Source organism: Shinella lacus (assembly GCF_010994755.1).
Classification (GTDB): Bacteria; Pseudomonadota; Alphaproteobacteria; order Rhizobiales; family Rhizobiaceae; genus Shinella; species Shinella lacus.
This window is the reverse complement of record NZ_WHSB02000014.1, coordinates 55,598-110,025: the sequence shown is the minus strand read 5'-3', so window position 1 is coordinate 110,025 and position 54,428 is coordinate 55,598. Positions and strand designations below refer to the sequence as shown.

Below are 54,428 nucleotides of genomic sequence, written 5' to 3'. Positions count from 1 at the left end.
CCGAAGCGCACGAACTGCTGTTCATAGCCGAGGAAGATGTTTTCCATGACGGTGAGGTTGGGGATGAGCGACTGTTCCTGGAACACCATCCCGATGCCCTTTTCCATCGCCTGGCGCGGATTGGCAAACCGCACCGGCACGCCCTTGATGAGGACCTGGCCGCCATCCGGCTGGTAGGCGCCGTAGATGACCTTCATCAGGGTGGACTTGCCGGCGCCGTTCTCGCCGACCAGGCCGACGATCTCGCCGCGCTCGACATGGAAGTCGATGGCCTTCAGGGCGTGGACGCCGGGGAATTTCTTGTCGACGGCTTTGAGCTGATACATGGCGCGCGCCTCACTTCACGAAGGAAACCATCTTGCGGTCTGTCGACAGCACGACGGCAACGATGACGAGCAGGCCCAGCACCCCGTCCTGGACGAAATCCGGCAGGCCGATGACGACCATGCCATTGTCGATGACGCCGACGATGAGCACGCCGACCAGCGCATTCCACACGCCGCCGATGCCGCCCCACAGCGCCACGCCGCCGACGACGACGGAGGTGATGGAGACGAACATGAAGTTCGAGCCCGTCACCGATTCCGCCTGGCCGATGCGGGCGACGACGAGGATGGCGGCGATGGCATAGAAGACGCCCGCCAGCGCAAAACCCGTGACGCGCACCCGGGTGACGTTGAGGCCCGAGGCATGCGCCAGGTCCTCGCCGCCGCCGACGGCGTAGAAATTGCGGCCGAGCGTCGTGTGGGTCTGGATGAACCAGGCGACGAAGAGGAAGAAGGCGGCGATGTAGACCATCAGCGGGAAACCGAGCCAGCGCACGGTGAGCAGCCCGCGGAACGCCGCGTCGCTGACCTTCACGATATCGCCGCCGGTAAGCAGGATGGCAGCCCCCGTGCCGACGAAGCCCATGGCGAGGCTCGCCATGAAGGAGGGTATCCTGAGCTTCACATGCACAATGCCGTTGAGCAGCCCGATCGCGCCGCCGAGCACCAGCACCAGCGGAATGGCGATCCAGCCCATGCCGCCGAGCGACCCGCCGAACTGGGCGAAGATGAAGGCGAAGGCGACCGCGGTCAGCGAGATCGTGCCTTCCATGGAAAGGTCGATCGATCCCATGACGATGATGAAGGTGACGCCGACGGCGACCATCAGCGCGGGCGCCGAGGCGATCGCGATGCGCGCAAAATTCCGCAGCGAGAAGAAGGTTGGATTGAGCGCCGTGAAAAAGATCACGAGTGCGAGCAGCACCAAGAGCGGCGCCCACTTGATCAAGGTTTCGCGCGATAGGCGACGTGTCACGTCAGACACCCCTCTTCCCGATGAGATTTAATGTAAGAAAAGTGGCGGCAGCGCTCGGGCTGCCGCCGGGCCTACTTTAGGCCTTGTACTGGATCTGGCCGTTCGACGGCCCCCAGAAGTCTTTCCAGTCGTAGACCGGCACGGAATCGAGATATTTCGCCTTGAATTCCGCCGCGTCCTTGGCCGTGACGAGGATTGACGGGCCGTAGAATTCGCGGTGTTCCTTCGGCTCTTCGGAGGGTTTGAAGCTGCCGATCGCGGCATGGTAGGCGAGCGCCGCGCTGATGCCCCCGCCCCAATGGGGATTGGTGAAGACGGTGGCGAGAAGCTGGCCGTCCATGACCATCTGCACGGCTTCCGGATTGCCGTCATAGGCGACGATCGGCATGTCCTCGATGCCTTCTGCCCGCAAGGCTTCGATGACGCCATAGGCGATGTTGTCATTGGCGCAGTGCACGCCCTTAATCTTGTCGCCGTAGCGCGTGAGGAAGGAGGCCATCAGGGCAGCACCCTTCTGGGTGTCCCAGTCGGCGGGCTGCGCATCGAGGAGCTCGATGTTCGGGAAATCCTTCAGCGCATTCTTCAGGCCGTTGAGGCGCTCGACCGCCGGGTTGTTGGCCGCGATGCCGCCGAGATGCACGACGCCACCCTCGCCGCCCATCGCCTCGAAGAGAATGCGGGCGGTCTGCTCGGCCGGCTGCTCGTCCGACCAGGTCATGTGCGAGACGTAGTTGTCGCCGAAATCCCACGGATGCAGGTCGTCGGTCTTGTTCCAGATGGTCGAGATATAGGCGCCGGCCGCCTGCACGGCTTCCACGACGGGGCGCGCATTCGGGCTGTCATTGGCGTCGCAGGCGATGGCGCAATTGCCGTTGTTCTTGGCGAGGAACGCCTTGATGTCGGCGAGCGACTTTTCCGTCGAGCCCTCGTTGATGAGGCTCACCAGCGCGCTCTTCGGCTTGCCGAGCGATTCCACGAAGGCCTCGCCGCCGGCGATGACCGAGTTCCAGTAGGCCGACGCCCGGTCGCGGTAGCTCCAGGCAATCGCCGGGTCCGTCAGGGCGGCATGGGCTGCGCCGCGGCCAAGCAGGCCGGGTGCCGCGACGGCGCCGAGGCCGGCGGCGGTCGCCAGCAAGAAGTTGCGACGGCTGACCGTCTCCCGCTCGATGAAATCCTTGATAAAGGTCGACATAGGTTCCTCCCGATTCCCCAATTGAAACGCTTCCCGCGCCGCGGCCGGCTCGACGGACCCGAAGGTCGCTCCCGGCTTTCGCCCGAAGTGCCTCAGAGCGTCTCTCACGCCACTTAACGCACTAACTAGTTACTTCTTTAGTTTCCCCCAAGTCAAGTGGTTTTCAACAGCCGCGCGCCACGCAATCGTCGCGACCCGCTTTGACGGACGGCGATCTGTACGTGTATGAGTTGCAGGCAAGACATCCCGACTGCGCAAAGGACAGGCCCCGAGCATGACGAGCGAACAGACAGAAAAACCGGTCCGCAAGCCGCGCATCCGGGACGCGGAAGCCACCAAGGCGCGCATTCTCGATGCGGCGAAAAAAGAGTTCGCAAAGAATGGCTTGGGTGGGGCGCGGGTGGACGACATCGCCGAAAAGGCGAAGGCCAACAAGCGCATGATCTACCACTATTTCGAGAGCAAGGAGGGCCTGTTCCAGACGGTGCTGGAGGAGGTCTATCTCGACATCCGCAGCGCCGAGCAGAAGCTCCACCTGGAGGATCTCGACCCCAAGGCGGCGCTTGAAAAACTCGTGCGCTTCACCTGGGAATATTACCTGAAGAACCCGGAATTTCTGACGCTCGTCAACAGCGAGAACCTGCACCGGGGCAAGCATTTGAAAAAATCGGAGATCGTCAAGGCATCGAGCCGCAAGCTCGTCAGCATGGTCGACACGCTGCTGGAGCGCGGCATAAGGGAGGGCGTTTTCCGCGAGGGCGTCGACCCCGTGCAGCTCAACATCACCATCGCCGCTGTCAACTACTACTACCTGACCAACCGCTTCACCGGCTCGATCATCTACGACCGCGACCTGATGGCCAAGGATGCGCTGGAAGGCCGCATCCACTTCAACATCGAGACGATCATGCGACTGGTGTGTCGCTAGTTTTTTGAGGGGACGGGCCGCCTCGGCCCGCCCCTCTCATCGGCGGATCAGTCGGCGCTGCCCGACTGGCGGGCAAGCTCGGCGAGCTTGACCTGCACCAGCAGCGACAGCTCGTCATAGACGTTCCACTCGTCGACGATCTTGCCGTCCTTGTAGTGGAAATGCGTCATGCCCATCACCTGCAGGCGGGCGCCGGTCGGCTCGCCGAGTTCCTGCAATATGCCGTAGCCGAGGTGGTGGCCTTCCATCAGCCAGCGCACCGCAACCTTGGTGCCACCCTCCTCGCAGGGGTTGGAGCAGATGTGCTGCGCGGTGAACGCGGCATCCGGGATCGAGCCGATCAGGCCGAGATGCTGGTGCGTCACGGCGGCGATGCCGTAAAGCTCCTTCATCAGCGGCCCGTGATACTGGCAGGTCGGCGCATAGACATCCTTGATGCGGCCGAACATGCGCCCGTTGAACATGTCGTGCAGCCAGCGCAGCGTATGCGCCTCCAGATCGTTATGCGCGATCGAGACGTCCGCTTCTGCTTCCGGCGGATATTGCCCGAGCAGCCGGCGGTTCTCGCCGATATCGAGCGACAGCAGGCCCTTGTCGAACGAGGACTTTGCGAGCTTTTCGGCAAAGCCGTGCGGATCGAGGCCGAGCTGCTTGATGATCGCCATCGTATCGGCCACCACCCACTCACGGTAGATCTTGTTGCGGTGGATCATGCAGTCGGCGATGGTGCGCGACACGAAGGTGCGCCCCGTCGGCTGGCCGTAATGGCCGAACTGCGTGTGCCGGCCGGAGCCGGTGACGAGGTGCGAGGTGTAAAACCCCTCCACATCATTGCCGCGCCACAGGACCTGGGTCGCCATGCCGCGCCGCTCCGGCAGCGAGACGAGCCGCTGGATCGTGTCGCGCACCACGTCCTCGCGATTGTAGATCGTGCCGAGCGTGCCGTAGAGCACGCAATTGTGCGTGTAGTGCGAATAGATCAGGCCGATGTCGCGCTCGTCCCAGATCCGGTGCGTACAGCGCACGATATAATCAACGATGTCGGTATAGATCTCGTCGAAACCCTCCAGCGACTGGCCGCGCGCACGCCCGATGGGCGCAAGCTCGGTATAGTCGCGGCGCTCGACCTGCAACACCTGTTCCACCGGTTCCTTGCGCTGGCTCTGCGCCACGGTTTTTGCGCCCTTGGCGTCGTCCTCGCTCATGACATGTCCTTCCATTCGATCCTGTCGGGGTTACGATAGAGTGTTCAGCCAGCGCCGCAGATGGAGCGCCATGGCTTCAGGGTTTTCCAGCGGCGCGAAATGTCCCGCATCCGCGATGAGATGAAGTTGCGCGCCCGCAATGCCGGCCGCAATCTCGTGTTGCGCTTCCAGCGGACAAACCTGCTCCTCGGCGCCGGCCAGCACCAGCGTGGGCTGCGCGATGGCGCCCAGTCGCGGCCGGCTGTCAACGCGATGGATGGCAACCTCCGCCTGCTCCGCCAGCCGGTCCGGTCCGCAGTCACGCGCCATGGCGACGATCGTGTCGCGCAGGCCGGCATTGTCGACGTTGCCCGCGGCGACCAGCCGCGGCCAGGCATCGAGGATGAAGCCGTCCATGCCCTTTTCACGGGCATCCGCGACGGACTTGCGCCGTACCGCCGCGTTCGCCGGCGGATCGGGCCGCGCCGTCGCATCGATCAGAGCAAGCCCGCCGATGCGCTGCGGCGCGCGGGCGACCATTTCGAGCGCGCAGATGCCGCCCAGTGAAAAGCCGGCAAGCAGGAAAAACGGCGGCGCGGCGGCGAGGACCGCCTCGGCGAGATCGGGCATGGTTGTCGCCGCGCCCATATCGCCGATCAGCACCGGATAATCGCCGAGCCTGTCGATCAGCGGCGCAAATACCCTGGCATCACAGGCGGTGCCCGGCAGCAGCAGGAGCGGTGGGCGTGGGTCGTTGGTCGTCGGAACGGCGGTCATCGTCAGGGCATCCGAAGCATCGCCATCACGCTCCTTTTCCGCCCCGAATGGGTGCGAAACGAGTTTGTGACGGCCTGTTGGAAAAAAGACTGGCAGATTTTGAATACGTATGCAATAGGATTTGTGCTCGATCATTTCGAACGCACGGGACACAGTTTCCAGGCCGAACCTCAAAGGTTTCGCCGACGGGAAAGCCGTGCCCGCGCACCATCAGGCTCAGTGGAGAGACAGGCCATGACCAGCAAGGATACGCCGATGAAGGGCGTGCAATACGTGAAGGCACCCGAACGCGACTCGATCGGCGACAACGCCTCGGTCGAAACTTTGGTGGCGCAGATCATCGCCGACGTGCGCGAGCGGGGCGACGCCGCCGTGCGCGACTATTCTGTGAAATTCGACAAGGCCGAGCTTGCCGCCTTCGAGGTAACGCCGGAGGAGCGGGAAGCCGCACTCGCGGAACTCGACCCGCAGACCCGCGCCGACACGGAATTCGCCATCGGCAATGTGCGCAAATTCGCCGAGGCGCAGCTCGCCACCATCCTGCCGCTGGAAATCGAGCTTCGCCCCGGCCTGCATCTCGGCCACCGCGTCATCCCCATCGAGCGCGTCGGCTGCTACGTGCCGGGGGGGCGTTACCCCCTGCTCTCCGCGCCGATCATGACCATCGTGCCGGCAAAGGTCGCCGGCTGCAACGAGGTGATCGCCTGCCTGCCGCCGAATGCCCACCGCGCGATGATCGCCGGCTGCCACCTGTCGGGTGCCGACCGCATCTTCCGCATCGGCGGCGCCCAGGCGATCGCCGCCATGGCCTATGGCACCGAGACCGTGCCGTCTGTGCACAAGATCGTCGGCCCCGGCAATGCCTTCGTCAACGAGGCAAAACGACAGGTTTTCGGCCCCGTCGGCATCGACCAGCTCGCCGGCCCCTCGGAAATCTTCATTGTCGCCGATGAGACCGGCGACGCCGTGATGATCGCCACCGACCTGCTCGCCCAGGCCGAACACGACATACGCACCCGCGTCGGCCTCATCACCACCGACCGCGCGCTCGCCGAGGCGACATTGAAGGAGGTCGAGCGCCAGCTGTTGGATCTCTCGACCGCCCCCGTCGCCGGCCAGGCCTGGCGCGATTATGGCGAGATCGTCGTCTGCGGCGACGAGGCCGCCATGATCGCCTACTCCGACCACATCGCCGCCGAACACCTGCAAGTCCACACGCTCGACCCGCAGGCGACGGCCAGGAAGCTGCGCAACTACGGCTCCCTCTTCATCGGCGAGCTCGCCAGCGTCGTCTATTCCGACAAGTGCTGCGGCACCAACCATACGCTCCCGACCATGGGCGCCGGCCGCTACACCGGCGGCCTCTGGGTCGGCGCTTACGTCAAGATCGCCACCCACCAATGGCTCGACGAACGCGGCGTCACCGCCGTCGCCCCACCCGCCGCCCGCCAGAGCGCCAGCGAAAGCCTCGAAGGCCACCGCCGCGCGGCACAGCTCAGGCTTGATCGGTTGCAGAAGGCCTGAATGTTCTCTGCCCCACCGTCCCAGACGGCACGGTGGTCGCACCCCCTCATCCGACCCTTCGGGCCACCTTCTCCCCGTGGGGAGAAGGGAGGGAGGATGCGGCCGCCGAAGTGCCAGCGAAAGCGTGGAGACCACTGATAGGCGATGCAGTTAAGGGATCTAGTCTTTTGGGTCCCCTGCGGCACTGTTCCGGGCAGCAGTGGTCACAACCCCCTTATCGGACCCTTCGGGCCACCTTCTCCCCGTTGGGGGTGAAGGGAAAACGAGAGGCCGGCGATCCTCCCCTTCTCCCCCACGGGGGGAAGGTGCCGGCAGGCGGATGAGGGGGTTTTTTCGACGGTTCGAGCTGTCTCAACAGGCGGCCGTGACGGCCACAGGGTTGCCACAACGCCACCCCACCCTCCGTCATCCTCGGGCTCGACCCGAGGATCCAGGCGGCCGCAACCAGCCGTCAGGGCCGTGGTGGCTTCGATGCCGAAAAATCGCTGGCCATCTCATAAGCATGGCCGATCTGGCACACTGTCGCCTCGTCCCCCGTCTTGCCGACGAGTTGGAGGCCGAGGGGCAGGCCGTCGGCAAAACCGCAGGGCACGGATAGCGCCGGATGGCCGGTGACGTTGAAGGCGATGGTGCGCATCGGCGTCCACCGCGCCGCCTCCCCGGCGAAGTCGGCAAAGGGGATCGCCGGCGTCAATGTCGTCGCCGTCAGGATGGCGTCGACGCGGGAGAAGACGGTGCGGTCGAGCCGGGTGCGCAGGCGCGCGGCGGCCTGGCGTGCGTGGGCGAGATCGTCCGGCGTCAGGCAGAGGCCGGAGGCGATGTTCTGGAAGACCTTGCGGCTGTAGTGCGCGCCGGATGCGGCGAGTTGCCGGCGGTGGATTTCGAAGGCTTCGGCATGGATGATGACCGCGCCGACCGCCTCGAAATCCGCTGCATCCGGCAGCGTCACCTCTTCGATCCGGGCACCGAGCAGCGACAACAGGGAGGCGGCACCATCAATGGCGTCGAGCAGCGCCGGCAGGGTTTCCGGATCGCCGGCAAACCAGTCGCGGGCGTAACCGATCGTGAGGCCGTCGAGCGACGTGCCGAGGCGCGTGGTAGCGTATGCGCCGTCGGCGATGGCATCGAACGTGATGGCCGCTTCCGCGACGGAGGCGCTGACGAGGCCGACGTGATCGAGGCTTGGCGACAGCGGAAAGGCGCCGCGGGTAGGGATGCGGCCATAGGTCGGCTTGAGGCCGACGGCGCCGCAATAGGCGGCGGGGCTGCGCACCGAGCCGCCGGTATCCGAACCGATCGTGGTGCGCACCAGCCCGCCGGCAACCGCCGCGGCCGAGCCGGACGAGGAGCCGCCGGTGGCGCGGCTGGTATCCCAGGGATTGGCGGCCGGCGGAAAGGCGCGGTCGAAGACCGGACCGACCATGGCGAATTCGTAGGTTTCGAGCTTGCCGAGCAGCACCGCCCCGGCAGTCCTTAGCCGGCGAACCACCTCGGCGTCGCCGGTCGGCACGCGTCCGGCATGCAGGTCCGAGCCATAGGTCGTCGGCATGTCCGCCGTGTCGAAGAGATCCTTGATCGCGACGGGGATGCCCTGCAACGGCCCGAGATCCTCGCCGCGGGAAAACGCGGCGTCTGCCTCGGCGGCCGCAGCCTGCGCACTTTCGGCGGCGACATGCAGGAAGGCATGGTAGGCGCCGTCACGTTCCGCGATGCGGGTAAGATGCGCCTCGGTCAGCGCCACGGAGGTCAGGCGTCCGTCGCGAAGCCGCGCGGCGGCCTCGGGGATGCTGAGATCAGCGGCCGTCATCACGGCTTTTCGTCCGCGGCGATGTCGTCCAGCCGCTGAGCCGCCTCGTGCAGGTGCTGCGCGCCGGCCAGCACGAATTGTTCACGCTCGGGGGCGATGGTGATGCCGCTGGCGCGGGCCTGTTTGCGGAGGATGGCCAGCGTCGGGCGGGCGGTTTCGGGTTGGGCCATGGCGTGCTCCGTCAGGTCCTGGCGGCCTCGAATGTGGCCCATGCGGCTTCGAACTTTGCGAGATCGAAGCCGGGCTGTCGAGCGGGTTCGAGGATCAGCTTTTCGGTGGCCTGCAATTTCTCGATCGAGGCGGCAAGCACCGGGATGATCTCCGGCGGCACAACGACGGCGCCGTGGCGGTCGGCATGCACGAGGTCGCCGGGATGGACGGTGAGGCCGAAGACGGTGACGGGCACGCCGATCGCCTCGACATGCACGAAGGCGTGGCTCGGGCCGAGCGAGCCGGCGAGCATGGGAAAGTCGTCCGGCACGTCGCCGAGGTCGCGCATGACGCCATTGGTCAGCACGCCGTAAAGGCCGAGCCCGCGATGCACCGTGGCGTTGATCTCGCCCCAGAAGGCGCCGACGCAATCGGGGAAATCCGTGTCCTCGATGACGACGAGCGAGGGTGCCGGGCCGCTCGCCATGTGGCGGTAATAATCCATGCGCCGTGTGCGGATGGTGGCGGGGTCCTCCGTCGAGGGGGAGGCGGCGGCGATCTTTGCCGTGCGGGCGTAGCCGACGATCGCCGGGGCCGATGGCGCCGAGCTGATCAGCGTGCCGCGGGTGAAGGCATCGAAGCCGCGCTTGCCCTGCGCCACCTCGATCGCGTTGCAGACGGTGGGCGTGTCGACCGTGCGCAGCAGGGCGAGAAGTGCGTCGTCCAAGGGATGTCCTCCAAAACGTGTTGCGGGGAAGAGGCGGCACGTTTGCCGCCCCGTTGAGAAAGCCCCCTCGTCCGCCTGCCGGCACCTTCTCCCCGTGGGGGAGAAGGGGAGGATCGTCGGCGCTTCGTTTCCCTTCTCCCCACGGGGAGAAGGTGGCCTGAAGGGTCGGATGAGGGGGATGGGCGATGCGCTCGCCCCGCCCTTTTCCAGACCGTTTCCACCGAAGGGGCATCGCTTCGGCGTCGGCGGCAAAACCAAGAAACGAAAGCAATTCCGGTGAGCCGGAGTTCACCGGAATTGCTCTATATCACCCGCGCCAGGTGAGCCCGGCCTTGTCCCCCGTCGAGACGACGCGGTAGAGGCTGGCTTCGCCGGTCATCGACGGCACCAGGCTGTGCTTCAGGCCGGGGGGGACCGCGCAGGTATCGCCCGGTGCCAGCACCGCTTCGCCGCCCTCCCAGCCGAGTTTCCAATGGCCGCGCATCACCATCAGCACCTCGTGGCGCTCGTTGGTATAGGCGTCTTCCGGAATGGAGCCGCGGGTGAGCAGTTCTACGTCGAAGCCGGGCTTGTCGCGCAGCAGGGCATTTTCGCCGATCACCCGGGCCGGTGCCTTCTGCGCCAGCGCCATCAGGTCCCAGTAGCGGGCGACATAGTCGCGCACCACGTCCGTCACCGGCGTTTCCGGGAAGGCCTTCAGCTCTTCGTCGGTGAGGAGCGGCATGGGCTTGATGCCGTCGGGCAGCGCCTGGCCCTTCTTGCTGTCATAGAGCTTGCCGTTCTCGCCGAGCACCAGGCCGTGCGCCTTCGCGTCCTCGATGACCTGCGGCGCCCAGATGACGCCGCCGCCGGCATCGTCGCCGCCGAGGATCGCCATGATCATCCCGTAATCCGTGCCGATATTCTCGAAGCCGCGGAAGATGCCGGTCGGGATGTTGAAGATGTCGCCCTCTTCCAGCACCACTTCGCCGGCCGTGCCGTAGCGGCCCCAGAAGAAGCGCCACCGGCCCTTCAGCACGAAGAACACTTCGGCCGTGCGGTGCGAATGCAGCGAGTTGCGGCATTTCGGCGGCTGGCCGGCGGCGCCGATGTTGAAGCCGGGCGTGTCCTTGATGTGGACATGCTGGTCCGGGCTTTCCGAGACGCCGCCGCCGATGATCGTAAAATTTTCCTTGCTGTTCGAGCCCGGCGTGTGGGCGTCGATGAAGGCGGTGCGGCAGGGCTTCAATTCGCCGTAGCGGACGATGCGTTTTTCCATTTCCGTCTGGGAGATCTGCATGTTTCAGCCTTTCATACGTATGCAAAATGGGTTGCGGACAAGGTTTGCCCGTCCCCCTGTCGGGGGGCGGCTGGCTAGCGTGTCTCGTCTGTCGGAGTCTTCTGGGCGGTCGAGCCGCGTTGCACGAGGGTGCCGTCGAGGATGACGCGGCGCGCGGCGCCCTCGCCTTCCTTGATGCTCTGCATCAGCGTCGCCACCGTCTCGGCGACCATGTCGTCGACATTCTGGCGGATGGTCGTGAGGTTATAGGCCGGCCAGCGCGCCGGCGGCACGTCGTCGAAGCCGACGACCGAGACGTCGCCGGGAATGGCGAGCCCGAGCTCGAAGCGCAGCACATCCATCACGGCGAAGGCCATGTGGTCGTTGCAGACGAAGACGGCGTCCGGCCGGTCCGGTCCGGCGAACATGCGCCGTGCGGCCGCCTGCGCCTCGTCATAGCGGAAATTGCCGACCCCGCGGGCAAAGAGCGTCAGCCCCGCCGCCTCCAGCCCCTCGCAAAAACCCTGCTCGCGGTCGCGCTGCGTCGAGGCGCCCTCGAAGCCGGCGATGTAGCCGCAGCGGGTGTGGCCGAGCGAGACGAGCAGGTCGGCCAGCGCCCGGCCGCCGGCGCGGTTGTCGGAGGTGACGGCGGAAAGCCGCACATCGTCCTGCAGGCGGTTGAACAGCACGATCGGCACGCCCGACGCGTGGCAGCGCGCCGCAAGCTCGGAGGACATGTTGGCGGAAGCGAGCACGATGCCGTCCACCTGGTAATCGAGGATCTCCTGGGTGATCTGGTCGACATTTTCCGACGCGATCGAGGAGATGAAGACCAGCACATGGTAGCCCTGGTCCTGAAGCGCCTTCGACAGGCGCTCCACCACCTCCGGGTAGAAGTAGTTCTCAAGGTAGGCGACGACGAGGCCGATGATGCGGCTGCGGCCGGTGATCAGCGAGCGGGCGAGCACGTTCGGCCGGTAGCCGAGTTCTTCCGCCGCCGCCCGGATCTTCTCCGCCGTCTTCTTCGACACCGAGGTCCCCGGCGTGAAATACCGCGAGACCGCCGACTGGCTCACACCCGCAAGCCGCGCAACATCGTTCGACGTGACCTTGTCGTTTGCCATCAGTCCGCTGTCCAACCCCCATCAACCATCAGCGCCGTCCCCGTCACCATCGCCGCGGCATCGCCGGCAAGATAGGTGACGGCGGCCATAATGTCTTCCACGCGACCGATGCGCCCGAGCTTGATTTTCTGCGTTATCCACTGCACCCGCTCGGGATTGGCGAAGGTCTGCTCGGTGAGCGGGGTGCGGATGAAGGTCGGGCAGATCGTGTTTACCCGGATGCCGTGCGGCCCCCATTCGATCGCCATGGACTTGGTGAAGCCCTCGACGGCATGTTTGGTGGCGGCGTAGACCGCCCGGTCGATGCCGCCGACATGGGCCATCTGCGAGGAGACGTTGATCAGCGAGCCGGGCTGGCCGGCTTCAATCAGCCCCTTCGCCACCGCGCGGGTGAGGAAATAGGCGCCGCGCCCGTTGAGATCGAAGACGGCGTCGAAATCCGCCGGGCTCGTCGCCACCGCCGGGCCATGACGGGCGATGCCGGCGCTGTTGACCAGCACATGGAACGGCCCGTGCGCGGCAATTGCCGCCTCGGTGGCCTCGACATCGGCGACATCCAGCACCAGCGATTCGGCCGAAAAGCCTTCCGCGCGGATCGCCTCCACCGCCTCGCCGAGCTTTTCCGCCGAGCGCGCCGACAGCACCACATGCGCGCCCGCCTCCGCCAGGGCCACCGCGCAGCCGAAGCCGATGCCGGAGGAAGCACCGGCCACCAGCGCGCGTTTGCCGTCGAGGCGGAAGGAGGGCGTGCGGGGAATCTCCATCAGGCGGCAGCCTCCCCATAAGGAATGTTGCGCCCGCCATAGCGGCGCACGCGCACATTCGCCTGTTCGGCATGGCCGACGAAACCTTCGAGCAGGCACAGCCGCGAGCAATAGGCGCCGACTTCGGCCGCCGCCGCGTCGGTCGTCACACGCTGGTAGGAATGGGTTTTCAGGAATTTGCCGACCCAGAGACCGCCGGTATAGCGCCCGGCCTTCTTGGTCGGCAGCGTGTGGTTGGTGCCGATCACCTTGTCGCCATTGGCGACATTGGTGCGCGGGCCGAGGAACAGCGCGCCGTAGGAATGCATGTTCTCCAGGAACCAGTCGTCGCGGTCGGTCATCACCTGAACGTGCTCGGAGGCGATGTCGTTGGCGACCTCCAGCATCTCCTCATAGGTGTCGCAGACGATGACCTCGCCATAGTCGCGCCAGGAGGCGGTGGCGGTTTCCGTGGTCGGAATGATCGAAAGGATGCGGTCGATCTCCTCCAGCGTCTGCCGCGCCAGCTTGTCCGAATTGGTCAGCAGGACGGAGGGCGAATTGTAGCCGTGTTCGGCCTGGCCGATGAGGTCCGTGGCGCACATTTCCGCGTCCACCGTCTCGTCGGCGATCACCATGGTCTCGGTCGGGCCGGCGAAGAGGTCGATGCCGACGCGGCCGTAGAGCTGGCGCTTGGCCTCGGCGACGAAGGCATTGCCGGGGCCGACCAGCATGTCGACCGGCTTGATCGTCTCGGTGCCGAGCGCCATGGCGCCGACGGCCTGCATGCCGCCGAGCACGTAGATCTCATGCGCGCCCGCCTTGTGCATGGCGGCGACGATCGCCGGATGGGGCTCGCCCTTCTGCGGTGGGGCGGAGGCCACGATGCGCGGCACGCCAGCAACGGACGCCGTCAGCACCGACATATGGGCCGACGCCACCATCGGGAACTTGCCGCCCGGCACATAGCAGCCGACCGACTGCACCGGAATGTTGCGGTGGCCAAGGATCACGCCGGGCATGGTCTCCACCTCGATGTCGATCATCGAGGCGCGCTGCGCTTCTGCGAAGCGGCGGATCTGCGTCTGGGCGAAATCGATATCGGCCATGTCGCGCGCCGAGACCTTGGAGATGGCGGCCTCGATCTCGGAGGCGCTCAGCCGGAAGGACGGCGGCGAGAACTTGTCGAACTTCTCCGAAAGATCGCGCACGGCCGCATCGCCCCGCGTCTCGATATCCTTCAGCGTCGCCTCGACCACGGCGCGGACCTTGGTGTCGTCCTCGGAGCGCTGCGCCTCGGGCTTGCCGCGTTTGAGATAGGTAACGGTCATGAAAGTCTTCCCTTAGTTGCTCTGGGGCCGCGCGATCCGCACACCGGTCTTGCTGTCGAACAGGTGACAGATCGCGGCCGGGATGGCGGCATGCAGGAGATCGCCGATGGCGGCGCGGTATTCCTTGCCGGACTTGATGGAGACGAGCTGGTCGCCGATGCGGAAGCTCGCCATGGTGGCCTCGCCGAGCAGCTCCATCGAATAGACGTCCGCGCCAAGCTCGCCGCCTTCGGAGACGAGCGTCGCATCCTCGGCGCGAAAGCCGAGCGTCACCGGACCCTTCACATTGGCCTGGAGGCCGCCGATGGTGATGCCGGGGCCACGAAACGTGCCGTTCTCGATATCGCCGGACACGAGGTTCATGGCCGGCGAACCGATGAAGGAGGCGACGAAGGTGTTGGCGGGGTTGTCGTAGATTTCCGTCGGCGTGCCGACCTGCTGGACGAGGCCCTTGTTCATCACCACCACCCGGTCGGCGAGCGTCATCGCCTCGATCTGGTCATGGGTGACGTAGATGGTCGTGACCTTCAGCGTGTGCTGGAGGTTCTTGATCTGGGCGCGGGTGGAGACGCGCAGCTTCGCATCGAGGTTGGACAGCGGCTCGTCCATCAGGAAGGCCGCCGGCTGGCGCACGATGGCGCGGCCGAGCGCCACGCGCTGGCGCTGGCCCCCCGACAGGGCCGCCGGCCGGCGTTCCAGGAAGTCGACGAGCTCCACCATGCGCGCGGCCTGCATGACCTTCTCGTGATGCAGCTCCTTCGGCACTTTTCGCACGCGCAGCGGAAAGCGGATGTTTTCGTAGACGGTCATGTTGGGATAGAGGCCGTAGCTCTGGAACACCATGGAGATGTCGCGGTCCTTCGGCTCCAGCTTGTTGACCATGCGGTCGCCGAGCCAGATCTCGCCCTCGCTGATGTCTTCCAGCCCGGCGATCATGCGCATGGTCGTCGTCTTGCCGCAGCCGGAGGGGCCGAGCAGGACCAGGAATTCCTGGTCGCCGATATCGAGGTTGAAATTGTCGACGCCCACGAAATTGTGCCAACGCTTCGATACGTTCTTGAGGCGGATTTCGGCCATTTGCGATTATCCCTTCACGGCGCCGGCGGTGAGGCCGCTGACGATCTGACGTTGGAAGAACAGGACCAGCACGAAGAGCGGCGCGGTCGCGGAGACCACGGCGGCGACGGCGAACATGACGTTGCCCTCCTGCTGGATCGTGCCGAGGAAGCTCGCGATCTTCGGCACCATGGTCTGGTTGGGCTGGGAGAGCAGCATCGCGGTCACGGCGAAGTCGTTATAGGCGAGCAGGAACGAAAACAGGCCGGTGGTGATGACGCCCGGCCACATGACCGGGATGACCACCAGGCGGAAGGCCTGGAAGCGCGAGCAGCCGTCGACCATCGCGCTCTCGTCGAGGTCTTTCGGGATCGACAGGAAGAATGAGTGCAGCATCCACAGCGTGAACGGCTGGTTGATGGCGACCAGCACGATGATGGCGGTCGGCATGTAGCCCCAGATGTTCATCTCGAAGAACGGCAGCAGGTAGCCCGAGACCAGGGTGATATGCGGCATGGCGCGAAACACCAGCGCCAGCATCAGCAGCCAGAACGTATAGCGGTAGCCGGAGCGCGCCAGCGCATAACCGCCGAGCGTGCCGAAGGTCAGCGACACGACCACCACCGAGACGGTGACGATCACCGTGTTGACCACCGAGGAGAAGAAGTCGCGCAGCACCCAGGCGCCGTAATAGCCGTCGCCGGTGAAGGCGGAGCCGGTCTGGGCGATCGTGCGCGTACCTTCGATGGCGAACCACCAGCTGTCGCGCGAGAAAAAGTCCTGCTCGACCTTGAACGATCCCCAGACCGTCCAGATGAAGGGGAAGGCCGCCACGAACACCCAGAGGAGCACGAAGCCCGTGGAAAGCGCTGCCAGTGGCAGGGGCAGTCTGCGTTTTGTCGCAATCATCGCGGCGCCCTCATCGACGGTTGAAGTCTCGCCAGGTGCGCACCAGCACCGGCGAAAGAAGAATGATCACGCCGACGATGGTCAGCATCGAAGTGGCCGCCGCCGAGCCGAAGAGCTGGTCGACCTGGCCGCGCAGGTCGTTGAAGATCGACCAGGAGAGCGAGGTGGCATTGGCCTCCGCGCTGAAGCCGACGATCGGTTCGAAGACGCGGAAATTGTCCATGAGCTGCACCAGCCCGACGAAGGTGGCGAGCGGCATGAGATGCGGGATCACCACGAAGCGGATGCGCTCCCAGCGGTTGGCCCCGTCGATCATCGCGGATTCCAGCGTGTCGTGCGGCACCGTCTGCAGGCCGGCATAGAAGACGACGAAGGAGAAGGGCGCATTGTGCCAGATGCCGTAGACGAGCAGCGTGATCCAGGTCATCGCCGCCGACGACTTCAGCGACAGCGTCGGATCGTTCAGCAGCGTTTGCAGCGTGGCGCCGAGAATGCCCTGCGAGGAGGCCATCCAGTAGACGATGAGCGCGCCCACCAGCGGCGTGACGATCATCGGCAAAAGCGAGAAGAAGATCACCGGCCCCTTGTAGAAGGGCGGAATGGCGTCGACGCCGAGCGCAATGCAGAAGCCGAGCAGCATGGCGAACGGCGTCACCACGAACGTGTAGGTGAGCGTGAAGGCGAGTGCGCGGTAGAAGGGCAGGTTGTAGATGCGCGCGGCGGCATCCTTGAAGCCGGCATTGTCGGACAGGATCGCGCCGATCTCGCTGACGGCCAGGTGGTTGCGGTCGAGATAGGTGCCGAAGCCGTTGAAGCGGCCGAGGGGCTCCTCGTTGCGCAGCTTCTCGGTTGCCTCCGCGTCGACGCGCGTCTCCTTGGTGCAGCCGGCAAAGGGCGTGCAGGTCTCGACCTCGGTCACGACCCGCTCGTGCTGGACATAAAACGACTGCACCGCGACCGAGATGATCGGCAAGGCGATGAAGAGCAGCATCGCCACGAGCGACGGCATGATGAAGGCAAAAAAAGCCCTGTGCGGCATGCGCCTTCTCCTTGCTCAAAGTTCCGTGTTGCATGGATCCCGTGGGGCGCGGGACGTATCGGCGGCAAGACCTGCGGGAGCGCCGGAGGGGCCAGCGCTCCCGCCGGGCCTCACTTCAGGAAGCCACCCTCGCGGGCGGCCGCACTATAGGATGCCTCGACATCCTTCAGCGCCTCTTCGGCACTTTCGCGCCCCTGCATGAACTCCGCCAGTTCCGAGCCGAGCGCGGAATGCAGGAGGCCCATATAGGGCATCATCGGATAGGGCTTCGCACCGCCGGTGGCGGTTTCCAGCACGCCGACCGCGACGGGGCCGGGCTTGTAGTCCTTGGTGAGCCACGTCGCGAGGTTCGGGTTCTGCTGCCCGACCTCCGGCCGGATGGCATAGACCATGGCGCGGAAGGAGGCTTCCGCGTCCTCGTCGGAAATGTTCCTGGCAATCGAGAAGCCGTCCCACCAGAGCGCGCCCGCCGGCGTCGAGCCGCCGCCGACCGTGGGGGCCGCCGCCAGCACCGTGTTGTTGGCGATCTCGGCCGGCGTCTTGGCCGGGTCGATCACGCCGCTGGCCAGCGACCCCCAGCCGTTGACGATCGCCGCCTTGCCGGCGACATAGACCTTGATGATCTCGTCGGCATTGTAGGTCATGTAGTCGGGGTTCATATATTCGGTCATCGCCTTCATGGTGGCGAGCGTGGCGAGGCCCTTCTCGTTGTTGATGGCGGCAGCCGCCGAACCCGGCGCGAAAAGCTCGCCGCCGTAACCCAGATACATGTTGACGAATTCCGCCGCGAGGTCCCAGCCGGCCTTGTCGGAGGCGGCGAGCGGATACTCCATCAGGCCCTTTTCCTTGATGACCTTGGCGGCCGCCAGCACGTCCTCATAGGATTTAGGCGGTTGGAGTCCGGCCTTTTCCAGAATGTCCTTGCGGAAGAACAGGTGTTGCGAATTGCCCATGAAGGCGATCGCCATCACCTTGCCGTCGAGCTTGATGAGCTGCGTCGGCTGGAGATCCTGGCCATACTTCGCGACGAGATCGTCGAGCGGCCGCAAGAGCCCTTCGTTGAGGAGCGGCACGATCGAATTGTTGGCGATGACGGCGACGGTATATTCGGCCGGGTTGATCTTCAGCGCCGGCACCTGGAGGTTCTTGTGCTCGGTCGTCTGGTTCATGCTGACCTTGACCGTCGCGGAAGCGCATTTTTCCGCTTCCGCGCCGACGAGGCGCAGCGCCTCGAAATCGTTGGAAAGGATGCGCACGGAGCCCTTCTCGATGCCACAGTCGGCCCTGGCGGGCTGAGCCGCCACCAGGCCTGCGACGAGGAGGGCAGCGGTCGATGCGAAGAGTGTCGATTTTCTCATGTTCCCACTTTCTTTGTTGGCGGCGCGCCTCGCCTGGAGGCGGACGCCGCATTGCTCCCGCGCCTTTTTCCGGCGCTTCATGTCGTCATGATAGGCAATTTGCATACGTATGCAAGTAATTTCGCAAGCGTATGCAAAATTCTTGGCCGAGGCCCTGCGAGGCCCTGCGACTAGCGCAGGACTTGGATGAGCACGCCGAATTCGTTGAAGGTCGTCCACTCCTTGGTGACGCGGTTGCCCTCGATCAGCCAGTGCGTGATGCCCCAGATATTGACCTCGCGGCCCGTCGGCTCGCCGTAGCGGCCAAGCCCGCGATGGGTGCCGGTCATCGACCAGCGGGTGGCGACGACGAAACCTTCCTGCGCATTGCCCATCCAGTAGAGGTCGTCCACCGAATAGAGCACGTCCGGGAACATGGCGAGCTGCGACAGCATGAACGAGCGAAGCTGCCCCGTCCCGCGGAAGATGCGGCTGCCGGTCTGCTGCGAGACGATGCCGGGATGATAGACCTGGTCGAGCGCGCCGAGATTGCGCCGGTTCCACATCGTGTGCAGCGCGGCGCGCACGAACTCTTCCGGATTGTCGCGGATCTCCGTTGGCACCGTCACCTTTTCCGGCTTGCCCTGCCCCACCGTGCGCTTCGGCTCGCCGCCGAGGAAGTCGCGCGGCAGGCCGGCCGTCACGCCGGAAGAGGCCGCGCGCTTGGCCGTCTCGACCACGTCGAAGCCGAGCTGCTTGACCACCTCCGCCGTGTCATAGACGACGTGCTCGTAGAAGATCTCGTTGTCGCGGGCGACACAGTTCGCCATGCAGAGGAACTGCACGCGGCGCCCGGTCGGCGCGCCGTAGCGGCTGAAGCCGGTATTGGTGCCGATGATCTGCGAGCGGTGCGAGGTGTGAAAACCGATCGCGTCGTCGCCGGCCCAGACCACGTCTTCCGCAACGATGCGGATATCGGGAAAGGCATTGTTCAGCGAAGTCGTGTCTGCGACGATCTTGTCGCGGCCCACCTGAAGGGCGAGATCGTCCCACACCAGACAGTCATGGCTATAGGTATCGTAGATATAGCCGATGTCCTTTTCTTCCCAGATCTGGTGCGTGATGCGGATGATGTAGTCGATGATATTGGCATATTGCGGCTCGAAGCCGGTCAGCCGCTGCTTGACCAGATGGTCCGGCGAACGCCCGATGAAGGCATCCGTGCCGCCGCGCCGGTAGGCGTCGAGCGAGATCGCATAATCGCGCGGCATGTGCTCGGGCGACAGCGGCCGGAACCGCGACCGGCCCTGCTTGGCCTCCGTGCGCCCCTTGGCGGCAGGCGCCTCCTCGTTGGTCAGGGCCTGCTTGCCGACGACCTTTCCCGACTGCTCGTTCATCATCTTCCCTCGTTTTGCATTCGTATGCATAAATAAACACGAGATGCGCGATCGGTCAACAGAAAATGACTGTTCGGTCATAAAGTTTCTGCTTCCACAGTGATCGACAGGGTAAAAACCGTGACCGCAGCTCATTTTACCACAAGCCCCTCCGGAGCGTCAGGATGGAAAATTGCCCGGAAAGCCGGACTTCCGCGGCCGAAGATCCGGGCAAAACGCCATGCGAAACGGAAAAAATCCGGCCAGAAGATTGACCGAACAGTCAGAACAACGCGCCGGTTGACATGCAATAAAATCATTGCATATTAATCCGCATGGAACCCGAGCAGATTGACCGGATCTTCAAGGCGCTCGCCGACCCGACCCGCCGGCGGATCATCGACCAGTTGCGCGCCCGGCCGGACCAGTCGCTGTTCCAGATCTGCGCCGGCGCCTTTGCGAGCGACGGCAAGACGCTGTCGCGCCAGGCGACGAGCCAGCATCTCGACATGCTGGAGGCGGCCGGGCTCATCCGCGTCTCCTGGTCGGGCCGAACGAAAATCCACGCGCTCGACCTCGCCCCCCTGCGCGCGGCGACGCAGGACTGGCTGCAACAACACCTTCAGGAGGAATGAACCATGCGGATCTACGTCATGAGCGTGCTGGTCGACGACCAGGCGAAGGCGCTCGATTTCTACACAAACAAGCTCGGCTTCCAGATCAAGAACGACGTGCCCGTCGGCGAATACCGCTGGCTCACCGTCGTCTCGCCGGAAGACCCCGCCGGCACCGAGCTGCTGCTGGAGCCGAGCGAGCACCCCGCCGCAAGACCCTTCAAGACCGCGCTCGTCGAGGACGGCATCCCCGCCGTCTCCTTCCAGGTCGACGATCTGCATGCCGAATATGAAAAGCTGCGCGAGCGCGGCGTGCGCTTCACCCAGGAGCCGATGGATGCCGGCCCGGTGCTGATGGCGATCTTCGACGACACCTGCGGCAATCTGATCCAGCTCGTCGAGATGACCGGCAAATAGGTAACTGAGGGATTGTCCTATTCGTCGTCGGGATTGTCGTCGGTGGTCCCGAGCGGCACGTCCGCCGCCATTTCCTGCCGGCTGAGCAGCCCGGCATCCTCCAGCGCCTCGATGTCCGGAAGGTCGCGCAGCGTCTTGAGGCCGAAGGCGGCGAGGAACTGCCGCGTCGTCACATAGGTATAGGGCGCGCCCGGCGAGGGGCTGCGCGGCCCGGAGGCGATGAAGCCCGCCCCCCGCAGCGACGCGATCGTATCGCGCGACACGTCCTTGCCGAATATCTTCGACAGTTCGCTGCGGGTGATGGGCTGGTAATAGCCGACCGCCATCAGCACCATTGCCTCGAATTGCGACAGGCTCGGCATCATCGAGCGGGTGGTTGCGGCAGAGGCCCGGATGGTTCCCGCGTAGCGCGTGCGCGTTCGATGCTGCCAGCCGCCCGCGACCGCGACGATCTCGTAGGGCCGGTCGCCGAGGTCTTCCTTGAGGTCGTCGATCAGCAGGTCGATGCTGCAATCCTTGCCCACCACGCGGGCCAGCGTCTCGCGGCCGACGGGCTCTTCCGAGGCGAAGATCACCGCCTCGATGCGCAGCATCCATTCCCGCCAGCGCATCGGCGCCGGCAGATCCTCCAGCTCCCGGTCAAACAGCCGTTCGCTCGCCGCACTCGCTTTCAGTCGTCCGGCCATCGTCACAACCCGAAAATGCGGAACGACGACCGTCCCGACAATTCACGCACCGCGCCAAAGCTCTCCAGCCGTTCGAACAGCCGGGTGCTCGCCCAGCGCGACAGGTTCATGCCCGGCGCCGAGGCCGCCACGGCATCCTCCTCCAAAAGCTTGCGGATCACCGCCCCGCCGCCCTTGGTGCGCACCTTCGGGGCGACTTCGACCAGCCGGTCGGCGCGGCGCGCAATGTCGTTTGCCGCGCGCAATGCCCCGCCGGCCCCCTCCACCAGCGCCAGGCAGACGGCGCGCGGGAAGGCGGGCTCGCCCGGCCGCACGCGCCCCCTGCCCCCGAGCGTCTTGAAGGCCGGCCCGTAGCGCTCCGCCATCAGCAGCGGCAGGGCGCGCGGCCATTTCAGCGTTTCGGCGATGACGGCATCGGCCAGCATCCAGGCGAGCGGCTCGGCATCCGGACGCCCGGCATGGATGGCCGAGACGAGGTCCGCCGCCGCGAAGGGCGCCGGGCGGGCGGACTGGAGCGCCGTATCCACATGGTCGACGGCCGCGGCAAGCTGCTCGTCCCAGGCAAGGCCGAGAAGGTCGGCCAGTTCGGCGATCGCCTTCGACGAAAAGGCCGCCTTGCGCGACGAAATCCTTTTGAAGGCGAGCAGCACTTTGCCGGCCGGCCCCGCATCGTCCCCCGCCGCGGTCAGCAACACCGCGTCGCGCAACGCCGCCTCTTCCTCGTTGCGGCCCATCAGCCGCACCGCCGCCGCCGCGCAGGCCAGCGCTTGGCGCGAACGCCAGCAGCCGAGCCAGACCGGCTCCGCCCGCACGAGGTCGTCCAGCGCTTTCAGGGCGATGCCGGCCGAGAAGGCCGCGTCGATCTCGCCCGGCTCGCGCCCGCGCGGCAGAGCCCAGGCGGGCAGGGGGGCGAGCGGCGGCAGGGCCGGAGCGGGTTTGGCAGCGGGCGAATCCATGCGGGCGATGTTACAGGCGCCGTGCGAGGCGCGCCACTCTTTTCCGGCAAAACCGCACGCTAGGGCACAGGGGCATAATGACGGATAACGTTGATTTATCGCTCGCCATGGGCTTTATAGAAAGAATGCCCCGAATCATCGCGCAAAACACCGAAAATCTCGCTGCCGAAGCTGATGTCCCCGAGGATGTTTCGCCGCAGGCGCCTGTGGTGGCGGAGCCCCCTGCCCTGCCCGGCCATCTGCAGGATCTCACCGATCGCGCCCGCTCCTATGTCGAGGCGGCGAGCTCCGCCAACACGCGCAAGGCCTATGCCTCGGACTGGAAGCATTTTTCCGCCTGGTGCCGGCGCCAGAACCTGTCGGTGCTGCCGCCGGATCCGCACATCGTCGGCCTCTACATCACCGCCTGCGCCTCCGGCACGGCGGAGCGTGGCATGAAGGCCAACACGGTCTCGACCATCGAACGCCGCCTCTCCTCGCTCTCCTGGAACTATGCCCAGCGCGGCGGCGAAAGGCTCGACCGCAAGGACCGCGCCATCGCCACCGTGCTCGCCGGCATCCGCAACAAACATGCGGCACCGCCCCGCCAGAAGGAGGCGATCCTGCCGGAAGACCTGATCGCCATGCTGGAGACGCTGGAGCGCGGCACGCTGCGCGGCATGCGCGACCGGGCCATGCTGCTGGTCGGCTTTGCCGGCGGCCTGCGCCGCTCCGAGATCACCGGGCTCGACCTTGCCCGCGACCAGACGGAGGACGGCCGCGGCTGGATCGAGTTTTTCGACAAGGGCCTGCTGGTGTGCCTGCGCGGCAAGACCGGCTGGCGCGAGGTGGAGATCGGCCGCGGCTCGTCGGACGCCACCTGCCCGATCGCGGCCCTCGAAACCTGGATCCGCTTCGCCCGCATCGCCAAAGGTCCCCTCTTCCGCCGGGTGACCGGCCAGGGCAAGGAGGTCGGCCCGGACCGGCTGAACGATCAGGAGATCGCCCGCCTCGTCAAGAAGACCGCCGTCGCCGCCGGCGTCGGCGGCGATCTCTCCGAGGCCGAGCGCGCCCGAAAATTCGCCGGCCATTCGCTGCGCGCCGGCCTCGCCTCCTCGGCGGAAGTCGACGAGCGCCACGTCCAGAAACAGCTCGGCCACACCACCGCCGAAATGACCCGCCGCTACCAACGCCGCCGCGACCGCTTTCGCATCAACCTCACCAAGGCCGCGGGGCTCTGATCTTCAGGGCAGGACTCCGCCTACGGACTGCAGGTATCGCCACACTTCCCTTCTCCCCGCGGGGAGAAGGGAGAACTGCCCCATAAGCGGACCCTGCTCACGGCAGCGGCGGCAGTGCCTTGAAGGGATCGAGCACCGGCACGCCGAGCGGCTCGAAATGGCGGATATTGCGCGTCAACACGGTCAGGCCGTGCACCTCCGCAGTGGCGGCGATGGCGATGTCCTCGAAACCCGGATCATGGGCGCGGGCCTGGTCGAGCATACGCCCTGCAGCGCGCGCGCAGGCGAGGTCGAAGGCCAGCAGCTTGTCCGCATAGAGATATTCGATCGCCTGCCACCAGTCCCTGAGCGCCCGCGCCTTGCTCGTCGCGCCCTCCCGCTCGGCCTTGGTGATGCCGGAGGCGACCTCCGCGGCGGTGACGACGGAGAGGAAGAGCAGAGGGCTCGCCCTGTCCAGCCAGTCGACCAGCGCCCCCTCCCCTCCCCGCTTCGATGGTGCCAGCGCCGAGATGACATTGGTATCGACGAGATACATCAGAGATCGACGGCGCGCGGCGGCTTGCCGGCCCGAGCAGGAATATCGCCCTCCTCGCCGGGAAAGGCGGCCAGCAACTGCCCGAAACTCGGCACATGCGACAGCTTCTCATATTCCTCATAGGACAAAACCACCGCCTGCCGCCGCCCATGCCGGGTGATGACGGCAGGGTTGCCGCGCACCGCCTGATCAACGACCGCCGACAACGTCGCCTTGGCGTCCTTCAACTGGATTTCCCGCATGGCTTTGCCTCATATGACTATAGTAGTCATATAGCGCGCCCGAGACCGAAAGACAAGGAAGTGGCATGACACCCCCCTCTGTCCCGCCGGACATCTCCCCCTCAAGGGGGGAGATATCGGCAAGGGGCAAAAACCCTACTTAAACTGCACCCTCTGTAGAGGGCAAAACGGTGCTCCATCCAATCTCCCCCCTTGAGGGGGAGATGCCCGGCAGGGCAGAGGGGGGTGTTGCTGGCACGCGCGGATTCAACAACCCGCACCTTGAAAAGCCAGCGACTTCACCGAAGAGGCTGGATTCAAGATATCCTCTCACCCAGCCCCCGCCAAAAACATCACCCGTTGAGCAACCCGCCCACCGCTTCCGCCGCTGGCTTGCCGTCAATGGTGGTCACGCCCTCCAGCCACGGCGTCACCGCGTCGGGATGCGCCTTCAGCCATTCGGTTGCCGCCGCCTCGGCGTCCTTGCCGTCGTTCAGGATGGCGCCCATGATTTCGTTTTCCATGGGCAGCGTGAAGCGCAGGTTGGTGACGAATTTTGCGACGTTCGGGCATTCGGCCGCGTAGCCGGCGCGGATGTTGGTGTAGATGTCGGCGCCGCCGTAGTTGGGGCCGAAATAGTCGTCGCCGCCGGAGAGATAGTCGATCTGGTAGACCGAGTTCATCGGGTGCGGCGCCCAGCCGAGGAAGACGATCCACTGCTTTTCGCCGATCGCCCGGCCGACTTCCGCCAGCATGCCCTGCTCCGAGCTTTCGATGAGCTCCCAGTCGGCGAGGCCGAAGGCCTTCTTGTCGATCATCTCGGTGATCATGCGGTTGCCGTTGTTGCCGGGCTCGATGCCGTAGATCTTGTTGCCGAATTTGTCGGCGAATTTCTGCAGGTCGGCGAAATCCTTGACGCCGGCATCGGAGACATATTTCGGCACGGCGAAGGTGTATTTGGCGCCCGTCAGGTTCGGGCCGAAGACCTCGATCGACTTGTCTTCGAGGAAGGGCTTGCGGTCGGCCTCCATGCTGGGCTGCCAGTCGCCGAGATAGACGTCGATGTCCTTGTTCTTCATGCTGGTATAGGTGACGGGGATGGAGAGCAGCTTGCTCTCCGGCGCGTAGCCCAGCGCCTGGAGGATCGCCGAGGCGACGGCGGTGGTGGAGGTGATGTCGGTCCAGCCGACATCGGAGAAGCGCACGGCCTTGCAGCTTTCCGGATCGGCCGCATGCGCGGTGGCGAAGGTCGAAAGCAGTCCGGCAGTCATGGCAAGCGTTGCGATTACATATCTTGGCATTTGCTGTTCCCTTTCTTTGTTGTTGGCTTCATGCGAACCGGGCGGCTCACCAGAGTGCGCCGCCCGAGATCTGTATGTTCTCCATGGTGATGCCCCTGGCCCCCTCCCCCGAGAGGAAGACGGCAAGGGCGGCTATTTCGCTCGGCTGGATGATGCGGTTCTGCGGGTTCTGCCGGGCGATATCGGCCATGGCGTCCTCCAGCGTGCGGCCCCCGCCCTCCCGGTCGAGAACCTGCTGGACATTGCGGCGCATCAGTTCCGTCTCCACCCAGGTGGGGCTGATCATCACCGCCGTCACGCCATGCGGCGCCCCCTCCAGCGCCACGCAGCGGGTGAGCCCGAGCAGGCCGGATTTCGAGGCGCAATAGGCGGGGTTGTCCTTCCAGCCGACGGTCGCCGCCGTCGAGCCGATATTGATCACCCGCCCCCATTTGCGGGTCATCATGCCCGGCAGGTAGGTCCGGATCATGCGGAAGGCGCCGTTGAGGTTTGTGTCGATGATCTTCAGCCACAGCTCGTCCGAATGGCCGCTGACCGGCTGTTCGGCCGTGGTGCCCGCCGCATTGACGAGGATATCGGCCGGCCCGCAGGCGGCCTCCGCGGCGGCGGCGAAATCGGCGATGGCCGCGCTGTCGCGCACGTCGAGATGCCCGGCATGCACCTTGGTGCCATGCCGGGCCAGTCGTTCCCGCACGCTGACGATCTCTTCGGGGTCCGGATAGGCGGCGGCGTCGCCCTGCCGCCCCGCCGCTTCGCGCACGAAGGAGCCGACGGCGACATGGGCGCCGGCCCCGGCAAGGGCCTCGGCGATCGCCAGCCCCTGCCCCGTCAACCCGCCGGTGATGACCGCGCTGCGGCCCTTCAGGTTTTCCGTCATGCCGTCTCCTTCAAGGGTGTGCCCAGCCAATCCCTGTAGAACCCTTCGAGGTCCGGCTGGAAATCATGCACGATGGGATAGCCGGGCGCTGCCGCCTCCACCTCGTGCAGGTGGGCGCATTGCGGGCAGAAGAATTCGCGGATCTCCATCCATTCCGGGTCCGGCAGGTCGGAATTGGGGTAGATCTCGCGCAGGCTCTCTTGCGTGTTGCGCACGCTGATCACGGCGTTGAGCTTCCAGTTCTTGCGGTAATCGCCGAAGGAATGGCCGCATTCGCAGCGCGTCACCCGCCCCTCGGCGCTGTCGCAGATGAAAAGCCGGTCGCCGACGGGCAGCAGGATCGGGTCTTCCCAGGCCACGCGATCCTGCAACACGCTGATATATTTTGCGAAACGGTCGTCATCCTTGTAGGCGCTCATGATGCGGCGGGTCTGCGGCCAGGGCAGCGTGCCGTCGACCAGTTCGCGGATGGTTTCCTTGGAATAGGCACTCATGGCTTACTTCTCCCCGGCAAAGGCATAATCGGCGTCGAGACCCCAGAAGTCCTTGAATTCCCGGGTGAATCTCGGCGAAAGCTGCATCGCGCTGCGATACATCCGTGTCACTTCCAGCGCAAAGTCCTGTTTCTTCACGCGCGTCGCCTCCCTGGCGATCCATTCGGAGACCGGAATGGCCCTGGCGAGGCGCGCCTTGCGCATCTCGGCGCGCCGCGCCACGGTGGCGTCGATATCGGCCAGCGGATAGCCCTCCGCGTCGTCCTTGAGGATGATGCCGAAGACCTGCTCGGCCGCCTCGCGGGTGAGGAAGCCGTTTTCCACATCCCAGGCCGTCTTCACCGGATCACGCTCCAGCACGTCGCCGAAGCCGCCGCCGCCATTATAGGCATGGCTGAAGATGTCGCCGGACTTGTGCGGCTTGGTGATGTAAGGCCCCTCCTCGAACACCTGCTCGCCCTTGTAGCGGCGTTCGAAATCCGAGACGAGCGGATCGGTTCCCGGCGTGTGCGCCAGCGCCTCGCCCTTTGCGGCCTTCTCGAAGATGTCGGAGCCGCGCACGGCATGGTGTTTTTCGCAGGTGGGCGCCGGGTAGCCGCCGCAGAGGCCCCCATTGTCGAAGACGCGGGAGGAATGTTCCGAGGTGACGAGGCGCAGGTGCTCCGTCTTGTTGATCAGCCAGGTGGAGGCGAAGGCGCAGCCGCCGCGATATTTGCCGGCACCCCCGGAATTGGGCACGATCGAGCGGCCGATATAGACCATCGGCATGTTCTGTTCCCAGATCTCGATATTGCCCATGTCGGATTCCGGGTTCCAGCCGACATAGGCCGTGTCCAGCCCGTCCTTGATGGCGAGCGCCCCGGAGCCGGCGGCCGCGCATTCGAAATGCGCCATGCCGAATTGCGTGCCGTACTGGCTGGTGCCGCCCATCTCGATCATCGGCGAGTTGACCTGCCCGACGAAGGCCTCCTCGACGAAGCCGCGGGCGATGAAGCCGCGCGACAAGAGCCGCTGGAAGACGCCGTAGGCGGGCAAGAGCAGCGCCCAGGAGGTGGCGGTGGCGGCCATCTCGTTGTCCGGGTTGGTCCAGGTGCCGTGCGGAATGTTGATCTCGGTCGCCATCCAGGCGCCGTCATTGACCAGGCCCTCGAAGTTCATGTGCTGGGTCAGCGTCACGAACATGCCGCCATCCATGCCGGCCGGCGTGCAGTTCATCGAGTGGTAGCCCCAGGGCTGGGTGCCGTCGAAATCCATGCGGATCTTGCCGTCGGACTTGATCTCCATCTCGATCGGGATGTTGTAGAGCCAGTTCGGCGGCCCGAGCGGCTGGAAGCCCGGCTTGCCCTCCGTGACGTGGCCGTAGAAGGTGTGGCCGCGGTAGATGCCGGGCACGGTGAGCTGGCGGGTGCGGGCGAGCTGGGCGCGCCTGCCCTCCTCGATGAACTCCTTGGCGAGCCGCTGCCAGTATTCCAGCCCGACCTCGGAGATGAGCTGCTTGACGCTCTCGCGCATGTCGATGCAGGCGGCGACCTTGGCCTTTTCGTCCAGCACCCAGTAGATCGGCATGCGCAGGTTTCGCTCGCAGCGGATGACGTAGTCGCGGCGGATCTCGTCGTTCTCGCCGACCTTTTCCGCGCAGACGAACAGGCCCTCGGTGAAGCGCTCCTGCGCCAGGCACACGTCGCCGCCGGGCGTGATGCCGCCCGCCTCCAGCTCGTGGCAGACCGCGCCCGCCCAGCCGACCAGCGTGCCCTCGTAGAAGATCGGCACGACGTCCATCACGTCCGGCACCTGCACGGTGCCGATGAAGGCATCGTTGTTGGCGAAGATATCGCCGTCGCGGATGCAGGGGTTTTCCTCGTAGCCGTTCTTGATCATCCATTTGATGAAACGGCTCATCGTGTGCACATGCACCATGATGCCGTTGGAGAGCGCGATCGCGTCGCCCTCCGGCGTGTAGATCGCGACGACCATCTCGCCCACTTCGCGCACACCGGGGGAAGCCGAGATGCGCCGGGCCATTTCCCGCGCCGAGACGCAATAGGCACGAAGCTTGGTGTGCAGCGTCTCGAATTTCAGCGGATCCTGCCGGCGCAGCGTCAGTTCGGTGATGCCGTCGTAGCAGCCGGTTTCCTCCATCAGCCGTTCGGATTCGAGGAGGCGTTCGCGAAGGGGATTTGCGGTTCTGTCCAGCATGGTTTCGGTCTCCCGCTCAGGCGTGAATATAGTGGAGCAGCGTCCACTCATCGATGAAGACGCGGTCGTTCGGATGCACGACGAGCGTGGTGGCCGGATGCTCGATGATGGCCGGGCCGGTCACCTCGTGGCCCGGTTCGAGCAGGTCCATTTCGTAGAGATTGGTCTTGTGCCAGCGCCCGCCGATATAGGCCTCGCGCGTGCCCTTGTGGGCGCTCGCCGGATTGGCGGTGCCGAGCGGCCGGCGGATGAGCGTCGGCTTGATCTTGTCGGCCGTCGCGATGACGCCGAGCTCCATCAGCGAGAAGCCGGCCTCGCCATATTTCGAGACGCGGTGGTTGGCCTTGGCATAGACCTCCTCGAACTGGGCGAGCACGGCGCGCATGTCGTCTGCCGAGTTGACAGCTGGCAACGGCGCGATGACCTCGACGTCTTCGAGCTGGCCGGTATAGCGCGCCATGAAGAAGGGCACGGTCTTGATCTTCTCGCGCGCATGGCCGTCGGCGAGCATTTCATCGACCGCCGCCCTTTCGAGATCGTTCCAGACCTTGGTGATCTGGCTGCCGGCGGCAACGAGCCGATCCTCCGTGGCGCGCGCCGAAATGTCGATCTGGGTGGAGACCGAGTGGCGGCGCATGTAATCCGCCGTCGTGCAGCCGAAGGCGGAGAAGCCGGCGGCGAACTGGAAGGTGATGATGTCCTTGAAGCCGATGCCCTTGGAGCAGCCGGCAAGGTGCAGCGGGCCGGAGCCGCCATAGGAGAGCAGCGTGAATTCCGACGGGTGGATGCCCTGGCCGGAAATGACGCGGCGCAGCGCATTGTTGGCGTCCGCCTCCAGCATTTCGATCATGCCTTCCGCCGCTTCCTCCACGCCGACGCCGAGCGGATCGGCGCATTTCTCCTTGAAGGCGGCGCGCGCCTTCTCGACCTGGAGCTTGACCTTACCGCCGAGGAAATAATCCGGATTGAGCCGACCGAGGATCGCGTCGCAATCGGCAATGGTCGGCTCGGTGCCGCCGCGGTCGAAGCAGATCGGTCCCGGATCGGAGCCCGCACTTTCCGGCCCGAGCGAAATCTTGCGGGTCAACGGATCGACCTTCAGGATCATGCCCGCACCCGCGCCGATCGTATCGAGATGCAGCGTCGGCACGTTCAGCTTGAAGCGGTCCATCAGCGGCTCGTTCTCGATGCGGGTCTGGCCGCGCGAGATGACGCCCATGTCGAAGGAGGTGCCGCCCATGTCGGAGCAGATGAGCGAGTCATTGCCGATCAGCTTGCCGATATAGGCCGCGCCCAGAATGCCGCCGATCGGGCCTGAAATCATCGTCTCGTGCAGGCGGGGGTGGTTGATCGAGGTCAGGCCCCCGAAGGAGAGCAGCGTCTGCACGCCGTATTTGAAGCCGTATTTCTTCGAGGCATCCTCGATGCCGCGCAATTGCTTGCGGCCACGCGATGTCGCATAGGCCTCGATCAGCACCGAGTTCAGCCGCGACTGTTCGCGGATGACCGGGCGCACCTCATGGCTGGTATAGACGGTGATTTCCGCGCCGGCCTTCGCGACCTCCTCGCGGCAGATTTCCGCGATGCGCTTCTCGTGCACCGGGTTCACATGGGAGAAGATCGTCATGATGCAGATCGCATCGACCTTATCCTTGATCAGCGCGCGGGCGGCCTTCACCACATCGGCATCGTAGAGCGGCAGCACGACATCGCCGAAATGGTCGATGCGTTCCGTCACGCCATGCGTGCGCCGACGCGGCACGAGGGGATCAGGGTGATGGTGGGTGACGGCGTGCAGCCGGTCGGCATAGGAATAGTCCGCCCAGGCCTGCAAGCCGCGGCCCATCAGGATCATGTCCTCCATGCCCTTGGTGGTAATGAGGCCGAGCCTTCGGCCGGTGCGCGACAGCAGCGTGTTGAGCATGCCGGTGCCGGAATAGAGCACGACGTCGACGCCCGAAAACAGGCTTTCGAGCGAAATGCCCCAGGCCTCTGCCGCGTCCAGCGAGGAGGCGACAAAACCCTCCGCTTCGTCTTTCGGCGTCGTTGCCGCCTTGCCGATCTTGAAGTGTCCATGACGATCGACGAGGATCGTGTCGGTCATGGTGCCGCCCGCGTCGATGCCAATCACAATCGGGTTTTCCAAGTCCTTGCCCTCCGAGACTTTCGATGGGGGAAGACTAGGCTCGGGCAAGGGCGGGGCGCCATATGCCGAAAGGCACAATGACGGCGGGGCAGGGGGATGCTAGATCAGAGCATGCGCGCAGAGTTTTGGCAGAACCTTGCCGTCGCGATCGCCGCGACGGGAACGGACGAGCACGTCGACCGGCTGATCGACATGATCGGCGCCGTCGTCTCGCCCGACCTCATCACCGTCACGCGCTATTCGGCGACCCGCCGGCCGGAATTCGTCAAGCACCGCGGCTATTCGGAAGAGATGGTCGCGCGGTATCTCGAAACCTATTACGTCTTCGACCCATTCTACGCCCATTGGCGCGGCGAGCGGCGCACCGGCATCGTGCCCTTGAAGAGCCTCGCCAGCGACCGCATGAAGCGCGGCCGCTACATCGCCGAGTTCCTCGCCCAGTCGGAAATCTGCGACGAGATCGGCGTGCTGCTGGAGGACGGCGACGACTGGTGCCTCGGCATCTTCCTCGACCGCTCGCGCCAGCCCTTCCGCGATGCCGATGTGGACCTGCTCAACGAGCGCTTCTCCGTCTTCGCCGCCCTGCATGCGCTCGACACGAAAACCCGCCAGCCCTCCTATAGCCGCAGCGCCACCCCCACGGCGCCCGGCGCCGTGCCGGCCAACGGCCCGGTCATCGCCGCCGCCCTCTGGCCGGAACTGTCCGCCCGCGAACTCGAACTCGTCGAGCTGGTGCTGAACGGCCACCCCACCGCCACCATCGCCGCCCGCCTCGGCATCGCCTCCGGCACGGTGAAAAACCACCGCGCCCGCATCTACGAAAAACTCGACATCACCACCGAGCGGGAGTTGTTCCTGCACTTCTTCCACCGCAGCCAGCCGCATTGACGGAGTGTTGACAGGTGTCAACGGTCTCCCACCGGCACATACCCCCGCCGGCATTTCCGCGCGGCCAGCCGCTCCGCATCCCGCCTAGCCCCCGCCAAACTCCGCTTCGCCTCCACCCGCTCGCGCGAAAAGACGCCGATACGACCCCATTCGCGCACCAGCAGCGCGGTGCCGAACAGGTCGCGCGTCCCCGTCAGCCGGTAGAAGCGCTGCATGTGGCATCGTCAACTTAACGGCAACGAGGACAGGCCATGACGCCGGCCGAGTTTGTCGGTACACTCGGGCGATTTTCGCCCACAGTGTCATCGCCGATGAATTCGCGATGATGGCCGGAGGAAATGTCGTGGCGGAGGATGTAAAACAAGTTGGCAATCGGGCCATGGATGGAGACGAAGCGTTGTAGATGCCGCCTCGTCTTGAAGCGTTTCATAGTGCAAGATTATCGGTTATGTTAGGAAGGTGTCAATGCGTGCAGTTTTGCGTTTGTATGCTGGCCTAAACCGCGCGTACCGTTTAAGCTTCTCGGTATGGATCCGCCCGGTCGATACGTTACGACGACGCCGAACTAGTCGCCCCGCCTGCCAAGCTGGGCACGGCCGCGAGCACACGATCTGACCGAATCCCATGCCGCCTTCGCCGCCGGTCTTGCCCGCAGGCGGCTGGCACCATCGAACGCGTTCGCGTGACCGGCCGCGATACGGGTCTCAACTGCTCCAAGGCGGGGCGCGGCAACGGGGGCGTCGGAGTTCAAGGTGATGGTGCTGATGGCGGTGAGACCTTTTCAGCCGGTCGACCGCCGACAACTGTCGAGGATTTTTGGCAAGGAAGTCAGCGGCGACACCATCGCCGATCTACGCGGCGCGGGTTTCATCGGTTCCGGACCGCCTCGTCCGACGCCCGGGGCGCCGTACACCTACGTGACACCCCCCCATTTCCTCTCTGCTTTTGGCTGCTTAACCTGCCTAACATCGAGGCGCTCGAGGATACCGGCCCGCTCAGCCGACACGCAGTTAAAAAACGAAATCGCCGCCTCCGAAGGCGGGGAGAACGGGACGAACGACGAGTCGTCGTTTACTGAGTGATGCCGGCCGTTTCAATCCGCTTGGCCATCAGCGCTGGACTGACTAGCATCGCTGTGGAGGCTAGCGCCATCGACAGGCCGAGCTTCATCGGGAACAATAGCAACTGATCTAATAAAGGGCCATTGGAGTGGGAGACCGCGGTGCTGCTTACGGTCTCCTGGAAAGGCTGTACGACCGTCTCGGCGGCGTCTTGCACCTCTGCGATGTTGACAGGTTCAATACCGGCAATGCCTGTAGGAATCGGTTCACCAAGCTTCAGATCTGACATGGTTGCGTCCTTTCGCGGTTGACGATCGATAAGTGCTGCAGCGCACAAAAGTTCCGTGTAGCACCCCACGCCATACACCATCTGCTACCGGCGGCTGCGCGTCACTCCAGGTCGAGTGACTTCTTGAGTTCGTCGATCCGTTTTGACGCTTCGGCCTTAGTCAGGTCCTCGGCGTAGGCATCGGGCTGATGCGCCTGTTCCGACAGTGTCGTCAGATAAGAGCGCTGAGCGCCGGTCATCGGCTCGTCGCCGCTGACCCAGTCGTCTGGATCTTTCTGTGTGTTGGACGAGGTATCGGTTTTCGGGTTTTCACTCATAAGGTTCTCCTGGTTTCGTTCTGCAAACGTTCTTTTGTGGCCGATGGTTCCGGTGGCTGCTCAGTCGCTGCATGGAACTCCGCTGTCGGCCCCTCGTTTCGCTTGCGCATTAGCAAGTCGAGGAGAAGACGATTGCCGATCATCGCCACCGCCGCCTGGTCCATCCCGAAAAAGGTGGCCGACCGGTTTGCGCAGGAAGGAAGTGGCCTCACCCGATATGCATCGGTGTTCGATGGCGTCGAAATCAATTCGACCTTCTACCGTCGGCACAAGGCATCGACCTTCGCGCTGTGGGCGCAATCCGTGCCGGACAGCTTTCGGTTTGCGGTCAAGATCCCCAAGGACATCACCCACACCCACGCGATGAAAGACATCGCCGAGCCGTTCGGCACCTTCCTTGAAGATATTACGCCGCTAGGCGAGAAACGAGGACCGCTGCTCTGCCAGCTGCCGCCGTCACTGGCCTTCGACGCGGACGCGCTCGACAGCGCGTTCAATACAGTACGGAATGCCGATGACGGACCGATCGTGATTGAGGTACGCCACACGAGCTGGGCGTCGGCCGAGGCACGGGATCTGCTGAAGAGCTACGCGATCGATCGAGTTCTTGCCGATCCGGCGCGGGTCTGGCCGACGGAGGATTTCGACACACCGCCAAAATACGTTCGTCTCCACGGCAAGCCGAAGATCTATTACTCGAGCTATACCGATGAGGAGATCAGGCGTTTCTCAGACCTGTTGGCGGCGGATGGCTGGTGCGTGTTCGACAATACCGCCTCCGGGGCAGCGATCGAAAACGCGCTGACGATGGTAGATTTCCATCTGAAGCGATAGCAGATCGCCGCAGCGAGAATGGCAGTGATCGAAGAGATTAAGCTGACGTGAAGGAACAGCATAATTCTCCGGGAGTTATGGCGAAATGAACCAGACCCTCACTGAAATCGACACGATTGCCGCGGAAGCCAAACTGGCATCAGGCTTGGTGTACGTTCCTGGATTAGAGACCGGCATCACCCGTAAGTGGGGCGCCAGAGGTTTCATGTACTACCGACCGGACGGGCGACGGATCACGGAAGCTGCCGAGATCTCTCGATTGAACGCCTTAGCGATACCGCCGGCCTACACCGATGTCATCATTTCAACTAACCCGTTTTCTCATCTCCAGGCGATCGGCAAGGATGCACGGGGCCGTCGCCAGTATCGTTACCATTCTGACTGGCACGCGCATCGTGGAAAAGCCAAGTTCGAACGGCTCACCGACTTCGCCGATCGCCTGCCAGACCTCCGTGAGCGGGTTGAGATAGATTTACGCTCTCGCGGCCTGACAATGAATAAGGCCTTGGCTACCGTAGTGTGGATGCTCGACAACCTGTACATCCGCGTCGGTAACGCCGCGTATGCAGAGGCGAACAAGTCATATGGAGCGACGACCCTGCGCAACCGCCATGTCAAGGTCGAAGGTGGGAGCCTTAAGTTCCGCTTTAAGGGGAAGTCGGGCAAGGAATGGAACCTTTCTCACAGCGATCGTCGCATTGCCAACGTCGTCCGAAAGCTCCAGGAACTGCCCGGCCAACACCTATTTCAATATGTTTGCGATGAGGGCGAATGCAGACCTATCTCTTCGCACGACGTGAATTCATATATCCGCGAAATCACCGGCGAGGAATTCAGTTCAAAGCAATTCCGGACATGGGGTGCCACCTGCATGGCGGTTGAAGCCCTTGCTTCGCTTGAGGTCGCAGCGACCAAGCGCGACCTTGCTCGCCAACTTAACGAGGCGATTGATGGAGTCGCTTCGAAACTCGTGAACACCCGCTCGGTCTGTCGCTCCTCGTACATCCATCCGGCGGTGTTCGAGGATTTTCAATCTGGAATGCTGCACGATGTGCTCAAGCTGAAGACCAGGAGCGAGCGGCTTCAACAGTGGCTAGACGAGGAGGAAATCCGCGTTTTACGTTGGCTTAAAAAGCGTTCTGTTGCTTCGAGCTCGACGTAACAGGCAACGTACGGCGAGATTATTTTCTGTGAGGCCAGCCATGACATGCGCGCGCCGAAGCATGAGCTGACCATCGCCCGCTACGTTTCGAAAACCCGTCGCTGCATCGTGGCGCAGCCGCCCGGCTGGGCGCTAACCCAGGGCGGTATCCGCAGCCTGAGCCGCTACAACGTCGTCGCCGGGCAGGCGTGGCCTGCAAAAGATCCGGGGCGCCGATGAGAACCAAGAAGCCGTGGCAGGTTGATGCGGCCTTGGAAAGGAAGGGAGAGGTCGGCGATGAGGGCGCCAGCGCGTTCGACGCCGAGCTAGCCGAAATTGATGCGGTGCCGCACGCGGGGAAGCCGTGTTGAAGAAGCGGCCGCGCCCGCAAGCCTGTCGCGGGATCGGGACGCGTTTGTATTTGATCTCGACTGGACGAGGATGCGCGGCTGAAGGAATGGCGTGCCCAGCTGAACCAGTCCGATCATTTGCCGCCGATGCTGTAGGCTGTTGTCGCACTGACGCCTGGAACACCCTCGAGGTGCTGCAGCCGACATGAAAAACGCTATACGCAGGCAATTGAAGTCGCCGGCGGCGAGCCAACCGGCATGAGGCGAAAGATGAGACGACTGCGATGGAGGGGCTGCTCAAGAAGTTGCCGCTCGGCATGCCGATGATCGATCCGCGCGACGTCGCGCCGATGGTACTCTTCCTCGCCTCGGACGAAGCGCGCATGGCGTCTGCCGGCGACTATTCGATAACAGCCGGCGACAGCGCCAACATCCAGAGCTGTCGAGCGCGTAGGTGCAGTTTTTGGAACTCTAGAACGGCGAGGCCGTCAGCAGCACCGCGATCGGCACGCTGATCACCGATGCGGTCAGTGCTATCATCGATACCGCCTTAATCAATTGCGCCCGCCGTGCACGGCCCGCATCCCATTCATACGCCATACTCGTGTCCTCCGGGCGAGCAATGAAGCATTCGCGCTATCAGGAGTCTAGCCCGTTCTTACGGCTCCAAAGGAGGGGAAAATCGCCATAATCAGGTCCGGCGTTGCCGGCGACGAAACCTACCGGCAGAAGCGGCGTTGTCCGGTTTATGGCAACTCATTCCAAGGTGACGATGGTGAACCAAGGCACGACAACGACAGACGGTGAGCTGCGCAGCACCATCGATGAGAAGCTGACCGCTTTCATGCACGAGATGCAGGAGGCTGGCTGGGGCGCCGAGGACGTCGCCTTCGCGATTGACGTCGTCTTGAGGGAAAGGTGGATCGACCGAGCCCTGGCGCATCGGGCCGCCCGAGAAGAGCTTCCGAAAGACTTTGTTTCCGATGGAAATGAAGGCTGACCCATCTCGGCGCATTCGAAAGGAATGATCCATGGCAACAAGGTTTCAGGTTATCGCGCTGAGCTCGGTAGACCCCTTCGGAGACGACCGGCGTGACGAGCCGACACTGCTCTATCCGGACGCGCTGAAAACCGCGCAAGCATTGAAGGCTCAGGGGAAGGCGTTTCGCGTCTTTGCAGATGGGGTTTCGACCGACGACCAGTGGCGCGCATTCCGCGAGCTCGGCGGCGTGGAATAGCCGACGTTACATCGCTTACGGTATCAGCCATGCCCGTACCAGGTATATGTTCCATCGTCCTGCAAGGGCGTGCGAGCATGTCTGCGCTGGAACCGGGTCTCCGCGATCGACGACGCCTTGTCCAGGAGATCGCGCAGCCGACGGGTGTCTTCGTCGACCTGGCTAAGAACCTCCTCGAGCAGGTTCGCTGCCGTTGTGTGGGTTGGATCAACATTCGCCGCACAGGCCGGCGACACGGAGATGCGCATTCCGACGCGATCCTGAAACTGGGCGAGCGTATGACCGGCAGACGATAGCGCCCTTCGCACGTCGCCGCGGGGCTCCGTGGCGATCACCAGCCTGAAAGCGCTGATGAGCGAAGATTTACTTGCTGGCAGGCAACGCGCGTCGAGAATGTCGTTTTTCGGCCGCTCCAGCCGCAGGAAGGTCAGAAAGGTTTCGACGAGGTCGTGCGCCGTGGCGAGGATTTCGGTGTCCGACCATTCGGTCTCGAGATCGGATGGGTTTCCATATGCTCTGGCCACGCACTGTTCTCCGGTTTCGAACAGGTAATGTCGCTCGACAGCAAAAGGTTTCGAGCAGCATGTCGATGAACATCCGGTCCGCTGCTTTCGTCTCGCACCGGTTTTGCCGGCCCGAATTTCTGATCCCATCTGCTGATTGTTATATAGGAGACGACAATGCAGCGCTCCAGCGGCAACTCCTCGACCCGGCGGAGGTTCGGAGGGAACCAAAAGTACAACCGGACTGCATGGGCAATAATCTATCAGGGAAAACGGTGGCGCTTGTAGCTTATGGCTGAAGCTTTTTATAGCACCATTTCTACGCCCCACGAACTGACAGCAGGTCTATGCGACAACATCCTTGCCGGGCAGGTGTGATAGGACGTTTTCGATAAACGGCCATAGTCGTCGGATCTCTTTTGAACACGATCAGAAGAATTCCCGCTTCGCTGGTTCTGTTGTGATAGACAAGCCGGCGCGCCGGCCTCGGATGTAGCCAGGCCATCTTCTTAATGCGGCCGAAAGCGTTGGAGGTTGAGGCTGGCTCAGCCCATCCCTTCTAGCTCGACATAAAGCGATTCCGGCCGCCTTCATCGAGGAGAAATCGGGTGACCCCGCCAAATACCAACTCTCGCAGGCGACTATGTCCGTATGCGCCCGACACAATGAGATCCGCACCACTCTGGTCGACAGATTGTAGCAGGCCGATCGTCTCATCCGCGCTCTTCGAAATATGGGATCTGGCTTTGACATTGTGGCGGGTAAGGTAGGACACGACGTCTGCGTTGCTCCTACGCAGCGAAGCGTCGGGTTTGGAGCTGACCGAGACGACGATCACGTCCTTGGCGAATGAAATGAGAGGAACGGCGTCGACCACGGCGCGCCTCGCCTCGCGTGTGTCCTTCCAGCAAACCACGATTTTTTCTACCGGTATCGCATTTTTGCCGCTTCCGGCAATAAGCACGGGGCGGCCTGCGCGCAGCATGACAGTGGCCGGATCAGCGGTTCTGTAGGAATCCCCGGAATGCGCACCTTCCGCTGCGGCCATTATAATCAGGTCGGCGGCACGGGCAGCTTCAACGATTGCCTCGGTGGGCGCGATCATCTCCGCACGCCATTCGAGTTCGACTCTACCGGCCACCACGGCACGAAACTCCTGGTAGACCTGCTCCATACGGTCTTCGAGGTCCTTGTACATTTGCTGCATAGCGCTGGTCACTGCATAGCTGGTCGCTTGCATGGAGAACGGAGAAAGGAATGCCTGGGCAGCACACAGACCAATCAGCCGTGCACCCACCTGCGATGCCAGGTCGACTGCAGCATTTGTTATCGGCTTGATTGGCCGATCGGTGTCCAGGTTCACGAGAATGGTACGATAGTTCACGGCTCTCACCTCCGCGGACGGTTGGAATATCGTGAGACTAGCGTGGGGCGCGCCATGCGCCTTGACACCGGTCAAGCGGGCCAGTTTAGGATTCTGTTTTGACGCAGATCATCGCGGCGTGCATTTGCCCAGAGCAATCTCCCCTTCATCGCATCCATTCTGGTGAAGGAGCTCAGAAATGTCGTTCAGGACCATACTTTCGCTCATCGGCACGACAAGTGCCGATGCAGATATCGACAAGGCCGTCGCGCTGGCAGCAGAAAGCGACGCGCACCTTTCCGTCTTGGCGCTGAGAACGGCGATAACGCCTTTCGGGGCCGACTACCCGGCCGCAGCCGCCTGGCTGAATGAGCGCCAACGGGGAATCGACGAGGTGGTGGATGTTCGACGCATCGCCGACGAGCGCTGCAGGAAAGGTGGCGTATCGTTCGATGTCGACCATATCTACGACGATCGCTTCATTATCGAGAGCAACATTGGCACGCGGGCAATGTATGCAGACGTGGTCGTCGCCGGTGAAGGTGTCCGCTCAGACACCGAGCTTCGCAAGGCTGCAATTGCGGCGACAGCGTTCAATGCCGGTACGCCTCTGATCTTGGTGCCGAAAACAGGTCGTGCCACCTTGAAGCCGAAAAACGTGCTTCTGGCCTGGAATTCCCGCCCGCAAGCGGCCAGCGCCGCAAAGGCGGCTATCGAGATGCTGAAAGGCGCCGATACGGTCCGTCTCGTCGTCGTCGATCCGGATTCGTCTTACTTCGAGAATGGTGGAAAGCCGGGCGCCGACATGGCGGCGTTCCTGTCGCGCCATGGCGCAAAGGTCGTGGTCGAGCAGATCGCGAGCGGCCAGCGGCCGACGGAAGATGTCATCCGTCAGCATGCGCTCGAACTCGGCTGCGACATGATCGTTATGGGAGCCTATGGCCATTCACGTCTGCGCGAACGTGTCTTTGGGGGTGTTACCGCTTCGATCCTCGATAAATGCGACGTGCCGGTCTTCATGGTGCGGTAAGAGAGGGAGCGCCCCAATGCACATTTTGCAATGGGACGCTCATCCCGGTTCACTAGCGTCTCCCGTTATCGTTCAGGCGCCTGTCAGCATGACGACCTAATCCCCGATGGAGTTCCAGCCAAAAGGAAGCTGACATGAATATCCGTCGCAATATCCTCACCGCGCTCGCCGTCGTCGCAATCACCTCGCCTGCATGGGCCGCGAACACCGTCAAGGTCATAGAAGGTGGCGAAGGCGGCGGTCCGATGACGCTCACGCTCGACCGCTTAACGATAAAGGCCGGGGAAACGACGTTCGTGGTGCACAACGAAGCGGTGACCGAGGAGCACGAAATGGTCTTGGTCAAGCTGAAGTCGGCCGATCAAAAGATCGATGTGATTGACTCCAAACACCGGGTGGATGAGAAGCAGTTGAAAAGTCTCGGCGAAGTATCGGACCTGAAGCCCGGCGCGGACGGGCAGCTGAAGGCGAAACTCGCCCCGGGTTCCTATCTCCTGCTCTGCAACATCAAGGGCCACTACGAGGCGGGAATGCACGCCATGCTGACGGTGACGAAGTAACCGCATCCTCCTGGATGCCATCACACGAAAGAAGGCGAACCACGTCCATGGCTAACACCGCATTGCTCTCGTTTTCCCTTCCGCAGCGCGTCTTGCACTGGCTCACAGCGGGGCTCGTTTTCTTCAACTTTCTATTCCCGGACGGCATGAATGCGTGGAACCGGAGCATGAAACAAACCGGCGCGGCGAGCGCCGAGCAGGTGGCACGCGCCAACATCCATGCCTATGCTGGCATTGCGATCCTCGTTCTTGTGGCGGCTCGCCTTTTGCTCCGGCAGGTCCAGGGCGTGCCGGCTGCGCCATCTGAGGAACCACAGATGTTCAAGTTGGTTGCGAAGGTTTCCGAATGGATCCTTTACATCCTTCTTATTGCCATGCCGGTTACCGGCGCCGCTGCGCACTATTTCGGGTACGAGGACGCGGGCGACCTTCATGCCGACATCCTCAAGGCCGTCCTGTGAGTTGTTGTCGGCCTTCATGTTCTCGGCGCGCTGGCGCATCAGTTCTATTGGAAAACGAATGTGCTTCGGCGCATGACGATTGGCTGATCGTCCTTTTCTACGCCCGGCGGCCACGCCGTCGAGCGCGCTTGTCACATACCGGCGATAATGGTGTGAACGGCAAACGCTACCGCGCCGGCGGTGATCGTGAGGGCAGCGAACGGTCCGCTGAAGGTCGATGGTCCGAGGACGGTTGCGATGCCTGCACGGCATAGGGTATTCGTTGCCATGGCGATAAGGATTGCCTCTCCAATCACGTCGACCGGCATGGCGTTCCGGCCCACTTGCAACGCGGCCAGCACGGCGACATCGACATCGACCGTGCCTGTCAATGCGCTTGTGGCCAAAAGACCGGAGCTACCGAAGCGCGAGACGAGAACAGCGCTTGCAATGGTGGCTGCCGCGAAAATCGTCGCGAAGATCAGAAGCGGACCGATCTCGAAGGGATTGCTGGCCGGTACGTCCGCGAACAGCTTGTCCTGCCGCCAGTAGAAGATAGCGAGCCCAGACCCGGCGAAGACGATCGCTGCCGTGGCAGCAGTCGGGCCGACGGCAATGATCGCTGCCGGATCAATCAGCAGGATCAGGCCCATCACGCGAAGGATGGACACTGCTGCGCCGAGCGCCGCAGCGCCGGCAAGCGGAAGCGGATCGGAAGATCGTTTTGCGGCTCGCGCGAGAACCATGGTGACGGCGGTGGACGAGACAAGGGAGCCGGCAATCGCGCTCAGCACGAAGCCCTTGCTCGCCCCGAGGACCCTGACGGCAATATAGCCGAGGAACGAAAGGCTTGCGGTCAGAACGGTGAAGAACCACACCTTCCAAGGATTAAGCCCTCCCCACGGGTCGATGGTCTCGTTCGGCAGGATCGGCAGGACCACCGCCGTCATGACAGCAAGCATCAACGCAGAGCGCAGTTCCATCCAGGTCAGGCGCTTCAGGAAGCCATGCAGCACGTTCCGACTTGCAAGCGTGGCTGCAAGGGCTGCGCCGCCCGCTGCCGCTGCTTGCGCATCGCCGGTGACCGCCAGGCCGCCAAGCTCCAGAACGCTGAGACCCGCCATGACGGTGGTGACACTATAATCGGAATCCGAACGCGCCTCGCGCAGCTTGAACACGCCCAGAGTCACGGCGAAGCTCAGGAAACCGATTGCAAACACCATGGGAGAGTTGAGGGTTTGAGCAAGGGCCGCCAGTACGCCGCCAAGAAGTCCCGTTATCCCGAACGTGCGCATGCCGGCGGTTCTGCTGCCCTCGGGCGCCTCCCGCTCCTGCCAGCCACGTTCGAGCCCGACCAGAAGACCGATCGATAGCGCGAGACCCAATCTGGCTATGAGTGTATCCATTTGCAGACCCAACACGAATGAACCAGCCGGCCAAGTCGCGGTGGTCGCCTGTTGTATTGTAGAGAAATCGCCGCTCTTTGAATTGATCTTGCGCAAGGCGAGTGCGCCTGTCGTTGGGCTTACTCTCTTCGCATTCTGCCGATAGAAGCAGGGAACGTGCCACAAGCGGACAAAGGCCTCTGGCAACGGCATTCGAGCGTGATCCTGGTCGCCATCGCCGCCGGTGGGTTGGTGATCGGCTTGGTCTTGTCGTGGCAGGCCGCTCGCTACGCTCATTTTGTCTGGAGCGCGGCGACGCTCGCCGTCCTTACAAGTCTGCTCCTCCAGGTTTTCAGTGCATTGCGCCGAGGCGATGTCGGGGCTCGATATCGTTGCGGCGCTTTCCATGTCTGCGGCGATCGCGTTCGGCGAGTCGCTTGCCGGAAACGTCGTCGGCTTGATGTACGCGAGCGGCCAGTTGCTGGAATCTTTCGCAGAAGGGCGCGCGCGTCGGGAGATGACGGCCCTGATGGGACGCGTCTCGCATGTTGCAATGCGCCACGGCGCTTCCGGGCTCGAAGAAGTCGCGATTTCCCAGATACAGTCAGGCGACCGGCTGCTGATCCGACAGGGCGAGGTGCTGCCGGTGGACGGGATCGTTTCCGGTGATGGTGCCGCACTGGACATGGCGGCCTTGACGGGAGAGCCACTGCCGCAGCCCGCCCCACCTGGAACCGAGGCGCTCAGCGGCTCGACCTGCGTGGGCGCGGCCTTCGATCTTGTCGCCAACCGGACGGCTGCCGAAAGCACTTATGCCGGGATCGTCCGGTTGGTCGAGGCCGCGCAGGCGAGAAAGGCGCCCATGGTCCGCATGGCAGACCGTTTCGCGATGGGCTTCCTTGTCCTGACCCTCATCATTGCGAGCGCCGCGTGGTCCTTTTCACAGGATCCGATCCGCGCGCTCGCTGTCCTTGTCGTCGCGACGCCCTGTCCCCTGATCCTTGCCGTCCCCGTCGCCATCATTTCCGGCATGTCCAAGGCGGCGGGCATCGGCGTTCTCGTGAAGAATGGTGGCATGCTCGAAATGCTGGCGCGCGTGCAGACGGCGGTTCTCGACAAAACCGGCACGCTCACCCATGGCCAGGCAGCGGTGGTCGATATCAGGACGACACCGCCTTTTACGGCGGAGGCCGTGCTGCAGGCTGCCGCAGGCCTCGATCAGGCTTCCGGCCATGTCGTCGCCTCTGCGCTGGTCCGCGTGGCAGCCGAAAGAGGCTTGCCTCTTTCGAGGCCAGAGGGTGTGCGGGAAGTGCCAGGCACTGGCATCGAAGGCTATGTCGACGGAAGGCGGATTGTTGTCGGCGGCGGCGGTTTCGTGCAGCGCACGTCCGGCTGCGACGATCCGCATGAATTGATCGCACCCGAAATGCGCGCCTCAATGACGGTAGCAGTCGCCATCGATGGAGCGCTTGCGGTTATGATCGTTCTGAAGGATCAGGTCCGCATGGATGCGCTGTCGGTTCTGAACGATCTCCGCGCTGCGGGCGTCCGAAAGCTGGTGCTGGCTTCCGGCGATCGTACGGAGATCGCCGAGTCCGTGGGCAAGGCGCTTGGCATGGATAGCGTCTTCGGCGATCTAACGCCGGAAGCCAAGGTCGATGCTGTCAGGAAGGAGACCGGCAATGGCCTGGTTATGATGGTCGGCGATGGCGTCAACGATGCGCCTGCGCTCGCGGCGGCCGATATCGGTGTCGCCATGGGCGCGCGCGGTACGGCCTCATCGTCGGAGGCTGCCGGTGTCGTGCTCCTTGTCGACGAGCTTGCGCCGCTCGCCAAAGCAATTGCCATTGCGCGCCGAAGCCGCCGGATCGCGTTGCAGAGCGTATCGGTGGGACTGACGCTGTCGGTCGGAGCGATGGTCGCGGCGGCATTTGGATATCTTCAGCCTGTCGAAGGTGCGATCTTCCAGGAGGCAATCGACGTGGCCGTGATCCTCAATGCGCTCAGGGCTCTTCGATGATGTGAGGCCAAAAACCGCGCTGGAGTTCTCAGTGCGACAGTTCGGTTGTTTCGCTCATCGCCTTCCGCCCGCTCATCGCGAGGATTTGAAGTTCGAAGAAGACGTGGGGCGAGGTGGTCACGACGGGTTGCGGCTGAGGCTTGAGTGCGCCTGGCTCCCACCAGTCGAAATCCTTTGCGAGGAGAGCCCAGGCTTTCAGGCGCTCATCGTGCAGTTCTTCAGTATCGGGAAGCTCATGGAACAGGGCGTCAACGATGACGCTCTTCCATTTATGCCGCGTTTCCAAAGCGTCGACGAGCAGACATGCGCGAGGATTGGCGTGCAGGATGTCAAGCTTCTTGCCGGGCATCGAGAATGCAAAAAGCCGGCTTGCCGAATAGGCATAGGAAATCGGGACGACGTAAGGACAGTCGTTTTCGGCGCAAGCCAATCGTGCCAGCCGCTGAGCCGCAATCGTCGCTGCGCATTCGTTATGGGTCATTTCGCGGATCATCATCGGGAGTTCCTCCTTCGATCCGTGCGCGGATTGATGCCACGTTCTTCCACTTTGATTCCCGGCACATTGACGCAAGGCAAAGGAGTTCACGCATCGCCCAATCGGGCGGAAATGCTCTAGGCTTCCGCCAACCCGCTCCTCCCGTCACCATACCCGCTTCCAGACCATACCTTTCGGACTACTGCCCTCTCGCATTCCAGCACCGCCATCGTGATCACGCCGATGGCGAGGATGAGCAGTCCGTCGGGCAAGGCGATGGGAGCCGTGCCGAAAAGCGCGTGCATGAACGGCGCGAAGGTGAAGAGGAGCTGTGCGGCCACGACGACTGCGATGGCGGCGGGCACGGCAGGGGTGCCCTTGGCGCCGGCAAGGCTCGCATCTCCCCCGCGTGAGATGCGGAAGCACACGACACTGAGCTGCGATCTCCGAAGGGGATCCGAGTAGACCCTCTGGAGTTAGAAACGGAGATCTCGAGATTACCATGAGCATTGGAAGGGGCAGGTATATCCTAAACTGATCGGCGGAACCCAACTGGCATTTTGTCCACGAGTTCCCTCAATGCGTGCCCGACCTGCGTCGCCCCGTTAAACCCGCACGCAGATGCTATGGCAGGAATTGGAAGCTGCGACCCGGCAAGCATTTCCTGAGCTTTTTCAATTCGGCGGCGGGTAACATAGTTATAGGCGTGTTCTCAGGCGGTGTTCTTTTATTCTACTTGTTCATATCTCGAAAGATCGCCAAGGAAGGTGTCGCACCAGGTGAAGACATCGTTCGCACGTAGTGCGTTCATCATGCTTTTCCATCGGTCACGGCGTTCCTCCAAGGGCATGGTCAGGCTGCGCGCTATAGCATCCGCAGTTCCTTCCACATCGTAGGGATTGACGAGCACCGCGTCTTTCAATTCGTGTGCCGCCCCCGCGAACCGCGATAGCAGAAGCACGCCCGGGTCCGCTTCGTTCTGCGCTGCGACGAACTCCTTCGCGACAAGATTCATACCATCCCGAAGCGGCGTGACGAGGGCGAGCTTGGCCATGCGGTAGAGGCCGGCCAGGGCCGGACGCCGGAGGGAGCGGTTGATATAGCGGATCGGTACCCAATCCACAGTTCCGAGCGCGCCGTTGACGCGGCCGGCCTGCTCGGCCACCGCCCGCTGCATCGCCTCATATTCGGGGACTTCAGAGCGGGATTTTGGTGTGATCTGCAGCAGCGCCACCTTGCGCTGGCTATCGGGATTTCGCTTGAGAAAGGTTTCGAAGGCATCGATGCGCTGTGTGATGCCCTTGGAATAATCGAGCCGATCGACACCGATGATCAAACCCTTGCCGTCGAGGCTGTCTAGCATGCGTTTGTGAAGGGTGGTCCCCGCCGCGCGCTGCGCCAGCGTCACGAACTCATTCGTCTCGATACCGATCGGGTAGGGCCGTGCAGTGAATGTCCGGCTGCCCAGCGCGAAATGCGCCTTGTCAAGCCGGTTGCCGAGCCCTTGCCGTGCAAGACAAGCCGCGAAGTTCTCGCGGTCGTGTTCGGTTTGGAAACCGAGCACGTCGTAGGCGGTCAGGCTGGAGAGGATTTCCTCGTGCACGGGCATGGCAAGAAAGACGTCCGGCGCCGGCCAGGGAATGTGCAGAAAGAAGCCGATCCGGTTTTTCACGCCCTGTCGGCGAAGCTCTGCCGCAAGCGGGATCAGGTGGTAATCGTGTATCCAGAAAAGGTCGTTCTCTCCGATCAGCGGTAGGAGACGGCTGGCGAAGAAACGGTTTACGCGGAAGTAGCCGGCCATTTCACGCCGGCCATATTCGGCAAGGTCAAGACGGTAGTGGCAGATCGGCCAGAGAACACGGTTCGCAAAACCCTGGTAGTATTCCTCGACATCGCGCTCGGTGAGGTCCGTTAGCGCGTAGTCGATATTGCCGTCCCGCAGCATCTGCAACGGCCCGATACGGTCCTCCGCGCAGGACTGTCCCGACCAGCCGAGCCACAATCCGCCACGCGCTTCGAGTGCGGATTGAAGCGCAACCGCAAGGCCGCCGGCAGGCGCTGTCCCCGTCTTGTCCGGAATGGGAACGCGGTTGGAAACGACGATAAGACGACTCATGATGTTACGGCACCAGATTTTTCGGATGGGCTAACCTTCGCTGGGCAGAAGGCCAAGGAAGGAATGTCTCGCAAAAGCGAGGTGCCATCGCACTTTTATTGCAGTGCATTGGAAACCTCTTGGCGGCAAAAAGGTTCCGAAATAGCCACAGGCCTGAATGCCGGCTGCCATCGCTCGTCGTACCCGATCCAGCGAGCAGCAGCCTGGAGTAGATGCCACTCGCCGATCTAATGCCCGCGACGGGAACCATTTCATGTGTGGTGGCTTTTATCGCGCGATAACACTGACGGGGCCTTTATGCAGGAAAAGGATCAGCAACGAACCGACGCCCGGGATGCGGGCAATCGTCTTGTCGCCGGACATGTCAGCGAGGATCCTTTCGCGGCCGCCTTCAAGGCAACCCGCATGCCAATGATTGTGACGGACCCCAATCAACACGACAATCCGATCATCTTCTGCAACGAGGCGTTCAGAAGGCTGACGGGGTACGGCGACGATGAGATCATTGGCCGCAATTGCCGCTTTTTGCAGGGGCCGGAGACGGACAGGGCTACGATTGGGAAGATCCGTACTGCGATTGCCGTCGGTCAGGACGTCGCCGTCGACATTCTCAACTATCGAAAGGACGGCAGCACATTTTGGAACGCCGTCTTCATCAGCCCCGTGCGGGACGAGGCGGGTGCGATTGCCTATTTCTTTGCGTCGCAGCTCGATTTCACCAATGTCAAAAGCCGTGAAGCCGATCTGGCAGCCGCACGGCATGAGGCGGAAGCCCAGGTTGCCCAACACACGGCCAACCTTCGTGCAGCGCTCGAGGCACGTACGCTGCTCGTCCATGAAGTTGACCACCGGGTGAAGAACAACCTGCTTACGATGGCTTCGATCGTGAAAATGCAGGCCAGAATCACGACGGACGCTGGTCGAAGGCAGACGCTGATGTCCGTACTCAACCGCATAGAGGCTCTCAGCACGGTCCAGCGAAAATTGTTCACCCTCGACGACGTCTCAAAATTCGACATGTCCGAATTCGTGCGCGAACTCGTGACGGACCTCGTGGACGCGACCGGACGTAAAGATATCCGGCTCTCGCTAGAGCTTTCGCCGCTGCTGGTGCCGGCCGTGAAGGCCACGCCGCTTTCCCTGATCGTGAACGAATTGGTTGGCGATGCCGTGCGCCGCGGCTTAAACGACGGCGGCGGCGACATCCATGTCGTCGTCCGGCGGCTAAACGGACATTTCCTGATCAGGATAGAAGACACGTCGGAGCCTGTGGAGCCGGACATCGAGAACGCTGAGCTCGGCCGATTGCTGCTGGAGGCGTCGGCGCACCAGCTCGGCGCGCAGATTGAGCGAAAGCGTGAAGGCAACAAAACGATCGTCGACGTTGTTCTGCTTGTCGGCGATGATCAGGAGAATGCGCATTGAAAGTCATGATTGTTGAAGACGAAGTGCTGCTCGCCATGGAGCTCGAGAGCGAAGTGGAGATTGCAGGACATGAGGTGACGGGCATCGCCATGAGCAGCAGCCAGGCACGCGAGAAGATCGGTGCGTCCAGACCGGACTTCGCATTCGTGGACATCCATCTGAAGGACGGTCCGACCGGGATCGAAGTCGGACGAGAATTGGCCGCGGCGGGCATTCCCTACGTCTTTGTCAGCGGGAACATCAAGAAGATCCCCGAGGATTTCGCCGGTGCTGTCGGCGCAATCGAGAAGCCTTACACGATGAATGGGATGAAGAACGCGCTCGCCTATGTGTCCGCGATCGTAGCGGGTGACGATCCTGGTTTGCCGCCTGTAAGCCTCGTACTGGCGAATGCAAGCGCTGGGGCGGAGCCGGCCTCGTGTAAGGCTGATCCTCACTACAAATACGGGCTTGGTGGTCGAAGCTAACGGGCGCGGTGGCAACGTGCTACCAAGCAATAGATTGGCCATCATTGGAGAAGAAGCCGCCGGATTGATGCGGTTGAAGTCTTTCGATGGTCGCTAATAGCCTCGCCGCGGCATCTTCCGGCGATGTAGCCTGATGGCCGCTTATGAACGGATGCGACAATTGCGTCGCGACTGTTCCCGGATGAAGTGCGACCACGATGGCTGCGGGATGCGTGCGGGCGATCTCCAGCGAGGCTGTATTGACGATCTGGTTCTGGGCCGCCTTTGCTGCCCGATACGAGATCCAGCCGCCCAGGCGATTATGACCGATCGAGCCGACGCGGGCCGACAGGGATGCGAATAGGCTGCGCGCATTTCGCGGCAAAAGCCCATGGAAATGTTTGAGCAGCAGTGCAGGACCTATGGCATTCACCAGAAACTGGTTCATCAAGGCGTCGACCCTGATCGCCTTGACGGACTTCTCGGGCACGCTGCCGTCGATGACGAGCGCGCCCGCCGCATTTATGATCAGGTCGAAAGCGTCGTGCACCTGTTTCATTTGGCGGGCGCAGACTGACACTGAGTTCTCGTTGCTGATGTCGAGGCCATCGGCGCTTCGCGACAGCGTCGCCACCGTGTCAAATCGAGTGTCAGCCCTCAGGCACTCCGTCAGCGCTTTGCCAATTCCCCCGGACGAACCGATGACGAGTGCCTTCATGCGTGCGGCCTAGTTCTGATCGTGATGACGGGGAAGATAGATTTTGACGGTCGTTCCAGAGCCCAGTCTCGAGAAAATCTTCACGTGCCCGTTCGACTGTCTGACAAAGCCGAATATCTGGCTGAGGCCGAGACCTGACCCTTTGCCTACATCTTTCGTGGTGAAGAACGGATCGAACGCTTTCGCGACCGTGTCTTCGTCCATTCCGATGCCGGTGTCGGTGACGGTCAGCACTACATATTGACCGGCTGTGATGGCGTTTTCCGTTGCGTATTCTTTCGAAATGTTCGCATTTGCCGCCTCGATAGTGAGCTTTCCGCCGGCAGGCATCGCGTCTCTACCATTGACGGCGAGGTTCAAGAGCGCATTTTCGAGCTGGCTGGCATCGGCTCGTATCGTCCAAAGCCCCGTCTGCATGCGGATCTCGACGTCGATCGCCTGCCCCAGAGCGTGCTCCAGCAAATCTTTCAGCCCCTGCACCAGTCGATTGGCATCGAGTACAACGGGTTCAAGGGACTGCCTGCGGGAAAAGGCGAGGAGGCGGTGGGTAAGCGATGCGGCGCGATTGGCGCCGTCCTTGGCGGCCTCGATGTAGCGCGTCAAGTCCGTCTCGCCGCGTGCTGCTCGCCTTTCCAGCATGGTGATCGCACCGAGGATCACCGCCAGCATATTGTTGAAGTCGTGCGCAATACCACCCGTCAGATGTCCGATCGCCTCCATTTTCTGGGCATGGCGCAAATGCGCTTCGGTTTCCATCAGCTTGGCTGTGCGATCCGCAATCTCTCGCTCGAGATCCCCACGCGACTTCGCCAGGACCTCACGAGCATCGACGATATCCTGAATGTCGGTGCACGAGCCGTACCATCGGGTGATGGTTCCGTTGTCGTCATGAACGGCTTGGGCGCGCCCGAGAACCCAGCGGTAGTGACCGCTATGATGTCTCAGCCGGTATTCGATGTGGTAAGGCTCTCCTGTCGCAAGACAGTGACGCCAGGTTGCCCAAGCGCGTTCCTGATCATCTGGATGAAACATATCATTCCAGGCTTCGCCGTCAGTGGAGCCGTAAGGCACGCCCGTGAATTCATACCATCTTGAGTTGTAGAAATCATGAAAGCCGTCGGGTTTGGTCGACCAAATCATTTGATCGATGGAGTTCGTTATGGCGCGAAAGCGTTCCTCGCTTTCGCGTAGCGCGGTCTCGGCATTCTTTCGTTGCGTTATATCGAAGCTGATGCCCGGAAAGCGAAGCGGCGTGCCATTCGGCGTCAGGACGGGTCGGCCTTCCGCAATCACCCAGCGCACGCTACCATCCGCGTGAAGAAGCCGGTACTCTTGCGAAAAGAGCGTGCCGGTGCTTATCGCAATCTCAACGGCGCTTCGCAGCTGGGGCAAGTCTTCTGGATGAACGCCTTGAAAGAACTCCAAGATCGAGACGCCCTCAGCCGCGCGCGCCTGATCCACACCGTAAAGTTTTGCAAAACGCGCGTCTGCAAATACCCTGTCATTCGGAACGTCCCAGTCCCATGTTCCGACAATATCGGTCGCTCCTAGCGCGTATTCCAGCCTTTGTTCGCTCGCGCGCAGCGCCCGTTCGGCAGACAAGCGAGCGGTCGTCTCGTTCCCCTGATTGAATATGCCGACTACGGCTCCATCCGCGTCGTGGATAGGCGTGAAACTATAGTCCCAATGCGTCTGTTGGATACGGCCGCCCCTGCTCATAGGCAGCATCTGATCTTTTACAGAAAAGCCTATGCCTGTTTCGAGCACGGCATGAAGTTGAGGTTGAATGACATCCCAGATGTCAGACCATACCTCCTGTGCCGGACGCCCCAGCGCCCACGGATGCTTTTCGCCCGCAATGGGAGCCCACGCATCATTGTAGAGCAGGCGCAAGTCCTTTCCCCAATAGATCGCGGTGGGCATCGTCGTGCCGAGGCAGAGGTTGATTGTCATCTTGAGTTCGTCCGGCCAGCTTTGAAGCGGGCCGAAATCCGTCGCCTCCCAGTCATTGCCGGCGATCCGCTCACTCATTTCCCCTCTTGTCGTTCTAATAAAATGCATGGTGCAGGATCTCTGGCTCGTCAAAGGACGGTATATGCTCCCTTCGCGCGATTTTGGAAGCGGTTGATAGGCAAGGATCAATCTTTGTCAATTTAACCTGCGTCGCAAGAGGGCAAGGCCCGATCCACCCGCTGAAAGCCCAAAGCTTGTTTCGCCCGTTGCCCTTGCATGCAGGGGGACACAGAGCCGTCTTTTGCTTTGCAAATCCACACCGCTTTTATAAGGTGCACCCGATTAGATGAGGGTCACACGTGAGCACGCTTCTTCCAAGACTTCGATCGGGCATCGCTGGGCTGGACGATATTCTGGGAGGGGGCTTCATCGAAGGCGCTTCCTATATCATCCAGGGCCAGCCTGGCGCGGGAAAAACGATTTTTGCAAACCAGGTTGCGTTCTCCAACATTTTGAAGGATCGCAAGGTCCTTTACGTAACGCTGCTGGCCGAGACTCATGACCGGCTGTTCCAATCACTAAGCACATTCGATTTCTTTGATCGCGCGCGGCTTGGGCGTGACATCACTTATATGAGCGTGTTTCAGACGCTGAGAGACGATGGACTGAGCGCCGTCGTGAAGCTTCTGCGGAAGGAAACGCAGCGTAATAATGCGTCGCTTCTCATATTCGATGGATTGTTGAACGCCCGGGATACCTCCCATTCAGATCTCGACGTCAAAACCTTCGTAGCGGAGGTGCAAAGCCAAGCCGCATTTGTCGGATGTACCGTGCTTTTTCTGACGAGTGCCCGGGTCAAGGAAGAAAGCCCGGAACATACGATGGTTGATGGCGTCATCGAACTGCATGACGAACTGGCCGGCGTGCGCTCGCTCCGGCGGTTGCAGGTCAAGAAGTCGCGTGGCAGCGCAGCGCTTGGAGGCTTTCACCAGTTCGAGATTGCTGCAACCGGCATCTCGGTCTGGCCGAGGCTGGAATCGATAGGGAGCGGATTGGAGGACAAGGTCTTCCACAATGCGCGCGTACCGTCAGGTATTCAAGGGCTCGACCGCCTGCTGGGGGGCGGTGTTCCAAGTGGCTCTGTGACGTTGTTGTTTGGCCCATCGGGAAGTGGGAAAACGTCGTTCGGCATAAACTTCTTGCAGCAGGCGAGCGAAGAAGAGCCCGCCCTGCACTTTGGTTTCTACGAGACACCGGCCAGACTGTTTGCGAAAGCCCGCGCGTTTGACATCGACCTCGAGGAAAAGCACACATCGGGCCATCTCGATTTCGCCTGGCACCCGCTGACGGAAAATATCCTCGACAAACTGGCCCATGATCTCTTGCAGCGCGTGACCCGAAACAAGGTAAAACGCCTGTTTATAGATGGGCTGGGCGGCTTCGAAAGAGCCGCGGTTTATCGGCCGCGGCTGGTGGAATTTTTTGCTGCTTTAACAAACCAACTTCGCGCTTTGGGCACGACAACCGTTGCAACCTGGGAGTTGCGGGACATTTTCGGCCCGACGGTCGCAGCTCCGGGACCCGAGATTTCCAGCGTTGTCGATAATCTCATCATGCTGCGCCACGTGGAGCTCGAGTCTCGACTGAAGCGCGTAATATCCGTTCTCAAGGTCAGAGACGGCGAATTTGAGCCGATAATCCATGAAATTGCGATTGGGAACCAGGGGGTCAAGGTTGCGTTACCGCTCCAACCGGTGGCAGGCGCGGCGACAGGTATCGCCCAACCTTTGGAGCAATGACCCTGTGAGACACTCGAGCCGAGACGAAACATGGCGGTGATCGTAGTCGCCGAGGATGAATTCCTCCTGGCCGACATGCTGGTGTCGTTCTTGGAAGACGCTGGGCACGAAGCTTTGGCGGCGCCGAACGGGCTGGCAGCACTTGAGATGATTCGTTCGAAGAGCGTGGATCTCATCGTCACCGACTATATGATGCCTGCGATGACCGGACTTGAGCTTGCTCAAGCCGTCCGCGACAATGCAGACAAGAAGGAACTGCCGATCGTTCTAGTAAGCGGGGCGCAGGCATCTATCGGCCGTGCACATCCTGGACTTTTCGACGCCGTTTTAGACAAGCCGTACCAACTTGGTACCATGCTTACCATCATCGAAGAGCTTCTCTCTGACGGGCGATCATGATGCAGGCATCAGATCTGGCAGACGCACGCGATGCTGGTACGGAAAACAACGCTCTGCGCGTAAACGCACCCACCTTGAAATCGATGACATAGTAGATGCCCGTCATGGGCTGCTCTTCGTAGAAAAAAATCAGCGGCGGACGCAAGCAGGCAGAGAAGCGCGCCATACGTAGTATCGCTGGAAACTCGCTTGCCGATCGCGTTCTTGTGCGCTACTCCGGTTATTCAATGATTCATGGATTATTGAAATAT

General features: G+C 62.8%; 58 protein-coding genes and 3 pseudogenes (2 of these 61 running past the window's edge). 21 read left to right on the top strand and 40 right to left on the bottom strand.

The window, feature by feature from the left end; translation table 11 throughout:
* From GB927_RS27170 to GB927_RS27160, 3 genes are all read right to left on the bottom strand, one after another.
* Window positions 1–326 carry the start of a sugar ABC transporter ATP-binding protein gene (locus GB927_RS27170; RefSeq protein ID WP_256120360.1) on the bottom strand. 1,180 nt of this gene lie to the left of the window's left edge, so 326 of the gene's 1,506 nt are visible here — the first part of the coding sequence; its start codon is at window positions 324–326; the stop codon falls past the left edge of the window.
* Window positions 327–336: 10 nt separating this feature from the next.
* The gene (locus tag GB927_RS27165; protein ID WP_256120359.1) at window positions 337–1,302 is read right to left on the bottom strand and encodes an ABC transporter permease; all 966 of its coding nucleotides are present in this window, start codon (window positions 1,300–1,302) and stop codon (window positions 337–339) included.
* Window positions 1,303–1,378: 76 nt separating this feature from the next.
* Window positions 1,379–2,494, bottom strand: a complete 1,116-nt coding sequence (locus tag GB927_RS27160; protein WP_256120358.1) for a sugar ABC transporter substrate-binding protein — start codon at window positions 2,492–2,494, stop codon at window positions 1,379–1,381.
* Between the two features lie 274 nt (window positions 2,495–2,768).
* Between GB927_RS27160 and GB927_RS27155 the strand changes: the two genes are divergently transcribed.
* Complete coding sequence (locus GB927_RS27155) at window positions 2,769–3,422, top strand: TetR/AcrR family transcriptional regulator (RefSeq protein ID WP_256120357.1); 654 nt, start codon at window positions 2,769–2,771, stop codon at window positions 3,420–3,422.
* A 47-nt stretch (window positions 3,423–3,469) separates the two neighbouring features.
* On the opposite strand, the gene GB927_RS27150 is transcribed toward GB927_RS27155, so the two are convergent.
* Both GB927_RS27150 and GB927_RS27145 read right to left on the bottom strand, forming a co-directional pair.
* A complete protein-coding gene (locus tag GB927_RS27150) occupies window positions 3,470–4,627 on the bottom strand; it encodes a nuclear transport factor 2 family protein (protein WP_256120356.1) in 1,158 nt (385 codons plus the stop codon).
* 30 nt (window positions 4,628–4,657) lie between these two features.
* Entirely contained in the window at window positions 4,658–5,383 is a 726-nt protein-coding gene (locus tag GB927_RS27145; protein WP_256120355.1) for an alpha/beta fold hydrolase, read from the bottom strand.
* A gap of 234 nt (window positions 5,384–5,617) precedes the next feature.
* On the opposite strand from GB927_RS27145, the gene hisD (GB927_RS27140) reads away from it, so the two are divergent.
* Window positions 5,618–6,907, top strand: a complete 1,290-nt coding sequence (gene hisD, locus GB927_RS27140; RefSeq protein ID WP_256120354.1) for a histidinol dehydrogenase — start codon at window positions 5,618–5,620, stop codon at window positions 6,905–6,907.
* Window positions 6,908–7,358: 451 nt separating this feature from the next.
* On the opposite strand, the gene GB927_RS27135 is transcribed toward hisD (GB927_RS27140), so the two are convergent.
* From GB927_RS27135 to GB927_RS27080, 12 genes are all read right to left on the bottom strand, one after another.
* Window positions 7,359–8,714: an amidase gene (locus GB927_RS27135; protein ID WP_256120353.1), complete on the bottom strand. Its 1,356-nt coding sequence runs from the start codon at window positions 8,712–8,714 to the stop codon at window positions 7,359–7,361.
* The gene (locus GB927_RS27130) at window positions 8,714–8,884 is read right to left on the bottom strand and encodes a hypothetical protein (protein WP_256120352.1); all 171 of its coding nucleotides are present in this window, start codon (window positions 8,882–8,884) and stop codon (window positions 8,714–8,716) included. The genes GB927_RS27135 and GB927_RS27130 overlap by 1 nt, the downstream gene beginning before the upstream one ends.
* Window positions 8,885–8,895: 11 nt before the next feature.
* A complete protein-coding gene (locus GB927_RS27125) occupies window positions 8,896–9,591 on the bottom strand; it encodes an RraA family protein (protein WP_256120351.1) in 696 nt (231 codons plus the stop codon).
* Window positions 9,592–9,898: 307 nt separating this feature from the next.
* Window positions 9,899–10,870, bottom strand: coding sequence for a cupin domain-containing protein (locus tag GB927_RS27120; protein ID WP_256120350.1), 972 nt, complete (start codon window positions 10,868–10,870; stop codon window positions 9,899–9,901).
* A 74-nt stretch (window positions 10,871–10,944) separates the two neighbouring features.
* Window positions 10,945–11,973, bottom strand: coding sequence for a LacI family DNA-binding transcriptional regulator (locus tag GB927_RS27115; RefSeq protein WP_256120349.1), 1,029 nt, complete (start codon window positions 11,971–11,973; stop codon window positions 10,945–10,947).
* Complete coding sequence (locus tag GB927_RS27110; RefSeq protein WP_256120348.1) at window positions 11,973–12,737, bottom strand: SDR family NAD(P)-dependent oxidoreductase; 765 nt, start codon at window positions 12,735–12,737, stop codon at window positions 11,973–11,975. The genes GB927_RS27115 and GB927_RS27110 overlap by 1 nt, the downstream gene beginning before the upstream one ends.
* Complete coding sequence (gene hisD, locus GB927_RS27105) at window positions 12,737–14,047, bottom strand: histidinol dehydrogenase (RefSeq protein ID WP_256120347.1); 1,311 nt, start codon at window positions 14,045–14,047, stop codon at window positions 12,737–12,739. Before hisD (GB927_RS27105) ends, GB927_RS27110 begins: the two co-directional genes overlap by 1 nt.
* Window positions 14,048–14,059: 12 nt before the next feature.
* The gene (locus tag GB927_RS27100) at window positions 14,060–15,124 is read right to left on the bottom strand and encodes an ABC transporter ATP-binding protein (protein WP_256120346.1); all 1,065 of its coding nucleotides are present in this window, start codon (window positions 15,122–15,124) and stop codon (window positions 14,060–14,062) included.
* A gap of 6 nt (window positions 15,125–15,130) precedes the next feature.
* Window positions 15,131–16,012, bottom strand: a complete 882-nt coding sequence (locus GB927_RS27095; RefSeq protein ID WP_256120345.1) for a carbohydrate ABC transporter permease — start codon at window positions 16,010–16,012, stop codon at window positions 15,131–15,133.
* A 10-nt stretch (window positions 16,013–16,022) separates the two neighbouring features.
* On the bottom strand, window positions 16,023–17,051 hold the full coding sequence (locus GB927_RS27090) for a carbohydrate ABC transporter permease (protein ID WP_256120344.1): 1,029 nt from the start codon (window positions 17,049–17,051) through the stop codon (window positions 16,023–16,025).
* Window positions 17,052–17,161: 110 nt separating this feature from the next.
* Window positions 17,162–18,409 (bottom strand): ABC transporter substrate-binding protein, encoded by a 1,248-nt coding sequence (locus GB927_RS27085; RefSeq protein WP_256120343.1) that lies wholly within the window; start codon window positions 18,407–18,409, stop codon window positions 17,162–17,164.
* A 170-nt stretch (window positions 18,410–18,579) separates the two neighbouring features.
* On the bottom strand, window positions 18,580–19,788 hold the full coding sequence (locus GB927_RS27080; protein ID WP_256120342.1) for an ester cyclase: 1,209 nt from the start codon (window positions 19,786–19,788) through the stop codon (window positions 18,580–18,582).
* Window positions 19,789–20,099: 311 nt separating this feature from the next.
* On the opposite strand from GB927_RS27080, the gene GB927_RS27075 reads away from it, so the two are divergent.
* Window positions 20,100–20,399, top strand: coding sequence for an ArsR/SmtB family transcription factor (locus GB927_RS27075; protein WP_256120341.1), 300 nt, complete (start codon window positions 20,100–20,102; stop codon window positions 20,397–20,399).
* A gap of 3 nt (window positions 20,400–20,402) precedes the next feature.
* Window positions 20,403–20,795: a VOC family protein gene (locus GB927_RS27070; RefSeq protein ID WP_256120340.1), complete on the top strand. Its 393-nt coding sequence runs from the start codon at window positions 20,403–20,405 to the stop codon at window positions 20,793–20,795.
* Window positions 20,796–20,812: 17 nt separating this feature from the next.
* Here the strand turns inward: GB927_RS27070 and scpB are convergent, their stop codons facing one another.
* Both scpB and GB927_RS27060 read right to left on the bottom strand, forming a co-directional pair.
* Window positions 20,813–21,481 carry an SMC-Scp complex subunit ScpB gene (gene scpB / locus GB927_RS27065; protein WP_256120339.1) on the bottom strand — a complete coding sequence of 223 codons (669 nt, stop codon included), beginning with the start codon at window positions 21,479–21,481 and terminating at the stop codon, window positions 20,813–20,815.
* A gap of 2 nt (window positions 21,482–21,483) precedes the next feature.
* Window positions 21,484–22,437, bottom strand: a complete 954-nt coding sequence (locus GB927_RS27060; protein ID WP_256120338.1) for a DUF1403 family protein — start codon at window positions 22,435–22,437, stop codon at window positions 21,484–21,486.
* Between the two features lie 125 nt (window positions 22,438–22,562).
* On the opposite strand from GB927_RS27060, the gene GB927_RS27055 reads away from it, so the two are divergent.
* Entirely contained in the window at window positions 22,563–23,657 is a 1,095-nt protein-coding gene (locus GB927_RS27055; RefSeq protein ID WP_256120337.1) for a tyrosine-type recombinase/integrase, read from the top strand.
* Between the two features lie 97 nt (window positions 23,658–23,754).
* Here the strand turns inward: GB927_RS27055 and GB927_RS27050 are convergent, their stop codons facing one another.
* The 7 genes from GB927_RS27050 to GB927_RS27020 form a co-directional block, all read right to left on the bottom strand.
* Window positions 23,755–24,192, bottom strand: coding sequence for a type II toxin-antitoxin system VapC family toxin (locus GB927_RS27050; RefSeq protein WP_256120336.1), 438 nt, complete (start codon window positions 24,190–24,192; stop codon window positions 23,755–23,757).
* The gene (locus GB927_RS27045; RefSeq protein WP_256120335.1) at window positions 24,192–24,434 is read right to left on the bottom strand and encodes a type II toxin-antitoxin system Phd/YefM family antitoxin; all 243 of its coding nucleotides are present in this window, start codon (window positions 24,432–24,434) and stop codon (window positions 24,192–24,194) included. The genes GB927_RS27050 and GB927_RS27045 overlap by 1 nt, the downstream gene beginning before the upstream one ends.
* Before the next feature lie 332 nt (window positions 24,435–24,766).
* Window positions 24,767–25,714 (bottom strand): choline ABC transporter substrate-binding protein, encoded by a 948-nt coding sequence (locus GB927_RS27040; RefSeq protein ID WP_256120334.1) that lies wholly within the window; start codon window positions 25,712–25,714, stop codon window positions 24,767–24,769.
* A gap of 46 nt (window positions 25,715–25,760) precedes the next feature.
* Complete coding sequence (locus tag GB927_RS27035) at window positions 25,761–26,591, bottom strand: SDR family NAD(P)-dependent oxidoreductase (protein WP_256120333.1); 831 nt, start codon at window positions 26,589–26,591, stop codon at window positions 25,761–25,763.
* Window positions 26,588–27,085: an acetone carboxylase subunit gamma gene (locus GB927_RS27030; RefSeq protein WP_256120332.1), complete on the bottom strand. Its 498-nt coding sequence runs from the start codon at window positions 27,083–27,085 to the stop codon at window positions 26,588–26,590. Before GB927_RS27030 ends, GB927_RS27035 begins: the two co-directional genes overlap by 4 nt.
* A 3-nt stretch (window positions 27,086–27,088) precedes the next feature.
* Window positions 27,089–29,281 carry a hydantoinase B/oxoprolinase family protein gene (locus GB927_RS27025; RefSeq protein WP_256120331.1) on the bottom strand — a complete coding sequence of 731 codons (2,193 nt, stop codon included), beginning with the start codon at window positions 29,279–29,281 and terminating at the stop codon, window positions 27,089–27,091.
* 16 nt (window positions 29,282–29,297) lie between these two features.
* Window positions 29,298–31,427 (bottom strand): hydantoinase/oxoprolinase family protein, encoded by a 2,130-nt coding sequence (locus tag GB927_RS27020; protein WP_256120330.1) that lies wholly within the window; start codon window positions 31,425–31,427, stop codon window positions 29,298–29,300.
* Window positions 31,428–31,523: 96 nt separating this feature from the next.
* On the opposite strand from GB927_RS27020, the gene GB927_RS27015 reads away from it, so the two are divergent.
* Window positions 31,524–32,315: a helix-turn-helix transcriptional regulator gene (locus GB927_RS27015; RefSeq protein ID WP_256120329.1), complete on the top strand. Its 792-nt coding sequence runs from the start codon at window positions 31,524–31,526 to the stop codon at window positions 32,313–32,315.
* 17 nt (window positions 32,316–32,332) lie between these two features.
* Here the strand turns inward: GB927_RS27015 and GB927_RS27010 are convergent, their stop codons facing one another.
* Both GB927_RS27010 and GB927_RS27005 read right to left on the bottom strand, forming a co-directional pair.
* Window positions 32,333–32,530, bottom strand: a complete 198-nt coding sequence (locus GB927_RS27010; protein WP_256120328.1) for a WGR domain-containing protein — start codon at window positions 32,528–32,530, stop codon at window positions 32,333–32,335.
* 64 nt (window positions 32,531–32,594) lie between these two features.
* Window positions 32,595–32,745 (bottom strand): annotated as a pseudogene (locus GB927_RS27005) (IS6 family transposase); the annotation flags it as partial.
* A 325-nt stretch (window positions 32,746–33,070) separates the two neighbouring features.
* Between GB927_RS27005 and GB927_RS27000 the strand changes: the two are divergent.
* Complete coding sequence (locus GB927_RS27000; RefSeq protein WP_369431729.1) at window positions 33,071–33,397, top strand: SMC-Scp complex subunit ScpB; 327 nt, start codon at window positions 33,071–33,073, stop codon at window positions 33,395–33,397.
* Here the strand turns inward: GB927_RS27000 and GB927_RS26995 are convergent.
* Both GB927_RS26995 and GB927_RS26990 read right to left on the bottom strand, forming a co-directional pair.
* Window positions 33,387–33,665 (bottom strand): hypothetical protein, encoded by a 279-nt coding sequence (locus tag GB927_RS26995; RefSeq protein WP_256120327.1) that lies wholly within the window; start codon window positions 33,663–33,665, stop codon window positions 33,387–33,389. The genes GB927_RS27000 and GB927_RS26995 overlap by 11 nt on opposite strands.
* Before the next feature lie 101 nt (window positions 33,666–33,766).
* The gene (locus GB927_RS26990; RefSeq protein WP_256120326.1) at window positions 33,767–33,982 is read right to left on the bottom strand and encodes a DUF3072 domain-containing protein; all 216 of its coding nucleotides are present in this window, start codon (window positions 33,980–33,982) and stop codon (window positions 33,767–33,769) included.
* A gap of 132 nt (window positions 33,983–34,114) precedes the next feature.
* Between GB927_RS26990 and GB927_RS26985 the strand changes: the two genes are divergently transcribed.
* The 3 genes from GB927_RS26985 to GB927_RS26975 all read left to right on the top strand — a co-directional run bounded on the left by GB927_RS26985 (window position 34,115) and on the right by GB927_RS26975 (window position 36,197).
* Window positions 34,115–34,816, top strand: a complete 702-nt coding sequence (locus GB927_RS26985) for a DUF72 domain-containing protein (protein ID WP_256120325.1) — start codon at window positions 34,115–34,117, stop codon at window positions 34,814–34,816.
* Between the two features lie 85 nt (window positions 34,817–34,901).
* A complete protein-coding gene (locus GB927_RS26980) occupies window positions 34,902–35,978 on the top strand; it encodes a DNA topoisomerase IB (RefSeq protein ID WP_256120324.1) in 1,077 nt (358 codons plus the stop codon).
* 45 nt (window positions 35,979–36,023) lie between these two features.
* A complete protein-coding gene (locus GB927_RS26975; protein WP_256120323.1) occupies window positions 36,024–36,197 on the top strand; it encodes a hypothetical protein in 174 nt (57 codons plus the stop codon).
* 581 nt (window positions 36,198–36,778) lie between these two features.
* On the opposite strand, the gene GB927_RS26970 is transcribed toward GB927_RS26975, so the two are convergent.
* Window positions 36,779–36,907 carry a hypothetical protein gene (locus GB927_RS26970; protein ID WP_256120322.1) on the bottom strand — a complete coding sequence of 43 codons (129 nt, stop codon included), beginning with the start codon at window positions 36,905–36,907 and terminating at the stop codon, window positions 36,779–36,781.
* 148 nt (window positions 36,908–37,055) lie between these two features.
* Here GB927_RS26970 and GB927_RS26965 point away from each other — a divergent pair, with 148 nt between their 5' ends.
* Together GB927_RS26965 and GB927_RS26960 are read left to right on the top strand one after the other, a co-directional pair.
* Entirely contained in the window at window positions 37,056–37,307 is a 252-nt protein-coding gene (locus GB927_RS26965; RefSeq protein ID WP_256120320.1) for a hypothetical protein, read from the top strand.
* 31 nt (window positions 37,308–37,338) lie between these two features.
* Window positions 37,339–37,545, top strand: a complete 207-nt coding sequence (locus tag GB927_RS26960) for a hypothetical protein (RefSeq protein ID WP_256120318.1) — start codon at window positions 37,339–37,341, stop codon at window positions 37,543–37,545.
* Window positions 37,546–37,568: 23 nt separating this feature from the next.
* On the opposite strand, the gene GB927_RS26955 is transcribed toward GB927_RS26960, so the two are convergent.
* A complete protein-coding gene (locus GB927_RS26955) occupies window positions 37,569–38,069 on the bottom strand; it encodes a hypothetical protein (protein ID WP_256120317.1) in 501 nt (166 codons plus the stop codon).
* Between the two features lie 538 nt (window positions 38,070–38,607).
* Window positions 38,608–39,432, bottom strand: coding sequence for a universal stress protein (locus tag GB927_RS26945; protein WP_256120316.1), 825 nt, complete (start codon window positions 39,430–39,432; stop codon window positions 38,608–38,610).
* A gap of 178 nt (window positions 39,433–39,610) precedes the next feature.
* On the opposite strand from GB927_RS26945, the gene GB927_RS26940 reads away from it, so the two are divergent.
* From GB927_RS26940 to GB927_RS26930, 3 genes and pseudogenes are all read left to right on the top strand, one after another.
* Window positions 39,611–40,441: a universal stress protein gene (locus GB927_RS26940; protein WP_256120315.1), complete on the top strand. Its 831-nt coding sequence runs from the start codon at window positions 39,611–39,613 to the stop codon at window positions 40,439–40,441.
* Between the two features lie 134 nt (window positions 40,442–40,575).
* A complete protein-coding gene (locus GB927_RS26935; protein WP_256120314.1) occupies window positions 40,576–41,001 on the top strand; it encodes a plastocyanin/azurin family copper-binding protein in 426 nt (141 codons plus the stop codon).
* A gap of 47 nt (window positions 41,002–41,048) precedes the next feature.
* Window positions 41,049–41,549: pseudogene (locus GB927_RS26930) on the top strand (cytochrome b).
* 44 nt (window positions 41,550–41,593) lie between these two features.
* On the opposite strand, the gene GB927_RS26925 reads toward GB927_RS26930, so the two are convergent.
* On the bottom strand, window positions 41,594–42,943 hold the full coding sequence (locus GB927_RS26925) for an MgtC/SapB family protein (RefSeq protein WP_256120313.1): 1,350 nt from the start codon (window positions 42,941–42,943) through the stop codon (window positions 41,594–41,596).
* Window positions 42,944–43,124: 181 nt separating this feature from the next.
* Between GB927_RS26925 and GB927_RS26920 the strand changes: the two genes are divergently transcribed.
* A complete protein-coding gene (locus GB927_RS26920; protein WP_256120312.1) occupies window positions 43,125–44,846 on the top strand; it encodes a heavy metal translocating P-type ATPase in 1,722 nt (573 codons plus the stop codon).
* 28 nt (window positions 44,847–44,874) lie between these two features.
* Here the strand turns inward: GB927_RS26920 and GB927_RS26915 are convergent, their stop codons facing one another.
* The 4 genes and pseudogenes from GB927_RS26915 to otsA all read right to left on the bottom strand — a co-directional run bounded on the left by GB927_RS26915 (window position 44,875) and on the right by otsA (window position 47,437).
* Window positions 44,875–45,342, bottom strand: a complete 468-nt coding sequence (locus tag GB927_RS26915) for a pyridoxamine 5'-phosphate oxidase family protein (protein ID WP_256120311.1) — start codon at window positions 45,340–45,342, stop codon at window positions 44,875–44,877.
* A gap of 116 nt (window positions 45,343–45,458) precedes the next feature.
* Window positions 45,459–45,749 (bottom strand): cation transporting ATPase C-terminal domain-containing protein, encoded by a 291-nt coding sequence (locus GB927_RS26910; protein ID WP_256120310.1) that lies wholly within the window; start codon window positions 45,747–45,749, stop codon window positions 45,459–45,461.
* 101 nt (window positions 45,750–45,850) lie between these two features.
* Window positions 45,851–46,012 (bottom strand): annotated as a pseudogene (locus GB927_RS34435) (hypothetical protein); the annotation flags it as partial.
* A gap of 36 nt (window positions 46,013–46,048) precedes the next feature.
* On the bottom strand, window positions 46,049–47,437 hold the full coding sequence (gene otsA, locus GB927_RS26905) for an alpha,alpha-trehalose-phosphate synthase (UDP-forming) (protein ID WP_256120309.1): 1,389 nt from the start codon (window positions 47,435–47,437) through the stop codon (window positions 46,049–46,051).
* Window positions 47,438–47,734: 297 nt separating this feature from the next.
* On the opposite strand from otsA, the gene GB927_RS26900 reads away from it, so the two are divergent.
* Together GB927_RS26900 and GB927_RS26895 are read left to right on the top strand one after the other, a co-directional pair.
* Window positions 47,735–48,862, top strand: a complete 1,128-nt coding sequence (locus tag GB927_RS26900; protein ID WP_256120308.1) for a PAS domain-containing protein — start codon at window positions 47,735–47,737, stop codon at window positions 48,860–48,862.
* On the top strand, window positions 48,859–49,329 hold the full coding sequence (locus tag GB927_RS26895) for a response regulator (protein WP_256120307.1): 471 nt from the start codon (window positions 48,859–48,861) through the stop codon (window positions 49,327–49,329). The genes GB927_RS26900 and GB927_RS26895 overlap by 4 nt, the downstream gene beginning before the upstream one ends.
* A gap of 19 nt (window positions 49,330–49,348) precedes the next feature.
* Here GB927_RS26895 and GB927_RS26890 read toward each other — a convergent pair whose 3' ends face one another.
* Together GB927_RS26890 and GB927_RS26885 are read right to left on the bottom strand one after the other, a co-directional pair.
* A complete protein-coding gene (locus GB927_RS26890) occupies window positions 49,349–50,026 on the bottom strand; it encodes an SDR family NAD(P)-dependent oxidoreductase (RefSeq protein WP_256120306.1) in 678 nt (225 codons plus the stop codon).
* 9 nt (window positions 50,027–50,035) lie between these two features.
* On the bottom strand, window positions 50,036–52,057 hold the full coding sequence (locus tag GB927_RS26885; protein WP_256120305.1) for a PAS domain-containing protein: 2,022 nt from the start codon (window positions 52,055–52,057) through the stop codon (window positions 50,036–50,038).
* 281 nt (window positions 52,058–52,338) lie between these two features.
* Here GB927_RS26885 and GB927_RS26880 point away from each other — a divergent pair, with 281 nt between their 5' ends.
* The 3 genes from GB927_RS26880 to GB927_RS26870 form a co-directional block, all read left to right on the top strand.
* Window positions 52,339–53,778, top strand: a complete 1,440-nt coding sequence (locus tag GB927_RS26880; protein ID WP_256120303.1) for a DUF7125 family protein — start codon at window positions 52,339–52,341, stop codon at window positions 53,776–53,778.
* 30 nt (window positions 53,779–53,808) lie between these two features.
* Entirely contained in the window at window positions 53,809–54,177 is a 369-nt protein-coding gene (locus GB927_RS26875; protein WP_256120302.1) for a response regulator, read from the top strand.
* A gap of 249 nt (window positions 54,178–54,426) precedes the next feature.
* A protein-coding gene (locus GB927_RS26870) for an ArsR/SmtB family transcription factor (RefSeq protein ID WP_256120301.1) crosses the window boundary here: on the top strand, window positions 54,427–54,428 show a 2-nt sliver of it. Its footprint extends 367 nt past the window's final position; a 2-nt sliver of its 369-nt coding sequence is all that appears in the window; its start codon straddles the right edge of the window (only 2 of its three bases are visible, at window positions 54,427–54,428); its stop codon lies beyond the right edge, outside the window.

What these genes read in the sequence shown, in the direction of transcription:
- hisD (WP_256120347.1), bottom strand. Translation starts at nt 14,047, where the DNA reads ATGACCGTTACCTATCTCAAACGCGGCAAGCCCGAGGCGCAGCGCTCC.
- GB927_RS26965 (WP_256120320.1), top strand. Translation starts at nt 37,056, where the DNA reads ATGGCAACTCATTCCAAGGTGACGATGGTGAACCAAGGCACGACAACG.
- GB927_RS27015 (WP_256120329.1), top strand. Translation starts at nt 31,524, where the DNA reads ATGCTAGATCAGAGCATGCGCGCAGAGTTTTGGCAGAACCTTGCCGTC.
- GB927_RS27060 (WP_256120338.1), bottom strand. Translation starts at nt 22,437, where the DNA reads ATGGATTCGCCCGCTGCCAAACCCGCTCCGGCCCTGCCGCCGCTCGCC.
- GB927_RS26890 (WP_256120306.1), bottom strand. Translation starts at nt 50,026, where the DNA reads ATGAAGGCACTCGTCATCGGTTCGTCCGGGGGAATTGGCAAAGCGCTG.
- GB927_RS26935 (WP_256120314.1), top strand. Translation starts at nt 40,576, where the DNA reads ATGAATATCCGTCGCAATATCCTCACCGCGCTCGCCGTCGTCGCAATC.
- GB927_RS26960 (WP_256120318.1), top strand. Translation starts at nt 37,339, where the DNA reads ATGGCAACAAGGTTTCAGGTTATCGCGCTGAGCTCGGTAGACCCCTTC.
- hisD (WP_256120354.1), top strand. Translation starts at nt 5,618, where the DNA reads ATGACCAGCAAGGATACGCCGATGAAGGGCGTGCAATACGTGAAGGCA.
- GB927_RS27110 (WP_256120348.1), bottom strand. Translation starts at nt 12,737, where the DNA reads ATGGAGATTCCCCGCACGCCCTCCTTCCGCCTCGACGGCAAACGCGCG.
- GB927_RS27160 (WP_256120358.1), bottom strand. Translation starts at nt 2,494, where the DNA reads ATGTCGACCTTTATCAAGGATTTCATCGAGCGGGAGACGGTCAGCCGT.
- GB927_RS27100 (WP_256120346.1), bottom strand. Translation starts at nt 15,124, where the DNA reads ATGGCCGAAATCCGCCTCAAGAACGTATCGAAGCGTTGGCACAATTTC.
- GB927_RS27035 (WP_256120333.1), bottom strand. Translation starts at nt 26,591, where the DNA reads ATGACGGAAAACCTGAAGGGCCGCAGCGCGGTCATCACCGGCGGGTTG.
- GB927_RS27095 (WP_256120345.1), bottom strand. Translation starts at nt 16,012, where the DNA reads ATGATTGCGACAAAACGCAGACTGCCCCTGCCACTGGCAGCGCTTTCC.
- GB927_RS27055 (WP_256120337.1), top strand. Translation starts at nt 22,563, where the DNA reads ATGCCCCGAATCATCGCGCAAAACACCGAAAATCTCGCTGCCGAAGCT.
- GB927_RS27145 (WP_256120355.1), bottom strand. Translation starts at nt 5,383, where the DNA reads ATGACCGCCGTTCCGACGACCAACGACCCACGCCCACCGCTCCTGCTG.
- GB927_RS27155 (WP_256120357.1), top strand. Translation starts at nt 2,769, where the DNA reads ATGACGAGCGAACAGACAGAAAAACCGGTCCGCAAGCCGCGCATCCGG.
- GB927_RS26975 (WP_256120323.1), top strand. Translation starts at nt 36,024, where the DNA reads ATGCGCGCGCCGAAGCATGAGCTGACCATCGCCCGCTACGTTTCGAAA.
- GB927_RS27085 (WP_256120343.1), bottom strand. Translation starts at nt 18,409, where the DNA reads ATGAGAAAATCGACACTCTTCGCATCGACCGCTGCCCTCCTCGTCGCA.
- GB927_RS27000 (WP_369431729.1), top strand. Translation starts at nt 33,071, where the DNA reads ATGGTGCTGATGGCGGTGAGACCTTTTCAGCCGGTCGACCGCCGACAA.
- GB927_RS26995 (WP_256120327.1), bottom strand. Translation starts at nt 33,665, where the DNA reads ATGTCAGATCTGAAGCTTGGTGAACCGATTCCTACAGGCATTGCCGGT.
- GB927_RS27075 (WP_256120341.1), top strand. Translation starts at nt 20,100, where the DNA reads ATGGAACCCGAGCAGATTGACCGGATCTTCAAGGCGCTCGCCGACCCG.
- GB927_RS27010 (WP_256120328.1), bottom strand. Translation starts at nt 32,530, where the DNA reads ATGCAGCGCTTCTACCGGCTGACGGGGACGCGCGACCTGTTCGGCACC.
- GB927_RS26970 (WP_256120322.1), bottom strand. Translation starts at nt 36,907, where the DNA reads ATGGCGTATGAATGGGATGCGGGCCGTGCACGGCGGGCGCAATTGATT.
- GB927_RS26990 (WP_256120326.1), bottom strand. Translation starts at nt 33,982, where the DNA reads ATGAGTGAAAACCCGAAAACCGATACCTCGTCCAACACACAGAAAGAT.
- GB927_RS27135 (WP_256120353.1), bottom strand. Translation starts at nt 8,714, where the DNA reads ATGACGGCCGCTGATCTCAGCATCCCCGAGGCCGCCGCGCGGCTTCGC.
- scpB (WP_256120339.1), bottom strand. Translation starts at nt 21,481, where the DNA reads ATGGCCGGACGACTGAAAGCGAGTGCGGCGAGCGAACGGCTGTTTGAC.
- GB927_RS27150 (WP_256120356.1), bottom strand. Translation starts at nt 4,627, where the DNA reads ATGAGCGAGGACGACGCCAAGGGCGCAAAAACCGTGGCGCAGAGCCAG.
- GB927_RS26900 (WP_256120308.1), top strand. Translation starts at nt 47,735, where the DNA reads ATGCAGGAAAAGGATCAGCAACGAACCGACGCCCGGGATGCGGGCAAT.
- GB927_RS27120 (WP_256120350.1), bottom strand. Translation starts at nt 10,870, where the DNA reads ATGCAGATCTCCCAGACGGAAATGGAAAAACGCATCGTCCGCTACGGC.
- otsA (WP_256120309.1), bottom strand. Translation starts at nt 47,437, where the DNA reads ATGAGTCGTCTTATCGTCGTTTCCAACCGCGTTCCCATTCCGGACAAG.
- GB927_RS27040 (WP_256120334.1), bottom strand. Translation starts at nt 25,714, where the DNA reads ATGCCAAGATATGTAATCGCAACGCTTGCCATGACTGCCGGACTGCTT.
- GB927_RS27045 (WP_256120335.1), bottom strand. Translation starts at nt 24,434, where the DNA reads ATGCGGGAAATCCAGTTGAAGGACGCCAAGGCGACGTTGTCGGCGGTC.
- GB927_RS27130 (WP_256120352.1), bottom strand. Translation starts at nt 8,884, where the DNA reads ATGGCCCAACCCGAAACCGCCCGCCCGACGCTGGCCATCCTCCGCAAA.
- GB927_RS27030 (WP_256120332.1), bottom strand. Translation starts at nt 27,085, where the DNA reads ATGAGTGCCTATTCCAAGGAAACCATCCGCGAACTGGTCGACGGCACG.
- GB927_RS26915 (WP_256120311.1), bottom strand. Translation starts at nt 45,342, where the DNA reads ATGATGATCCGCGAAATGACCCATAACGAATGCGCAGCGACGATTGCG.
- GB927_RS27090 (WP_256120344.1), bottom strand. Translation starts at nt 17,051, where the DNA reads ATGCCGCACAGGGCTTTTTTTGCCTTCATCATGCCGTCGCTCGTGGCG.
- GB927_RS27070 (WP_256120340.1), top strand. Translation starts at nt 20,403, where the DNA reads ATGCGGATCTACGTCATGAGCGTGCTGGTCGACGACCAGGCGAAGGCG.
- GB927_RS26885 (WP_256120305.1), bottom strand. Translation starts at nt 52,057, where the DNA reads ATGAGTGAGCGGATCGCCGGCAATGACTGGGAGGCGACGGATTTCGGC.
- GB927_RS27115 (WP_256120349.1), bottom strand. Translation starts at nt 11,973, where the DNA reads ATGGCAAACGACAAGGTCACGTCGAACGATGTTGCGCGGCTTGCGGGT.
- GB927_RS26875 (WP_256120302.1), top strand. Translation starts at nt 53,809, where the DNA reads ATGGCGGTGATCGTAGTCGCCGAGGATGAATTCCTCCTGGCCGACATG.
- GB927_RS26940 (WP_256120315.1), top strand. Translation starts at nt 39,611, where the DNA reads ATGTCGTTCAGGACCATACTTTCGCTCATCGGCACGACAAGTGCCGAT.
- GB927_RS27050 (WP_256120336.1), bottom strand. Translation starts at nt 24,192, where the DNA reads ATGTATCTCGTCGATACCAATGTCATCTCGGCGCTGGCACCATCGAAG.
- GB927_RS27025 (WP_256120331.1), bottom strand. Translation starts at nt 29,281, where the DNA reads ATGCTGGACAGAACCGCAAATCCCCTTCGCGAACGCCTCCTCGAATCC.
- GB927_RS26980 (WP_256120324.1), top strand. Translation starts at nt 34,902, where the DNA reads ATGAACCAGACCCTCACTGAAATCGACACGATTGCCGCGGAAGCCAAA.
- GB927_RS27080 (WP_256120342.1), bottom strand. Translation starts at nt 19,788, where the DNA reads ATGATGAACGAGCAGTCGGGAAAGGTCGTCGGCAAGCAGGCCCTGACC.